The 57671-nt window shown below is 65.2% G+C and carries 52 protein-coding genes, 2 tRNA genes and 2 pseudogenes (2 of these 56 only partly in view); 19 read left to right on the top strand and 37 right to left on the bottom strand.

Annotation, left to right across the window (positions count from 1 at the left end):
• The 3 genes in view from QUE25_RS09945 to QUE25_RS09935 are tightly spaced (each overlapping or abutting the next) and all read right to left on the bottom strand, a layout consistent with a single transcriptional unit that may run on beyond the window.
• A protein-coding gene (locus QUE25_RS09945; RefSeq protein ID WP_286264561.1) for a CPBP family intramembrane glutamic endopeptidase crosses the window boundary here: on the bottom strand, positions 1-267 show its 5' end (the start). The gene continues 750 nt to the left of window position 1, outside the view; only the first 267 of its 1017 coding nucleotides appear in the window; its start codon is at positions 265-267; its stop codon lies beyond the left edge, outside the window.
• Positions 260-1267, bottom strand: coding sequence for a DUF1648 domain-containing protein (locus QUE25_RS09940; RefSeq protein ID WP_286264559.1), 1008 nt, complete (start codon positions 1265-1267; stop codon positions 260-262). The genes QUE25_RS09945 and QUE25_RS09940 overlap by 8 nt, the downstream gene beginning before the upstream one ends.
• The gene (locus tag QUE25_RS09935; protein WP_286264557.1) at positions 1260-1616 is read right to left on the bottom strand and encodes a GntR family transcriptional regulator; all 357 of its coding nucleotides are present in this window, start codon (positions 1614-1616) and stop codon (positions 1260-1262) included. The genes QUE25_RS09940 and QUE25_RS09935 overlap by 8 nt, the downstream gene beginning before the upstream one ends.
• Before the next feature lie 176 nt (positions 1617-1792).
• Between QUE25_RS09935 and QUE25_RS09930 the strand changes: the two genes are divergently transcribed.
• The 5 genes from QUE25_RS09930 to QUE25_RS09910 all read left to right on the top strand — a co-directional run bounded on the left by QUE25_RS09930 (position 1793) and on the right by QUE25_RS09910 (position 5998).
• A complete protein-coding gene (locus QUE25_RS09930; protein ID WP_286264555.1) occupies positions 1793-2854 on the top strand; it encodes an MFS transporter in 1062 nt (353 codons plus the stop codon).
• Between the two features lie 95 nt (positions 2855-2949).
• Entirely contained in the window at positions 2950-3975 is a 1026-nt protein-coding gene (locus QUE25_RS09925; protein ID WP_286264553.1) for a LacI family DNA-binding transcriptional regulator, read from the top strand.
• Positions 3976-3981: 6 nt separating this feature from the next.
• Positions 3982-4584 carry a substrate-binding domain-containing protein gene (locus tag QUE25_RS09920; RefSeq protein WP_286268540.1) on the top strand — a complete coding sequence of 201 codons (603 nt, stop codon included), beginning with the start codon at positions 3982-3984 and terminating at the stop codon, positions 4582-4584.
• A gap of 54 nt (positions 4585-4638) precedes the next feature.
• On the top strand, positions 4639-5316 hold the full coding sequence (locus QUE25_RS09915; RefSeq protein ID WP_286264535.1) for an ABC transporter permease subunit: 678 nt from the start codon (positions 4639-4641) through the stop codon (positions 5314-5316).
• Positions 5317-5422: 106 nt separating this feature from the next.
• The gene (locus QUE25_RS09910; RefSeq protein WP_286264533.1) at positions 5423-5998 is read left to right on the top strand and encodes an LURP-one-related/scramblase family protein; all 576 of its coding nucleotides are present in this window, start codon (positions 5423-5425) and stop codon (positions 5996-5998) included.
• 40 nt (positions 5999-6038) lie between these two features.
• On the opposite strand, the gene pip is transcribed toward QUE25_RS09910, so the two are convergent.
• Together pip and QUE25_RS09900 are read right to left on the bottom strand one after the other, a co-directional pair.
• The gene (pip, locus tag QUE25_RS09905) at positions 6039-7046 is read right to left on the bottom strand and encodes a prolyl aminopeptidase (RefSeq protein WP_286264530.1); all 1008 of its coding nucleotides are present in this window, start codon (positions 7044-7046) and stop codon (positions 6039-6041) included.
• Positions 7047-7137: 91 nt separating this feature from the next.
• The gene (locus QUE25_RS09900) at positions 7138-8349 is read right to left on the bottom strand and encodes an alpha/beta hydrolase family protein (RefSeq protein ID WP_286264528.1); all 1212 of its coding nucleotides are present in this window, start codon (positions 8347-8349) and stop codon (positions 7138-7140) included.
• A gap of 241 nt (positions 8350-8590) precedes the next feature.
• Here QUE25_RS09900 and gad point away from each other — a divergent pair, with 241 nt between their 5' ends.
• Complete coding sequence (gene gad, locus QUE25_RS09895; protein ID WP_286264527.1) at positions 8591-9997, top strand: glutamate decarboxylase; 1407 nt, start codon at positions 8591-8593, stop codon at positions 9995-9997.
• A 489-nt stretch (positions 9998-10486) separates the two neighbouring features.
• The gene (locus QUE25_RS09890; protein WP_286264525.1) at positions 10487-11173 is read left to right on the top strand and encodes a HEAT repeat domain-containing protein; all 687 of its coding nucleotides are present in this window, start codon (positions 10487-10489) and stop codon (positions 11171-11173) included.
• Between the two features lie 265 nt (positions 11174-11438).
• Here the strand turns inward: QUE25_RS09890 and QUE25_RS09885 are convergent, their stop codons facing one another.
• Genes QUE25_RS09885 through QUE25_RS09875 form a run of 3 tightly spaced genes read right to left on the bottom strand, consistent with a single transcriptional unit; the run spans position 11439 to position 14138 of the window.
• Positions 11439-12401 (bottom strand): NAD-dependent epimerase/dehydratase family protein, encoded by a 963-nt coding sequence (locus QUE25_RS09885; protein WP_286264523.1) that lies wholly within the window; start codon positions 12399-12401, stop codon positions 11439-11441.
• A 29-nt stretch (positions 12402-12430) separates the two neighbouring features.
• The gene (locus QUE25_RS09880) at positions 12431-13231 is read right to left on the bottom strand and encodes an ABC transporter permease (protein ID WP_286264521.1); all 801 of its coding nucleotides are present in this window, start codon (positions 13229-13231) and stop codon (positions 12431-12433) included.
• Complete coding sequence (locus QUE25_RS09875; protein WP_286264520.1) at positions 13224-14138, bottom strand: ATP-binding cassette domain-containing protein; 915 nt, start codon at positions 14136-14138, stop codon at positions 13224-13226. Before QUE25_RS09875 ends, QUE25_RS09880 begins: the two co-directional genes overlap by 8 nt.
• A 385-nt stretch (positions 14139-14523) precedes the next feature.
• Between QUE25_RS09875 and QUE25_RS09870 the strand changes: the two genes are divergently transcribed.
• The gene (locus QUE25_RS09870) at positions 14524-15447 is read left to right on the top strand and encodes a lipase family protein (RefSeq protein ID WP_286264518.1); all 924 of its coding nucleotides are present in this window, start codon (positions 14524-14526) and stop codon (positions 15445-15447) included.
• Between the two features lie 249 nt (positions 15448-15696).
• On the opposite strand, the gene QUE25_RS09865 is transcribed toward QUE25_RS09870, so the two are convergent.
• Positions 15697-17067 carry an ABC transporter substrate-binding protein gene (locus QUE25_RS09865; protein WP_286264516.1) on the bottom strand — a complete coding sequence of 457 codons (1371 nt, stop codon included), beginning with the start codon at positions 17065-17067 and terminating at the stop codon, positions 15697-15699.
• An 8-nt stretch (positions 17068-17075) separates the two neighbouring features.
• Positions 17076-17657, bottom strand: a complete 582-nt coding sequence (locus QUE25_RS09860) for a carbohydrate ABC transporter permease (RefSeq protein ID WP_286264514.1) — start codon at positions 17655-17657, stop codon at positions 17076-17078.
• Positions 17658-17974: 317 nt separating this feature from the next.
• On the opposite strand from QUE25_RS09860, the gene QUE25_RS09855 reads away from it, so the two are divergent.
• Positions 17975-19366 carry an IS1380 family transposase gene (locus QUE25_RS09855; RefSeq protein ID WP_286264511.1) on the top strand — a complete coding sequence of 464 codons (1392 nt, stop codon included), beginning with the start codon at positions 17975-17977 and terminating at the stop codon, positions 19364-19366.
• 100 nt (positions 19367-19466) lie between these two features.
• On the opposite strand, the gene QUE25_RS09850 is transcribed toward QUE25_RS09855, so the two are convergent.
• The 3 genes from QUE25_RS09850 to QUE25_RS09840 are packed head-to-tail and all read right to left on the bottom strand — an operon-like array spanning position 19467 to position 22823.
• Positions 19467-19706, bottom strand: coding sequence for a hypothetical protein (locus QUE25_RS09850; RefSeq protein ID WP_286264509.1), 240 nt, complete (start codon positions 19704-19706; stop codon positions 19467-19469).
• Positions 19707-19718: 12 nt separating this feature from the next.
• Positions 19719-20642 (bottom strand): carbohydrate ABC transporter permease, encoded by a 924-nt coding sequence (locus QUE25_RS09845; RefSeq protein WP_286264507.1) that lies wholly within the window; start codon positions 20640-20642, stop codon positions 19719-19721.
• Positions 20643-20651: 9 nt separating this feature from the next.
• Positions 20652-22823, bottom strand: coding sequence for an alpha-galactosidase (locus tag QUE25_RS09840; protein ID WP_286264505.1), 2172 nt, complete (start codon positions 22821-22823; stop codon positions 20652-20654).
• 171 nt (positions 22824-22994) lie between these two features.
• On the opposite strand from QUE25_RS09840, the gene QUE25_RS09835 reads away from it, so the two are divergent.
• On the top strand, positions 22995-24167 hold the full coding sequence (locus QUE25_RS09835; RefSeq protein WP_286264503.1) for an ROK family transcriptional regulator: 1173 nt from the start codon (positions 22995-22997) through the stop codon (positions 24165-24167).
• A 25-nt stretch (positions 24168-24192) separates the two neighbouring features.
• On the opposite strand, the gene QUE25_RS09830 is transcribed toward QUE25_RS09835, so the two are convergent.
• The 4 genes from QUE25_RS09830 to QUE25_RS09815 all read right to left on the bottom strand — a co-directional run bounded on the left by QUE25_RS09830 (position 24193) and on the right by QUE25_RS09815 (position 28194).
• A complete protein-coding gene (locus QUE25_RS09830; protein WP_286264501.1) occupies positions 24193-25086 on the bottom strand; it encodes an aldose-1-epimerase in 894 nt (297 codons plus the stop codon).
• 27 nt (positions 25087-25113) lie between these two features.
• Positions 25114-26154, bottom strand: a complete 1041-nt coding sequence (locus QUE25_RS09825; protein ID WP_286264499.1) for a LacI family DNA-binding transcriptional regulator — start codon at positions 26152-26154, stop codon at positions 25114-25116.
• A gap of 83 nt (positions 26155-26237) precedes the next feature.
• On the bottom strand, positions 26238-26495 hold the full coding sequence (locus tag QUE25_RS09820; protein ID WP_286264497.1) for an LPXTG cell wall anchor domain-containing protein: 258 nt from the start codon (positions 26493-26495) through the stop codon (positions 26238-26240).
• 19 nt (positions 26496-26514) lie between these two features.
• Positions 26515-28194, bottom strand: coding sequence for a sodium:solute symporter family protein (locus tag QUE25_RS09815; protein WP_286264495.1), 1680 nt, complete (start codon positions 28192-28194; stop codon positions 26515-26517).
• A gap of 185 nt (positions 28195-28379) precedes the next feature.
• Here QUE25_RS09815 and QUE25_RS09810 point away from each other — a divergent pair, with 185 nt between their 5' ends.
• From QUE25_RS09810 to QUE25_RS09790, 5 genes are all read left to right on the top strand, one after another.
• Positions 28380-29663 carry a galactokinase gene (locus tag QUE25_RS09810; RefSeq protein WP_286264493.1) on the top strand — a complete coding sequence of 428 codons (1284 nt, stop codon included), beginning with the start codon at positions 28380-28382 and terminating at the stop codon, positions 29661-29663.
• 52 nt (positions 29664-29715) lie between these two features.
• Positions 29716-30705, top strand: a complete 990-nt coding sequence (gene galE, locus QUE25_RS09805) for a UDP-glucose 4-epimerase GalE (protein WP_286264490.1) — start codon at positions 29716-29718, stop codon at positions 30703-30705.
• Positions 30706-30718: 13 nt separating this feature from the next.
• Positions 30719-32227: a UDP-glucose--hexose-1-phosphate uridylyltransferase gene (locus tag QUE25_RS09800; RefSeq protein ID WP_286264488.1), complete on the top strand. Its 1509-nt coding sequence runs from the start codon at positions 30719-30721 to the stop codon at positions 32225-32227.
• A 558-nt stretch (positions 32228-32785) separates the two neighbouring features.
• Positions 32786-34027: an IS256 family transposase gene (locus QUE25_RS09795; RefSeq protein ID WP_043537034.1), complete on the top strand. Its 1242-nt coding sequence runs from the start codon at positions 32786-32788 to the stop codon at positions 34025-34027.
• Positions 34028-34502: 475 nt separating this feature from the next.
• Positions 34503-35135 (top strand): LysE family translocator, encoded by a 633-nt coding sequence (locus QUE25_RS09790; protein ID WP_286264487.1) that lies wholly within the window; start codon positions 34503-34505, stop codon positions 35133-35135.
• A 149-nt stretch (positions 35136-35284) separates the two neighbouring features.
• On the opposite strand, the gene QUE25_RS09785 is transcribed toward QUE25_RS09790, so the two are convergent.
• The 13 genes from QUE25_RS09785 to QUE25_RS09725 all read right to left on the bottom strand — a co-directional run bounded on the left by QUE25_RS09785 (position 35285) and on the right by QUE25_RS09725 (position 47867).
• Positions 35285-35357 (bottom strand) — tRNA-Leu (locus QUE25_RS09785).
• Positions 35358-35361: 4 nt separating this feature from the next.
• Positions 35362-36306 carry a Ppx/GppA phosphatase family protein gene (locus tag QUE25_RS09780; protein WP_286264484.1) on the bottom strand — a complete coding sequence of 315 codons (945 nt, stop codon included), beginning with the start codon at positions 36304-36306 and terminating at the stop codon, positions 35362-35364.
• Positions 36299-36769: a DUF501 domain-containing protein gene (locus QUE25_RS09775; RefSeq protein ID WP_286268539.1), complete on the bottom strand. Its 471-nt coding sequence runs from the start codon at positions 36767-36769 to the stop codon at positions 36299-36301. The genes QUE25_RS09780 and QUE25_RS09775 overlap by 8 nt, the downstream gene beginning before the upstream one ends.
• A 71-nt stretch (positions 36770-36840) precedes the next feature.
• The gene (locus QUE25_RS09770) at positions 36841-37422 is read right to left on the bottom strand and encodes an FtsB family cell division protein (protein ID WP_286264482.1); all 582 of its coding nucleotides are present in this window, start codon (positions 37420-37422) and stop codon (positions 36841-36843) included.
• A gap of 326 nt (positions 37423-37748) precedes the next feature.
• Positions 37749-39038, bottom strand: coding sequence for a phosphopyruvate hydratase (gene eno, locus QUE25_RS09765; RefSeq protein ID WP_286264480.1), 1290 nt, complete (start codon positions 39036-39038; stop codon positions 37749-37751).
• A gap of 63 nt (positions 39039-39101) precedes the next feature.
• Complete coding sequence (locus QUE25_RS09760; protein ID WP_286268538.1) at positions 39102-39704, bottom strand: nucleoside triphosphate pyrophosphohydrolase; 603 nt, start codon at positions 39702-39704, stop codon at positions 39102-39104.
• Positions 39705-39730: 26 nt separating this feature from the next.
• Positions 39731-40252 (bottom strand): hypothetical protein, encoded by a 522-nt coding sequence (locus QUE25_RS09755; RefSeq protein ID WP_286264478.1) that lies wholly within the window; start codon positions 40250-40252, stop codon positions 39731-39733.
• 10 nt (positions 40253-40262) lie between these two features.
• The gene (gene mfd / locus QUE25_RS09750; RefSeq protein WP_425332706.1) at positions 40263-43793 is read right to left on the bottom strand and encodes a transcription-repair coupling factor; all 3531 of its coding nucleotides are present in this window, start codon (positions 43791-43793) and stop codon (positions 40263-40265) included.
• 27 nt (positions 43794-43820) lie between these two features.
• Positions 43821-44414, bottom strand: coding sequence for an aminoacyl-tRNA hydrolase (gene pth / locus QUE25_RS09745; protein ID WP_286264476.1), 594 nt, complete (start codon positions 44412-44414; stop codon positions 43821-43823).
• Positions 44411-45037 (bottom strand): 50S ribosomal protein L25/general stress protein Ctc, encoded by a 627-nt coding sequence (locus QUE25_RS09740; RefSeq protein WP_286264474.1) that lies wholly within the window; start codon positions 45035-45037, stop codon positions 44411-44413. Before QUE25_RS09740 ends, pth begins: the two co-directional genes overlap by 4 nt.
• Positions 45038-45274: 237 nt before the next feature.
• Positions 45275-46261 (bottom strand): ribose-phosphate diphosphokinase, encoded by a 987-nt coding sequence (locus tag QUE25_RS09735; RefSeq protein ID WP_286264472.1) that lies wholly within the window; start codon positions 46259-46261, stop codon positions 45275-45277.
• A complete protein-coding gene (gene glmU, locus QUE25_RS09730) occupies positions 46258-47757 on the bottom strand; it encodes a bifunctional UDP-N-acetylglucosamine diphosphorylase/glucosamine-1-phosphate N-acetyltransferase GlmU (RefSeq protein ID WP_286264470.1) in 1500 nt (499 codons plus the stop codon). The genes QUE25_RS09735 and glmU overlap by 4 nt, the downstream gene beginning before the upstream one ends.
• Before the next feature lie 31 nt (positions 47758-47788).
• Positions 47789-47867 (bottom strand) — tRNA-Gln (locus tag QUE25_RS09725).
• A gap of 101 nt (positions 47868-47968) precedes the next feature.
• Between QUE25_RS09725 and QUE25_RS09720 the strand changes: the two genes are divergently transcribed.
• A complete protein-coding gene (locus tag QUE25_RS09720; RefSeq protein WP_286264468.1) occupies positions 47969-48721 on the top strand; it encodes a TetR/AcrR family transcriptional regulator in 753 nt (250 codons plus the stop codon).
• On the opposite strand, the gene QUE25_RS09715 is transcribed toward QUE25_RS09720, so the two are convergent.
• Genes QUE25_RS09715 through rsmI form a run of 5 tightly spaced genes read right to left on the bottom strand, consistent with a single transcriptional unit; the run spans position 48718 to position 52881 of the window.
• Entirely contained in the window at positions 48718-49221 is a 504-nt protein-coding gene (locus QUE25_RS09715; protein ID WP_286264466.1) for a MarR family winged helix-turn-helix transcriptional regulator, read from the bottom strand. The two genes, QUE25_RS09720 and QUE25_RS09715, sit on opposite strands and share 4 nt — an antisense overlap.
• Before the next feature lie 14 nt (positions 49222-49235).
• Complete coding sequence (locus QUE25_RS09710; protein ID WP_286264463.1) at positions 49236-50228, bottom strand: 4-(cytidine 5'-diphospho)-2-C-methyl-D-erythritol kinase; 993 nt, start codon at positions 50226-50228, stop codon at positions 49236-49238.
• A complete protein-coding gene (rsmA, locus tag QUE25_RS09705) occupies positions 50225-51085 on the bottom strand; it encodes a 16S rRNA (adenine(1518)-N(6)/adenine(1519)-N(6))-dimethyltransferase RsmA (protein WP_286268536.1) in 861 nt (286 codons plus the stop codon). The genes QUE25_RS09710 and rsmA overlap by 4 nt, the downstream gene beginning before the upstream one ends.
• On the bottom strand, positions 51072-51959 hold the full coding sequence (locus QUE25_RS09700; RefSeq protein WP_286264460.1) for a TatD family hydrolase: 888 nt from the start codon (positions 51957-51959) through the stop codon (positions 51072-51074). Before QUE25_RS09700 ends, rsmA begins: the two co-directional genes overlap by 14 nt.
• Positions 51960-51987: 28 nt before the next feature.
• A complete protein-coding gene (gene rsmI / locus QUE25_RS09695) occupies positions 51988-52881 on the bottom strand; it encodes a 16S rRNA (cytidine(1402)-2'-O)-methyltransferase (RefSeq protein WP_286264457.1) in 894 nt (297 codons plus the stop codon).
• A 162-nt stretch (positions 52882-53043) separates the two neighbouring features.
• Here rsmI and QUE25_RS09690 point away from each other — a divergent pair, with 162 nt between their 5' ends.
• On the top strand, positions 53044-54603 hold the full coding sequence (locus QUE25_RS09690; protein WP_286268535.1) for a dolichyl-phosphate-mannose--protein mannosyltransferase: 1560 nt from the start codon (positions 53044-53046) through the stop codon (positions 54601-54603).
• Between the two features lie 33 nt (positions 54604-54636).
• On the opposite strand, the pseudogene QUE25_RS14760 reads toward QUE25_RS09690, so the two are convergent.
• Both QUE25_RS14760 and QUE25_RS09680 read right to left on the bottom strand, forming a co-directional pair.
• A pseudogene (locus QUE25_RS14760) lies at positions 54637-55034 on the bottom strand (hypothetical protein); the annotation flags it as partial.
• 267 nt (positions 55035-55301) lie between these two features.
• A pseudogene (locus tag QUE25_RS09680) lies at positions 55302-55913 on the bottom strand (lactate racemase domain-containing protein); the annotation flags it as partial.
• A 174-nt stretch (positions 55914-56087) separates the two neighbouring features.
• Here QUE25_RS09680 and QUE25_RS09675 point away from each other — a divergent pair.
• Together QUE25_RS09675 and QUE25_RS09670 are read left to right on the top strand one after the other, a co-directional pair.
• Entirely contained in the window at positions 56088-57545 is a 1458-nt protein-coding gene (locus QUE25_RS09675) for a uracil-xanthine permease family protein (protein ID WP_286264452.1), read from the top strand.
• Between the two features lie 100 nt (positions 57546-57645).
• On the top strand, positions 57646-57671 hold the 5' portion of the coding sequence (locus QUE25_RS09670) for an SGNH/GDSL hydrolase family protein (protein ID WP_286264449.1). 817 nt of this gene lie beyond the right edge of the window; 26 of the gene's 843 nt are visible here — the first part of the coding sequence; it begins with the start codon at positions 57646-57648; its stop codon lies beyond the right edge, outside the window.

The following is a 57671-nucleotide window of genomic DNA, read 5'->3' as shown; positions in this document are numbered from 1 at the left end:
GACCGCCGAGATGGTGGGCGTCAGCATCATCGTGACCGAGCAGACCAGGAACAGCGGGCTGGCAAGCCCATCGCCCAGCCACAGCGGCAGGCTGACCAGCCAGGCCAGCCCGAAGGCGATGAGGCAGTAGATCACGATCGGACGCCAGCCGGTTGACGCGCGGCCGGTCTGAGGGTCCGGCATCGGCACGCTATCATCGCGCGTATCCGCAATCTGCGCGTCGTTGGGCTGCGCATCATCGACCTGTGGACGAGGCTCATCACTCATGATCTGTGCTCCTTCTACCGACGAGGGTGTTGACCGCCGCAGCGGCTGCTTCGGCATCGGACACGGTGATGACAAAGGGGGCGTCGTGTCCTCGATCGAGCCGCAGCGCCGGACCGGCGTCGGTGACGATGCCCTGTTCGCCGGCGAATCCGATCCGTCGTCCCCAACCACCGAACTCGCCCACCGGGTTCACCACGGTGACCGTGGCCCCGGCAATCTCGCTCAAGGGAATGTCGGCCCAGGTGATCAGGCCCAATGCCCGCACCCGCACGCCTCTGGCGTCCACAGTTGCGGTGGCGTACATCGCCAGGCCGAACACGGTGAGCAACGCGGCGAACAACATGAGGAAGATACCCAGTCCCCAGGAGCCCGCGGCGAACGCTCTGACCGCGGGGACGACGGTCACTACGATCCCGAAGCCTAGGAACACCCAGACCATCTTGGAGACTGCGGTGTGCCCGATCCAGGCGACCCGCACCGGGTCGTCCACCAGCAGCCGCGGCGCATCGGCGGCCACGTTCGCGGCGACACCGCCGGGGGTGGGGGTTCGCCGGAAGACCAGCCACAGTGCTGCCCCGACGACCACACCGGCGATCGCCGAGATCAGCATCACCCATCCCGGATCGGAGGACGCCACCTCGTCCGGGGTCATGCCGCGCTGCATCCACGCCGCACCGTTGCCGAGACCGCTGAGGAAAACCGCGAGTCCCACGCTGAGCGGCCCCATGATGCGTCCCTGTTTCATCGCCAGGCCCACCAACATCAGGACCAGCGGCAACACGCCGCCAAGCAGGGCATTCGTGACGAAGATCCGCTCCACCGCGGTGAAGCCATCCGCCTGGCCGTTGGCACCCCAGTGGGTAGCGATCTGATCGGGCAGCTGATCGCGGGCGGTCCACAACGCCACCACCCCGGCGACCGCCACCAGGACGATGACCGCTGCGCTGATGGCGGATACGACCAGCTGGCCACGGTCCTGGCGCACAGAGGTCTTACTCATCGGCTTCCCCCTCAAGAATGATCCGGGCCAGTTCGTCGCGACTGACGCCGAGGCGCTTTGCCTGCGCTACCAGGTCATCGGCCAGCGTCGTGAGCTTCGACATCCCCAGATCGGACGCGATGACAATTGCACCACGACCGCGGCGCAGCTCGATCAGGCCCTCGTCGCGCAGCATCTGATAGGCCCGCAAGACGGTGTGCAGATTGACATCCAAGCTTGCCGCAAGCTCTTTCGCGGCCGGCAAGCGGTCGCCGGACGACAGCGTCCCCTCGCCGACGGCGCGCCTGACCGTCCCAGCGATCTGCTGATAGAGCGGCTGGGGGTCACGCGGATCGACCTGCCACAACATAGTTCTATATTAACTAGAACAATGCTGCGGATCAATCGCTCGACACCGGCCCAGCACCAGCCCAGCACCAGCCGCACCACGAACGGCAGGTCCGTCCATCCCGGGGGCACCTCGACACCGCACGCATCTGGTCGTCCCAAGATTAAGCTGTGCGCGATGGTGCCAGACTGGAGGCCGTGACTTCTGCCGGACTCCAATCTCGAACCAGGGGTCAGTGGGCCCGGCTCGTTCTCGCAATCTACGGGCCGACCCTGCTGGCGTCCATCGGCTTCGGGGCGATCATCCCGTTGATCCCGCTGCAGGCGACCACGCTCGGGGCCAGTCCGGGCGTGGCGGCGTTCGTCACGGCCATTCCGGGCATCGCGATGCTGGCCTTCGACCTGCCGGCAGGCACGATCGCCACTCGCCTGGGTGAGCGGCTGAGCATCGCGCTCGCCTGCCTGGTGGATGCGGCCATCATGGTCGTGGTCTATCTGGCCGGCTCGGTGTCGGTGCTGGCCCTCGCCGTCTTCATTCACGGCACGACGGGGTCGATCTTCGGCCTGGCCAGGCAGACGTATATCACCGATGCGATACCGCTGAAGTACCGGGCGCGTGGCATGTCGAGTCTGGGCGGAGTGCTGCGCATCGGCTATTTCATCGGTCCCCTCGCGGTCTCCGCATTGATCAGTGGCGGCGAGATCCGCAATGCGTTCGTCTTCGCGGCCTGCATGAGCCTGGTGGCTGCCGGGGTCACGATGATGCTGCCCGCGCTGTCGTCCGATCGCGTCGAGAAGATAAGCAAGGATGGTCAGCGGCCGCGCACATTCCAGGTACTGGCGCAGCATCGGCATTCGCTACTGACCGTGGGGGTCGGCTGCTTGGCACTCATGATGCTGCGGACCTCGCGGCAGACGATATCGATCGGCATCCTCGGTGCACTGCTGGGCATCGGCAATGGCATTAGTTCGGGCATCGTGATGACGTTGGGCGCCGACGCCGCCCCCGAGTTCGGCAGGCCCCAGTTCTTGGCCGGCTGGCGAGAGCTGTCCGATTCGGGGCAGATGCTCGGGCCCGTGGTGATTTCTGCAGTGACGGCGCTGGCGGGGCTGGCCCCGGCCGCGATCGTGATCGGGCTCCTGGGCATCGTCGGTGGCGGCTGGATGGCCGGGTGCCGCGAACCGAACCGATCGCCGAGTTCGACACCGAGCTCGAAACCGGCCAGTTGGCCGGCCGGTGACGGGCGCCACCGGGGTTAGCGTTAACATATGTCACGTTCCTGCCGGGAATCAGGCACCTCGGGAGGCCGCCGAGTCGGACCTCCACGCAGCACTCCGACAGAAAGACCGTCCTCATGAGCACAGGCTGGACCGATCGACCACCCTCGATGATGGACGTCGCGGCAGCAGCCGGCGTGTCCCATCAGACCGTCTCCCGCGTCCTCAACGGGAGCGACAAGGTGTCCTCCAAGACACGTGACCGCGTCCACAAGGCGATCAAAGACCTTGGATATCGCCGCAACTCGGTGGCCCGCGCCCTGGTCACGCGCAGATCGGGCATCATCGGCATCATCACCACGACCTCGGTCCATCACGGACCCACGTCGATCCTGCTGGCCATCGAACTGGCCGCCCGCGAGGCCGGCTATTTCACTGGTGTCGCACCGCTCGAGGTGACCACACCCGAATCCCTGCGCAGCGCGGTCGACCATTTCCTGGGGCAGGCCGTCGAGGCCGTGGTCATCGTGGCTCCCCTGGTCGAGATGGCCGAGGAGATCGATCTGGTCGACATCCCCGTCCCCGTCGTTGCGGTGCGCTCCCCCACGGCTGCCCAAGCCGCCGGCGTGCTCTCGGTGAGCGTTAACCAGGAGAGTGGAGCCCGGCAAGCCGTCCATCACCTGCTCGAGCTGGGGCACACCGACATCGCGCATGTGCCCGGCCCGCCCGACTGGTCGGAGGCCAGAGCCCGCGAATCCGAGTGGCGTGCCGTAATGGCCGAGGCGGGTCTGCCCACTCGCGAACTGCTGGGCCGCGGCTGGAATTCGGAAGTCGGCTACGAGGTCGGGCTGCGGCTCGCGCGTGAGGGAGCCCCCACGGCGGTCTTCGCCGGCAACGACGAACTTGCGCTCGGCCTGATCCGCGCCTTCCACGAGGCGGGACTGTCGGTTCCCGAGGACGTCTCGATCGTGGGTTTCGACGACATCCCGACCGCCAAGTTCTACATTCCCCGCCTCACCACCGTGCGCCAGGACTTCCCCCAACTGGGTCGCCTGGTCGTATCCACCCTGGTCAAGGCGATCGAAGGCGAGCCTTCGGTCAAGCCGATCTCTCTCCCGGCGCGTCTCATCGTCCGCGAGTCGACCGCGGCACCCCGCAACTGATATCGAATCGCCCCCGACGACAACAACGCGGGTTTCTTCTTCAATGGCGCCATGGACACCCTCAAGCCCTTCATCGATGACGGCACGTTGGTTGTGAAGTCCGGGCAGACCGCGTTCGACACCGTCGCCACGCTGCGCTGGTCGCAGGAAGCCGCGCAGAAGCGCATGGAGGACCTCATCACGTCCACCTATGGTGGCGGCTCCGAGCCCCTCGCCGGCGTGCTGTCGCCGTTCGACGGGATCTCCCGCGGCATCATCACCGCTCTGCAGGGCGCCGGCTATGGCCCGACGCTGGCTGACGGCCTGCCGGTCGTGACCGGTCAGGACGCCGAGATCGCCTCGGTCAAGCTCATCGCCGATGGCATCCAGCACTCCACGATCTTCAAGGACACCCGTACCCTGGCCGCCCAGGCTGTCACCGTCGTGTCGACGATCGCTGCCGGTGGAACGCCAGTGGCCAACGACACCACCACCTACGACAACGGTGTGAAGGTCGTTCCCTCGTACCTGCTTGAGGTGGAGACCATCTTCGCAGACAACATCCAAGAGAAGATCATCGACTCGGGTTACTACACCGAGGACGAGGTCAGGGCCGGCGTCGCCAGCTAACCTCGCGCTTTCCCGAAGCCCTACTACAACGTTGCGAACGGCTTCCTCAACGGCTTGCTGGGCGGTGACGGCTTCGATCTGTTCACGCTGGTGATCTTCGCGATCGGCATCATCGGATTCGCCTACTCCCAGTGGCGCACCCGCCAGGCGCGCATCCACTACAACCAGACCGTCGAGGCCATGTGGCTGTTCGTGCTGAAGATCGTGCTGATCGCGGCCATCGTGATGTGGTTCGGTAACCAGTTGGCGCACTCTCGCGGTCTGCCGATCGTGCTGATCCTGCTGGCTGTCCTCGTCCTGATCTACGGTGTGCTGGCTGACCGCACCACCTTCGGACGCGACGTCTACGCCATCGGCGGCAACAAGACCGCCGCCGCCCTGTCCGGTATCAACGTCAAGATGGTGTCGTTCTGGGTCTACGTCAACATGGGCTTCCTGGCCGCGGTCGCCGGCGTCGTCTACTCCGCCCGCATGAACGGTGCGCAGCCGGGGGCCGGCAACATGTTCGAACTGGACGCCATCGCCGCCTGCTTCATCGGTGGTGCGTCGACCACCGGCGGCATCGGCAAGATCTCCGGTGCTCTCATCGGTGGTCTGATCATGGCCGTGCTGTCCAACGGTATGCAGCTGATGGGTGCGTCCACCTCGACCCAGCAGATCGTCAAGGGCCTGGTGCTGCTGGTGGCCGTCGCGTTCGATGTCTACAACAAGCGGCGCACCGGCGGTCAGTGATCGGCGACGCTGCACGCTCGGGGGCGCCGCCAATGGCGACGGCGCCCCCCTTCTATGTCCCGGCTCGCTGCTTCGGATGCTGAACCCGGTCGGGTAACAATGGGGCATGGCTGCTGATCCCCGCTACCGCTCACTTCTCGACTACGACACGCTGGTCATGCAACAGGTGACGGCCTTCATGGCCAACGACTTCCAGATCTTCGACCTCACCGGCGCACCGATCGGCCTGATCAACACCACCGGGGCGGCCTCCGACCGTTTCTTCCTGGGCAGCCGCGAGCTCGACGTCACCGAACTCGACGGCACCCCGCTGGTACACATCAGCGATCCGATCGATTTCGGACGCGACACCTTCAAGCTCACGCTGCCGAGCAGCGAACCCCTGGCCACCTTGACCAAGCAGCTGAGCCTGTTCAAGACCGTGGTCGACATCCAGGTGCTGAACGGGCCACCGCTGCGCCTGGAAGGCAACGTCTTCGACTTCGACTTCGAGATCCGCACGCCCACCACCGTCGCCGCCCGCGCCTCGAGGCAGTGGGCGGGCCTCGGCGCCAGTTTCCTCGGGCACTCCCGCTACGTGGTGGGCATCGACCCGCAGGCCCCGCGCCAGGTACGCCTGACCATCATCGGCAGCCTGGTCGCACTCGACCTGATCCGCGCGAAGGCCGAGAAAGGCAGCTGACCGAGGCCCCGCTCCGGCCAGGTCGTGTTCGAGCTGGTGGTTACAGATCCGCGTACTCGTCGCAGACCTTCACCAACTCGGAGGCGATCAGCGGTTCGAACGCGGAGTGACCGGCCAGCACCATTCGCAGGTCCGCGCTCGGCAGAGCCTGTTTCAGGTCGTAGGCCGACGTCGCCGGGCAGCACATGTCGTAGCGTCCCTGGACGATGGTGGTGGGAATTGCGGCAAGCCGGCCGGCATTACGAATCAGCTGACCCTCGGCCATGAAGCCGTGGTTGACGAAGTAGTGGTTCTCGATCCTGGCGAACGCCAGGGCGTTGTGCGGGTCGGCGAACTCCGAGACGTGCGTATCATCGAGGACCAGTGACGTGGTCGCGGCCTCCCAGGTCGACCAGGCGACCGCCGCCGGCCCATGGATCGCCGGATCCGGATCCCACAGCAGATCGAAATAGGCCGAGATGTTGTCGCGGGAACCGTCGTGGCCGGCCGCCCGCAACGGCTCGCAGTAGCGCTGCCACAGCTCGGGGAAGACCGCTGCGGCACCACCGTTGTAGTACCAGTCGAGTTCGGACTGGCGCAGCGTGAAGATGCCCCGCAATACCAGCTCGCTGACCGTCTCCGGGTGGGTCTGAGCGTAGGCCAGCGCCAGACACGAGCCCCACGAGCCGCCGAACACCTGCCACTTCTCGATCCCCAGCACTGCGCGGACCTTCTCCAGATCGGCGACCAGATTCCAGGTGGTGTTGGACGCCATCTCCTCGGGCGTGCGCGCCTGCGCGACATGCGGCGTCGAGGCCCCGCAGCCGCGTTGGTCGAGCACCACGATGCGGTAGCGCTCGGGATCGAAGAACCGACGCCGCTCGGTGCCACCGCCACCGCCCGGGCCGCCGTGCAGGAAGATCGCCGGCTTACCGGACGGGTTGCCGCACTGCTCGACATAGATGCGCTGGCCATCTCCGACATCGATCGTCGTGGTGTCGTAGGGATCGATCGGCGGGTACAGCTCGCGTTCGGGCACGATCCGGAGTTCCTGCGTCGCAACAGTCATGACACGATCCTAGGATCGACGGATCTGGTGTGTGGCCGGCGCTGCTCGCGCCGCGGCCCGCAGTATCTGTGCGGCTGCGGTGAGCGTCGCCTCAATCCGCCAACCGATCGTCGAGCCAGTCGAACATCCGCTGAGCGGTCAGCGTCCGGGCGAGCGGCTGGCAGTGCCCATCGGCGCCCTCGGCCGCGGTGAACTCGACCAGCGTCGACACAGCGCTGGTCAGCTCGGCGAGCTGCTCGGGCTGACCGGGCCAGAATTGCTCGCGCTCGGGAGACAGGATCAGCAGCGGCGTCGTGATCGACGAGGCCAGATCGGCCACCGTGTACTTCCGGACGGCCTCGATTGTCTCCGCGTAGCCGGTCGTCCCATAGGGCCGGGCACGGAACTTCCAGGTCCGGGCCGTGTCCGGGGAGAACTTCATCCCGAAGGCCATCTCCTTGTCGAACTTGGCGCCCTGGCCATCATCCAGGGTCTTCAACAGGCCCTTGGGAAGCTGATGCATCCACGACGTGGAGACGTCGACGATGCCGGGATCGGTGATCGCCGCCGCGAAACGATGCTCGAAGGCCAGCGCACGGGCAACCCAGTAGCTGCCCTGACTGATCCCGTACAGCGCAACCCGCTCGGCGTCCACCCCGTCGAGACCGACGATGAAGTCGTAGACCGGGGAGATGACATGCTCCCAGTCCGGCCGGAACGGCACATTGCGCTCGAACAATTCGGACTGCTGGCCCGGCCCATCGAAGATCAGCACGTTGTAGCCGCGCCGCAGCGCCGGAGCCACACAGGCGACCCACATGCTGGACCGCGAACCATCACTGCCGTTCACCCCGACCACCGTCGCGCGCTTGGCCGAGGAGTCGTCCGCCCGGAAGAACCAGCCGGGCAGCGTGGACTGCTCGTAGGGGATGGCGACCTCCGTGACCTCGGCCGGGGTGTGCGCGACGAACCCGCTCCACGCCTGCTGCTGTTTGGCGAACGTCGATGCCAGCTGACCGGAGTCGGCGAGCGCACTTTGCGCGTTGACTGCCACGGCGTAGTACGCGGACGCCCGCAGATATGCAGCGGACGCACTGACCGCATGCCCGGCTGTGGCGGCCTTCTGGGCGGTGGCCAGCGTTCGCTCGGCGAGCCGGTACCAGGCCGCGTACCAAGCCTCGTGATCCCACTTGCCGACTCCGGAGACCGCGGCGAGGATCTCGCCGGGCTCGGCTGCCCCCTCGACGCTGAAGCCCAGGGTGGTGCGGATTTCGTAGTCGTAATCCGAATTGGCGGAGAACCGGGTAATCGAGTGCTGGCTCATCTTTGTGCCTGCCTGTCTGGCCACGGGTAGTTGCCCGGGAGCATATCGCAGCGCGATACCACCCGACGGCCGTCGAGCGGCGATCGCGGTCGGGCGGTGCGGCCTCGATCTGGGGCTCCTCGATCCGGGGGTCCTCGATCTGGGGGCCGCCAATCTTGACCGATTCGCTCCGGCGCACCGACGCCGACCAGCACACTGGAAAGGCGGGCCCGGACCGAACCACGCAAGCGAGGAGCCGAGGATGGTCACAACCAATCAACATGTGAAGCGCACTGCCGGTGAATCGGAGGCCGTCGAACTGAATCCGGTCTTCGTCCGCGCGGGAGAGGCCACGTCGCTGCCGAAGTTCCGGCTGCCCGAGGCGGAGAGTCTGCCCGAGACCGCATACCAGATCGTCCACGACGAGGCGATGCTCGACGGCAACGCGCGGCAGAACCTGGCGACCTTCGTCGGCACCTGGATGGACGATCAGGCCCAGCGGCTCTACCTCGAGACCGCCGACAAGAACATCATCGACAAGGACGAATACCCGCAGACCGCGGCCATCGAGACCCGCTGCTGGACGATGCTCGCTCATCTGTGGCATGCGCCCGACCCCGATCACACCATCGGCACCTCGACCATCGGCTCCTCGGAGGCCTGCATGCTCGGTGGGCTGGCGCTGAAACGCCGTTGGCAGAACGCCCGCCGGGCCGCGGGCGAACCGACCGACAAGCCGAACCTGGTGATGTCCAGCGCGGTTCAGGTGTGCTGGGAGAAGTTCTGCAACTACTGGGACGTCGAGCCTCGCTTCGTACCGATCAGCGAAGACCACAAAGTGCTCGATGGTCACGACCTGGAGTCGTACGTCGACCAGAACACCATCGGTGTGGTGGCGATCATGGGTGTCACCTATACCGGCATGTACGAGCCGGTCGCCCAAATTGCGGCTGCTCTCGACAAGATCCAGGCCGACACCGGGCTCGACATCAAGATCCATGTGGACGGCGCGTCCGGCGCCATGATCGCGCCGTTCGTCCAACCAAAGCTGACCTGGGATTTCGCGTTGGACAGGGTCGTGTCGATCAACACCTCCGGGCACAAGTACGGGCTGGTCTATCCGGGCATCGGCTGGGTGGTCTGGCGCGACCGCGCTGCGTTGCCCGAGGACCTGATCTTCCACGTCAGCTACCTCGGCGGCGACATGCCGACCTTTGCGCTGAACTTTTCGCGTCCGGGCGCCCAGGTGCTGCTGCAGTACTACCTGTTCCTTCGGCTGGGCCATGAGGGCTATCGACGGGTGCAGGAGGCGGCGCGCGATGTGGCCATCTATCTGTCCGGCGAGATCGCGGCGATGCCGGCCCTCGAGCTGTGGAACGACGGCTCCGACATTCCCGTCTTCGCCTGGCGGTTGCGCGCCGGGCACACCACCAACTGGACGCTGTACGACCTGTCCGACCGGCTCCGGATGAGCGGCTGGCTGGTGCCCGCCTATCCGATGCCCGACGACCTGAGCAACCTCACGGTGCAGCGAATCGTCGTCCGCAATGGGTTCAGCCGTGATCTGGCGGACGCGTTCCTCGCCGATCTCAAGGCCGCGGTCGCCTACCTCGATGCCCTGGACGGCCCGATCCCTGCCACCCGGCAGCATCCGGGCTTCCACCACTAAGTCCTGTTCCGAAAGCGGGGCCGCGTGGAGGTGTCTGCCGGTCTGCCGGTGTCGTCATCGTCGCCCGATGAGTGCGCGGCCCTGATCGGTCGGCGTGCACCCCCCGGCTCGGCAGTTCGCTCGCCGTTCGTACAGTCCGCTCGCCGTCGGTACAGTTCGCTCGCCGTCCGTACAGTCCGCTCGCCGTCGGTACCAAACGCTCGCCGTAGAGCAGTTCGCTTCCGTTGCAATGCGAGCGAACTCACTTACGGCGAGCGTTCAGGGGTTGGCGGACGAACTCGCGCACCGCGCGCGCCACCGTCCATCTCGCAATCGTCGGCGAATGACTCAAGCGACGTTCGTCACACTCTCGGCGCTGGTGCGGGGCCAACCATCCGGGTGTTGCAGGGACCGTTGACGGCACATCTGCGCGGTTGAGGCGAACCCCACCGCCGCGACAACTCGACCGTGCCTGCACGTGACCGGACTCGCATGACGTACCGTCGGGCCATGGTTGATCCTGCAGCTTGGAGCACGGAACTGGAAAGCTTGGAGCCGGCGGCCTGGCCGGGATATCTGGGCCAGCACTCGGGCCTGCCCGGCCCGCGGGCGAACCTTCCGCTGGCTGCCGCAGCGGCGATTGCCGCTGACGAGTCGGTGATCGACGAACTGCTGCGTGACGGCGGCGAATACCAGACGATGTGCGCGGCCGCCGCCCTGGGTCGCCGCAGCTCCGAGCCCGCGGTCGAAGCACGAGCACGCGCCCTGGCCACGGACGAACGCTGGCGGGTGCGTGAAGGCGTCGCGATCGGGTTGCAGCTGCTGGGCGATGTCAACCCTGCGGTTGTGCCGCCGATCGTGCTGCGCTGGGCGGACGACCCGGACCCGCTGGTCCAACGTGCCGCTGCTGCCGCGATCTGTGAGCCGCGACTGCTGCGCACGCCCGAGGCGGCGGCAGTTGCGATCGAGGTCTGCCGACGGGCAACGGATCACCTAATCGCGTTTGAGACACAGCGCCGCAAGCAGGACGACGCGCGGACGCTGCGCCAAGCGCTTGCCTACTGCTGGAGCGTGGCGATCGCCGCCGATCCGGCGCCGGGTCTTGCCGTCTTCGGCGCCCTCGACACCTCCGATCCTGATGTCGCCTGGATCGTGAACCAGAACCGGCGCAAGAAGCGGCTGTCACGGTTGCTGTGAGCCCCGGAGACCGAGGAGACAGCCACCAGCTTCCCGCCGGAGACCACCAGTTTCCTCGTGCGGAATCCGCGAGGAACTTCTTCTTGCTCTCGCCCATGCTGTCCCAGCTGCCGGAATCGATGATGCCCGGCGAGATGGCGTTGACGCGGATCGGTACGAGCTCGCGAGCCAGTTGCTGGACCGCGAACGCCACTGCCCCGTTGGTGATGCCCGTCGTGCCACTGCTACGGCGATTCCGGGCGCACGATTCCAATCATTTCCGCCTTCATCGTGTGGGCTTACCGGCGCGTTCGGCCCAGGCGCGGGCGGTCTCGGCGAGCAGCGGGTGCCACGGGCTCGGGGCTATCCCGAACACGTCGCTGGTCTCCGATCCGTCGGCGATGAACGGCGCATCGAACTGGTACAAGACTCCGCTCACTTCGCGCAGCAACGGGATGGTGATGGCGCCGGTTCGGAGCAGCCAGCCAGGCACCTGCCGCACGCGGGGTTCAACGGCCCCGATCTGCTCGGCCAACCCTCGCAGTACCTCGCGGACCGTCGCAGGTGGGTTCGACGGCGCGATCCACGCCGAGCCCCAGGCCCGCTCGTCGCGCCCGAGCACCGCAAGCGTCGCCGCAACATCATCGATCGCCGTCCAGGTGTGAGGCTGGTCGGGATCGGCGAACACCGTCGCGGTCCTGCCCTGAAGCGTCGCGTCGGCGTAGCGGGCCAACAGGCCGCTGCTGACCGGCAGCGTCGGGCCGATGTAGTCGGACGAACGCAGCTCAGTAACACGCACCCGCCCCGACTCGTGCGCTGCCAGGGCCTGTTGCCACATGCGCGCCCGCAGCGCACCCTTGTGATCGCAGGGCCGCAACGGCGTCCGCCGAGTCATCGGCGCATCGACCCGACCGTATCCGTAGAGATTGCTCGCCGTCGCCAACACGGCACCGCTGCGTTCGGCCGCGCTCAAGATCGATGCCGCCAGCGGCGGCCACAGCTTCTCCCACTGCGTGTACGAGCCGGGATTCGCGCAGTTGTACAGCACCGATGCCCCGGTCACACGGCTGGTGAGCGCGGCGATGTCGGATGCGTCCACCGCGATCGACTCCACCTCGGGCACCTTCAAGTCGCGACCCGAACGGGTGAGCACACGCACGTGGTGTCCCTCACCGGCCAGGCGCGTGGCCAGGGCGACACCCACTGGCCCCGCGCCCACGATCACGTGGAGATCGGCGGTTGCAGTCATGTCTCGATTGTCTCAGACAGCCGTGTCGGCTAGGTGAGGTCGCGTCTGGTGAGGATCAGTGTCGACGCGCACCCGATTGCGACTGCGGCGACAGTCCCTGCGATGAGGCAGCCGAACGCCGTCATTACGGTGGAGCCGAGTGTCGCCACGCTAGCTGCCGGGTACAGAAGCATCCCGATGAGGAAGGTGAAGACGATCGTGAGCCACAGCTTCTCCCTGAAGAAGACGCTGACGGCTAAGAACAGCGAGCAGAAGGCCCCCATCAGGAACATCTTCGCGAGGATGCAGAAGATCAATCCGGCCACGTCAGCCTCGAAGGACGTTCCGGCGAGGATTCCTGCAACGATTGTCCCCAGGAGATACGTGAGGATCATCCCCACGCCACCGAAGATCCCGATCGTGGTCTTCGAGATGACATAGTCCACCTTTCGGGAATGGACGGTGAAGATGCTCTTGACGAAGCCCGACATGTAGTCGTGCGAGATGAAGATCGCCATCAGCAGCCCGGCGAAAATGAACACCATGTTGATGTTCGCATAGCCGCCGAAATCCAGCGGATTCGCGCCCGCTGTCGAACCACCTGCCGATTCGATGAGCTGCCAAGCATTCGTGTAGACAACGGCCTGATTCGTGCCCGCGACGCCGGATGCGTCCGAACCCGATGTCGCGACGAGCAGCGCCGGGATCAGCGCGGAGATGAGGAGCATGATGTAGAACGCCGGCGTGTGAAACAGCCGGTAGAAGTCGAGCCGCAGCAGGGAGGCGACCCGAGGCCCGACCGCGGTCCGGCTGGCTCCTGGTGAGGCGATGGTCACGGACGAACTAGACATGGCTGGCTTCCTCCCCTTGCCGCGACATGACGCGGACGTAGTACTCCTCGAGTCCGACCCGATTGAACGAGATCTCCCCGACGGCGATACCGTTCTCGAATAGGAATCCTGCGACGTTCGCGCTTTCTGTTTCGTCGTAGATCCTCAGACCGTCGTCCTTGTCCTCGATCTCTCGGTATTTCGTCGACAGGACGAGCCGCGCCCGCGGATTGTCGTTGGTCTTGACGAACACGAAGTCACGGCACTCATCGGACATCGCACTCTCGGGCATCTCACGAATGAGCTTGCCGTCCTTCAAGATCCCGTAGTGGGTGGCGATCTTCGACAACTCACCCAGGATGTGCGAACTGATGAAGATCGTGACGCCCTCCTGGCTGTTGAGGTTCACGAGCGTTTCACGAACGATCCGCATGCCATCGGCATCAAGACCGTTGATCGGCTCATCAAGTACCAGCAGCCGCGGACGGCCGAGCAGCGCCTGCGCCACCCCGAGCCGCTGTTTCATCCCGAGGGAGCACTCCTTGAACTTGCGTGCGCTCGCGCCGGTCATGCTGACGACCTTCAAGACGCGCACGACTTCGTCCTTCGGGTTCTCGATGCCGAGGTTGAGAGCCTGCATCATCAGGTTCTGCCACACCGTGCTGTTGGGGAAACAGCCAGGGCTCTCGATCAGCACACCCATGCGAGAACGAATCTCAGAGTCGGTGTAGTGTTTGCCGCACAAGCGGATGTCGCCGGCGTTCGGCACCAGCAGGCCGCAGATCAGCTTCTGTGTGGTGGACTTGCCGGACCCGTTCTCGCCGATGAATCCGTAGATCGAGCCTTCCGGCACGTGCAGATCGAGGTCGTCAACGGCGCTGATGCCGCGGAAGGACTTGGAGAGCTTCTCCGTTTCAATCGCGTACATCAGCCTCGCCGCCTGCCATTGTGGTTCTCCCTGGCTCGGAGTATGAAGGCTGCGTCTGCACCGGCCGCGACGGCCCTGGCCTGGGGTGCGACGAGCCGCTGGTCAGTCAGTGGAGGTGCGGTGCTCATGATGGTCCTCTCGGGTTGTTTCCATCCAACGCCGTCAATCCTGCCCACCAACACCGCCTCGAGAATCGTCTCGGCGGAGTCGCTGGTGTACTGCGGTTGGAGTAGGCCCGGGCGCACCGGCTCTCAAGCAATTGGATCGGCGCGAGGCCGCTCGGACAGTGACGAACACGGACATGAAGGCCTCGATGGATACACTCGAAGTGCTGGCCTTGGTAACCCACAAGCACCCGGAGCACCAGTCAAAGAGGACTTCGCTGATGCCGATCCGAGATCGTGTTATTCGACAACTCGTCGCGACCGCGGTGCTCGGAAGTCTGGCACTGATGGGTTGTGGGCAAGGCATTACTGCAGCCGACGATCGCGAGGTCATCGGCTTCTACGAACAGCCGGACGATGCCCTCGACGGCCCGCCGGGCTCGATCGTACGCAGTGAGCAGTTGCGGCAGCACCCGTTCGACGCCCAGGCGTGGCGCATCATGTACCGGACGACGGACGTGCACCAGACACCGGTCGTCGCGACGGGCATCGTGGTAACTCCGCGCGGCCATGCGCCCGATGGCGGACGCACCGTGCTCGCGTGGGGGCACTGGCAAGGCGGGCAGGCGGTCCTCTTCGCTGCCGAGCGCGCGGCCGAATATGCTCCCGAACTGGGCATCGAAGCTGTTGCCGCAGCAGCCCCGGCCGCCGATCTGACCGCGCTGTTGGACAGCCACCTCAACGACATCTCCGGGACGACCATCGGTTCGTACGCCTTCCAGGCGTACTCCCAGGTATACGCCGACCGCGGCGCACAACTCGACACGGTGCTGACCCCGCAAGCCACACAGATCCTGCCCCAGATGAACGAGCTATGCCTGCTGAGCCAGATGTCCGAGCTCCACCGCATCGCTGATCCGGTGGTCGGATCGTTCTTCTCGCACGATCCGGCGGAGGTGGAGCCCTGGGCCACCTTGCTGCGAGAAAACTCCGCGGGTGCATCCGCGTTCTCGGCACCGCTGTTCGTAGCACAAGGTCTTGATGACCAGCTGGTCCTGCCTGCCGACACCGAGAAGTTCATCGACCATGAGAAGCAGCTGGGAGTAGCAGTCCATTACCACCCGGTCGAGCATGCCGATCACGGCACAATCGCATACCTCGCGCTGCCGGCACTCAACAGCTGGCTGGCTTCACTCAACCTATAAGCATCGGAACAGTCTGCACCCGGATGCTGGGGCCAATCCACCACGGCGATTCGGGACTGTAGAAGCAATCGGAGCGTCACCTCGTAGGCATCTTCGACCCGCGGTAGCCCCAGACACGAGGACTCCCGGGGCAGTAGGAGAGTGATCCGACACCAAATCCATCTACCCCGGGAGTCTTCACCTGCTTACGACCTACACACCCGCTTTCGAAACACGACCTAGCTGTGACTCATCGGCTTCAGGGTCCGCTCAATCGTCCCTATCCCTGCTCATCACCGTGTTGACCTGATTGTTTGCCTCTGTCAGCGACGACGGCTCGGTGACAAAAGACATCACTGACGACATCGCCGGGTTCATGATTGCCTCGACTTGTGCCCATCTATCCACCACCGGCGAGGTAACCCCAGTGCCGTCGCTGATGTGCACGGTGAAGGCATCAGCGTCATATCCCAGATCCTCGAATGCCTGAGCCGCTATCGTGCTCGAACTGGAGATCGCCGGGAACACGACCGCCTTCGATGCGATGACATCTTGGCAGGCTGAGGTACCCATATACGAAACCCACGCCCAAGCCTCGTCCGGGTGTTCGGTGCCGCCCCAAATCGAATCAGCCAGGCCATTCTGCACCGACGCCCGTACACCATCGGGACCGATCGGGGTCGGGAACACGTTGAACAGCCCGATCTCGGTCGTCGTCGCGACACCTGCGAGATTCCAGGAGCCCTCAACCAGCGAAGCATAGGCTCCGGATTTCAACGATTCCAGCGAACCCACACCGGATGAGGCGATCGCCAAGCTCGGCATGTAGCCCTTCTCGATCAGCGATCGCCACCAGATGATGGACTCCTGGAAGGCAGGATCGTTGTAGTTGAACACGCGCCCCCACGGGTTTTTGTCAGTCCAGCGCCATTCGCCGTTTGACAAAGCGTAAGGCGCCCATTGGACCTGTCCGTAACCCGAGCCCGCCTCGTTATAGCCAAGCCCGTAGACCGCGATCTGGCTCTTGTCGAAGCCCGGTTCGTCACCGCGCACGCCGTTCTTGTCGACAGTCATATGCGCCAGGAACTTCTCATAGGTCCCGCCATCGGCGGGATTCCACTCAAGATTCCACACATCATCGACTGTGAAACCCGCCTCGGCGAGCATCTGCGTGTTGTAGAACAACGCAACCGTATCCCAATCCTTTGGCAGCCCGTAGCGAGCATCGCCGCTTTCCGAGGTCCATTGGCCTGCGAGCCCGTCCTCGAACTGAGTCAGGTCGTACTTGTCGGCTTCGACGTAAGGCGTCATGTCCAACAACTGACCCAACGAGACGTAGCTGCCAAACCGCGACGTGTGATTGACGAAAACATCCGGTGCGTTTTCAGCGACCATCGATGCTGTCAACTGCATCCAATAGTCATCCCACCCATATTGCTCGAACTGAATGTGAATGTCAGGATTCTGAGCCTCAAAATCGGACGCGCACTGTCGGTACCCTGGCAGCTGCGCCGAGTCCCACATCCAGTACCGCAATGTCGTACCGTCAGAGTCAGTGCCACCGCCACAGGCGCTGAGGCCAACCGTCGCCAAAGCAACGGACAGCGCGACAATACCTCCACGAATCGTTCTTGATTTCATCACGGACCTCACTTGATTCCGGTAAAGCCGATGGAATTCACGATCTTCTTGCCGAGGACGGTGAACAGCACCATGATCGGCAAGGCCGCGACCAGTGTTGCGGCCATCATGGCCGACCAGTCGGGTGAGCCCTGCGGGGTCTGCGAACGGAAGATGCCCAGTGCGACGGTAAGTACTCGCACGTTGTCCGCCTGGCCGACCAGCAGCGGCCAGAAGTACTCGTTCCATGCCGTGATGAAGGTCAGCACCGACAGCGTGGTGATGGGTGCCGAAGACATCGGAACGATAACCTTGAAGAACACTCGGAAGGGTCCTGCCCCGTCGATCCGTGCCGCCTCGTCGATCTCTTTCGGAATCCCGAGGAAGAACTGCCGGAGGAAGAAGATCGCGAACGGCGTCATGAAGAAGGTGGGCAGAATCAGTCCGGGAAAGGAGTTCAGCAGCCCAAGATCCTTCATCAGCACGAAGTTCGGAATCGCGGTGAAGATTCCGGGCACCATCAACGCAGACAAGAAGACCGTGAAGGTCACATCACGCCAGCGCCAGGTCAATCGTGAGAAGGCGTACGCGGCCATCGCTGAGAAGAACACCTGCCCGACAGTGATGGCAGTGGCGACGATGACCGAGTTGCGCAGGTAGAGCCAGAAGTTGATCGATGCTCCCGCACCGCCCTGCGCGATGGACTCCTCCGGTGTCGTGAGTCCGAAGACTCGCCGGTAGCCGTCCAGGGTGAGCTCCGATGGCCACAGGGCACCCGGCTCGGAGAAAAGTGCCCATTTGATGTCAGCCTCGTGCTTTCATGACGGTGGGTGGACTGTAGTGGCCTGGGATGGCGAAAGTGCCCCTGACTTGGGATGATGTGACTTGTCTAGAGAAACATCGACCAACAAGAAGGAGCACCTTCGAGGTGAAGAGTACCGGCTCGTATCCCAGGGTTCATGTCGATACCGCGAAGGTGACCGCGGTCGGGCAGGCTGGCGGGATCCTGCTGACCGAAACCATCCGCGCGGCCGGCCTGGACCGGGCCCTGTCGGAGGCGCTGTCCCGGTGGCGGAAACCGTTGGCGGTCCACGACCCAGGCAAGATCATCTGCGATCTGGCGATGTCGCTGGTGCTCGGCGGTGAAGCGTTGAGCGACCTCGCCACCCTGCGCGCTGAACCAGGCGTCTACGGCCCGGTGGCGTCGGACCCGACCGTGTCGCGGCTCATCGCGGCCCTGGCCGAGGACGCGGACAAGGCCATCAAGGCGATCGCCGGAGCCAGGCAGCAGGCCCGCGCCAGGGTCTGGGCCCTGGCCGGTGAGCATGCCCCCGACCACGAGTCGACTGCCGAGGATCCGGTGGTGATCGATCTCGACGCGTCGCTGATCACCGCCCACTCGGAGAAGCAGCAGGCGGCTGCGACGTTCAAGCGAGGCTTCGGGTTCCACCCGTTGCTGGCGTTCGCCGACCACGGACCTGAGGGCACCGGCGAAGCCCTGGAGGTCCACCTACGCCCCGGGAACGCCGGTTCGAACACCGCCGCCGATCACATCACCGTCACCAAACAAGCTCTCGCGCAGCTCCCCGACCGGAACCCGCGGCCCGGACGCCGCGTGCTGATCCGCGCGGACGGGGCCGGCGGCACGAAGGAGTTCACCAAGTGGCTGACCGGGCGCAGGGTGGCGTACTCGGTCGGGTTCACCCTCCCCATGGACACCCCCGACCTCTACCACCTGGTCCCTGAGTGGGTTTGGGTGCCGGCCCTCAACAGCGATGGCGAGGCTCGCGAGGGGGCCGATCTTGCTGACTTCACCGGACTGCTGGATCTCGACGGTTGGCCTGCCGGGATGCGGGTGATCGTCCGCCGCGAACGGCCCCACCCCGGCGCTCAGCTGCGGTTCGACGACGTCGACGGCTACCGACTCACCGCCTTCGCCACCAACACCACCCTCGGCACCCTCCAGCAGCTGGAGCTCAGGCATCGTCGACGCGCCCGCTGCGAAGACCGGATCCGGATCGCGAAAGACACAGGCCTGGCCAACCTCCCGTTGCACGGGTTCGACCAGAATCGGATCTGGTGCCAGATCGTCGCCCTGGCCTCCGAGTTGCAGGCCTGGAGCGCGATGCTGGCCCTGGCCGGTCATGAAGCCCGCCGCTGGGAACCGAAACGGCTCCGCTACCGGCTCTACACCATCCCCGCGACCCTCGCCAGAAGAGCCCGCCGCACCGTCGTCCACTTCAGCGACCGATCCCGCTGGGCCGAGCTGATCATCGACAGCATCAGCCGACTCCGAAACCTCCCGGCACCCGCCACCTGACCCTCCGTCCTCCACATGTCCCTCTGAATCTGGCAGCTCCCGGCCTGGAAACCCGCACCGCAGACGTCACGCGGGGTCTTGTCGCACCCACCTGCAAGAATCAGAACAACCTCGACGCCACCGGCGCCGACCAGCCCCACACAGGGCCGTCATGAAATATCGAGGTCAGGGACGATCGCAACATCCAGTAGAACGGAAACACCGTGATGAGCAGAATCAGGATGAAGCAAGCCCAAGCAACATAGAAGCCCACGCCGTGCTTGCGTCCGGTGTGCTTGACTTCTTCGGCGGGGCTCACTCGCGGGCTGTCCTGCGCGGAGGGTAGAGCAGTCGTAGTCATGAACAGGCCTCCTTACAGTTCGTCCGACTCGTTGGCCCGGGTCAGCTTCAGCTGAACCAGCGAGACCCCGAGGAGAATGAGGAAAAGCACCACGGCCAGGGCGGACGCATACCCGAAGTCCAGCTGGCCGAAGGCGAGGTCCCAGATGTAGTAGTTGATGACCCGTGTCGCGTTGATCGGACCGCCTTGGGTCGTCACGGCAACCGTGTCGAAGATCTGGAACGACCCCGTCACCGTCACCACCAGCACCATCGCCAGCACGGGGCGAAGCAGCGGCAGTGTGATCAACCAGAACTTACGTCCCTCATTTGCGCCGTCGATGTCCGCGGCTTCGTAGAGGGACTTGTTAATCGTCTGAAGGCCAGCGAATACCAACAATGCCGTGTAGCCCATGTGACGCCACACATTGATGAATGCCACGGTCGGAATGGCCCATGCCGATTCTCCGAAGAAGGCCACCCTATCGAGTCCAATAGCCTCGATAAACACGTTCACAATCCCGACCTGATAGTCCATCATGAAGTACCAGACCAGCGCCACGACGACATTTGCGACGAAGTACGGCAACAACGCCACACCGCGCAGGAAGGTCGAATTCGTCAGCCGTTGCATCAGCACGGCGAGACCGATGGCGATCATCGTCTGGAATCCAATATTCAGCAACACGTAGTAGATCGTCACCCACAGCGCATTCCAGAAGAGCGGGTCCTGGACGAGACGTGCATAATTGTCGACGCCCGCCCATTCCGGTGGCGTCAGGACGGAGTAGTTGGTGAACGAATAATAAAAGCCGCGCAACGCGGGCAACACATAAAAGACGAGAAACCCTATAGACGCCGGCAAGAGAAACGTCAGCGCGAGGCGGGTATCATCCTTTCCTCTCTTCATGCGGGGTCGCGGCGCCTTCGCCGCGACCCGCTGGACCGCAGTTGTCATGATGTTCCTTCATCTGATGGGGATTTCGGTTGCTGTAATGCTCAACAGAAGGGTTCGCTCAGGATCAAGGTCGGGGAATCGGATGCCGGCGCCGGCAAGAGCCGATCCGGCAAGAGTCAGCCCTCGTCCCCACCAAGGCACTTGCAGGTTGCCCGAAATGCGTACAGAGGTGTCGACTCCGTCAGGCAACAGCTCAGCCACCCGATAGCTGAACTTCGGGCTCAGACCCGGCAGGCGGAGCGGGGGTGTGGGCCGCTGAACCGAGGTGGCCATCCGGGTGATGGCGTAGATAGCCCGCGACTGGTCCGACCCGACCACCCCGTGTACCCAGTAGCCGTGGTCGGGATGATCGGAATGTACGACGCTGCCGGTGTGCAGGAGCGGCCTCAGCTGCTTGTGCAGCTGGACCCAGCCACGCAGCTCGTCGCGTTCGGCCTGAGTCGCTTCGGTGATGTCCCATTCGATACCCATGTGGGAGAACATCGCGGTGACCGCGCGCAAACTCAGATTGAGACTGCGGCCGGTGGTGTGTGAGACCGTGGAGGCGACATGCGAACCGACCAGTTCCGGGGGTAGCAACAGCGAAGTGCCGGCCTCAATCAGCTGACGTTCCAGCGGATCGATACAGTCCGAACCCCACACGCGCACCGCACGCTCCATCATTGCGAGGTCGACCCGTCCGCCACCTCCTGCGCACGATTCGATCTCTATCTTCGGGTGAGCGGCCAGCACGGCATCCATCAGCGCATATGTCGCCATGACCTGACCGTGGTAGGCCGTCAGGCCCGACCACGGCGCTACAGCCTCATACAGATCCCGGTTCATGTCCCACTTGATGTAGTCGATGGGGGTGTCCGCGAGCACTGTGAGCATCTGCTGCAGCACGTGCGCGTAGGCGTCCGGATTGGTCAGGTCGATCACCTGCTGGTGACGCGCCTCGATCGGCAGGTGAGTCACCGGACGCAGAATCCACTCGGGGTGCGCTCGGGCGGCTTGCGAGTCGGGGCTGATCATCTCGGGCTCGAACCAGAGCCCGAACTGCATCCCTGCCGCATGGACCGCATCCGCGAGCGGAGCCAGGCCGTCCGGCCACACATCGGCCGAAACCACCCAGTCACCCAGAGCCGACCGATCGTCGCGGCGAGATCCGAACCAACCATCGTCCAAGACGAAGCGCTCCACACCAATCTCGGCCGCGAGATCAACCAGCGTGAGCAGGCGCGGCAGCGAATGGTCGAAATAGACAGCCTCCCACGCATTCAGCGTGACCGGCCGCGGAGTTCTGGGGTGCTGCGGCCGAGCCCGCAACCACTCATGGATGCGCCCAGCCGCCTCATCCAGGCCATTGCCCCAAGTCGCGACAAGCCACGGGGACTCATAGGACTCTCCCGCACCCAGGACGATCTCGCCCGGCACCAGCAACTCGCCACCCATCAGAACCTGGAAGCCCAAGGTGTCCCGTTCTGCCAGCGTCTGAGTGTTGCCCGACCACGCGACGTGCACGTAGTGGACCAGTCCACTACGCCATCCGGATGCCGGCTCACAAGTGCCATGAATGCTCGACGCAGTGTGTCCGCGTCCCACCCGCAGCGTCCGAAGATGTGTGCCGACGGTGAACTCGTGGGTCTGAATGTCCCGCTCGCGCAAATGTCGCCCAGTTTGATCGATGACGCTGGTCTCACTCGCGGGGGTAGGTAGTGCCATCACCAAGGAGTCGAGCGCGTACCCGTCTGCTCCGGCATTGGTCAACAACGATCGCACTCGCAACAGCCCAGATTCGCTCAGCTCGAGGTGCAGATCTACATCGATTTGCGACTCGGCGTCATGGGCGGACAGATCGACGCCGGTGATACCACCATCGCTGTCGGCTACCTGAGTGGTCACCGCTGTCGTGGCGAACTGTGGAAACAAGACATTCCCATTGCGGGTGCCGACCAGTCCAGGAGTGCCACTCCAACCTTCACTTTGTTGCGGCAACAAAGATACTATAGGAGGCTCGTCGAGCACGGCGCCGGGCACGAACGGTACCTGGGAGGCGGCGAACTGCCCCGCCTCCTGATCGCTGAACACTCCAAGGTCCGGACCCCAGTAGAGTACCGATGGCAAGCCAGCATGGGTCACATGCAGGATCACGGAAGTGCCACCTCGGCGCAGCTGAACGGTGTCGGGGATTTCGCTCATAGGGGCCGTCCTCAACCTTGATAGATGGTCGTTTCGAAGCTAGTGCAGCCATGCACTTACTTCCGTTATGAAGAAAAGATACTCTCGCCGTGCTGAATCGGCAAGCGACTTACTAAGCTGAACGAAGATGATCTACTCGAGACACAGGGTTCCGTCAGAACAGGAGGGGCAGTGCCGCGCCTTTACGACGATTCCGCGTTGGCAGTTGCAGCCCATGTGCTGACCGAGGGACCCATCTCTCGGGCCGACGTGGCACGCGAGCTCAGGTTGTCAGGAGCTACGCTCACCCGCTTGGTGCGTCCGCTGGTGAATGCAGGACTGATCGACGACAGAGGAGTGGGCACTCCCCAAACCGGGGTCGGTAGACCGACACAGTTATTGGAGATACCGCCCGCAGCCCATCACTTCATCGGAATCAACGTCACCTCATCTGCCGCTCACGCTGCATTGACCAACACGTGCGGACAGACGCTGGCCAGCGAGGCCGTTCCGCTGCGCGACACTGACCCCTACGTTGTTGCGGGACAGATTCATGAGATCGTCGACTCGCTCGCGGGCCAACAGGGCTTCGGCCGGGAGCAGTTACGCGGCATTGGGCTGTCCTTGGGGGGGCAGCTCTCCGATGGGGTAGTCGAGGACAGCCGCTTTCTCGGTTGGCACAACGTCGACCTGCTTGCGCTGATCGGTCCGGTGTACGGTGTACCGATCTCATTGCGCAATGATCTCGTGGCTTTGACCATGCTCGAACAGTGGTTCGGCCTTGGTCGAACCCACCCCAGCTTCGTCGTGACCTCGGTGGGCTCAGGCATCGGGCACGGCGTCGTTCACCACAGCCGCGCAGTCGCCCCCATCTTCGGTGGCCACGGAACGACCAGCCATATTCCGCTGGCTGGTGCCCGCGGCGTGTGCCAGTACGGGCATATCGGCTGCGCCAACGGAGCGCTAACCTCCCGGGCCGTCCTGGCCAGGGCACACGCCGGACGGTACATCATTGCCGATGATTCGCGTCCGGACAGTCTGGACGATCTGGTCGCGCTTGCCCACGATGGTGATCTGTCCTGTCAGAACACCATCGCCGAGTTCAGCCGCAATCTCGCAACTTATATGCAGACGGTCTGTGGCGCGGCGATGACAACAGATGCCGTACTTGACGGCGAAGCGGTGGCCCTACTGGGGACCCCATGGGCATCCGGCTTCGACGAAAGCCTGAGCTGTTTTCACAGTCCAAAGCTGCCTCAGCTGCGCATTCACAGGCGTTCGGGCAGCTTCGACCGATGGGCGCGGGGCGCTGCCGTGACGGCCATCGTCGCCTGGTTGGAGACGCAGGTGGAGGCGGCGCGATGACCGATCGCAGCCCTCTGCTCCGGGATCAGCCGAGCGCACGTAGGGCGTAGCCAAATCTGTGACGCTGACCGTGGGCGAGATGCACGAGACCATCACCGGAGTTGAACGCGTTCGGCGCGCAACTCATCGGTTCGACCGCCAGCGCCCTCCGCCCGATCGCATCGGCAGAGTACAGCTGCGCGTAGCCCACGTCGCTGCTCAACTCCACGCTGAGGCCGGACGACGGTTCGCTGACCTTGATCGTCCAAACCCCGTCCGGAAATCCGGTGAACGCGTGGTCAAGGGCCGCACCACCGATATAACGCGCGGCACGGAAATCGGCAGCGGCTTCTTTGACCGAAACGGCAGCGATGGGCACCTGGTTGCCATCCATGGTGTAGACCAATTCGGCCGGCATGGTGAGCTCGTAAGCGTCCGCGGGCTGGCCACCTAGACAGATGTAGGGATGCGAAGCGACCCCGTAGGGAGCTGTTTCAACCCCGATGTTGACCGACTCGATCGTGACGCCCAGCCCCTCGTCCGGATCGAGGTGATAGCTGGCCGTGCACTCCAGTGGCCACTCGTAGCCGGGGCGTGGTGCGATGAAGCTTGTTAGGGTCACCGCGTCTGCACTGGCGTGCGCGACCTGCCATTCCTGCCAGCAAAGCAGGCCGTGCAATGCGGCGTCGTTGGGGAGGTCATTGACCGGCAGGTAATGCATGCGGCCGTTCCACGAGTAGCTGCCACCGGCGACCCGGTTGGGCCACGGCACGAGCGCCTTCCCGAGGAACGCGTGTGACAGTGTGTCGACCGGGCTGGGCAACACCAGATCGCGGCGGTTGCAGGTGAACGAGCCCAGTGCCGCGCCGACGGTAAGGACGGTTGCTGCGTAGTGGCCAGCGGTAATGGTGATCGCAGAGCCGGAGATTGAGCGTGACATGCAGAGTTTCCCTACTGAATCGGGTGTTCACCGTGCGGGGGGCGGGGCGGTTGACGCGCGGACGATGAGCGTTGACGGGGTAGTCAATATCGTTGGTGTGGGGTCGTCGAGCATCCCCAGGGCAACTTGGAGTGCCTGGCGGCCAATGAGGTCCCAGTCCATGAGCATGGTCGTCAGCGGAGGTGAGAACGAGCCTGCCTCGTCTATGTTGTCGCAGCCGACGACCGAGACATCCTCGGGGATTCGCACGCCCGCCTCGAAGAGGGCTCGATAGGCTCCCAAAGCCATCTGGTCATTGCCTGCGAACAGTGCCGACGGCCGCTGGGTTTTCAGCAGCGCACGGGTGGCATGGTAGCCAGATTCTGCGCTCCAGTCCCCCCGGACGACGTCGGGAACCGGGCGCCCGGCCTCGATGAGCGCGGCACGCCACGCGTCTTCACGGTTGCGCGCGGGCAGCGACCGCTCGGGCCCGGCGATGTGATGGACGGTGAGGTGACCGAGACCGAGCAGATGGGCGACCGCCTCCCGCGTACCGGCCGCCTCGTCGATGCTCACCGAGGACGCCAGCTTGGGTGCGTGGGAACTGAGCACGACAGTGGGCACAGGCAAGGCTTTCGGCCTCTCGGCTGCGCCGCTGAGCGACGACGAAACGATCACGATGGCAACATCGATAGCTGACTGTTCCAGTGCCGACGGCATACCACCACCGCCGGACGCCTGGGTACTTCCCATCGGGATGAGCAAGGTCGAATAGCTGTGCGCGGCTGCTGCGTCCACGATGCCCTCGAGAGCCTTTCGATTCCCGACGGGATGCAGACTGCGATACAGAACGCCGATGGTCTTGAAGTCACCGCGCTTCATAGCACGCGCGGCAGCGTTGGGTTGATACTTCAGGTTGCGCATGGCAGCCAGTACTGCTTCCCTCTTTTCATCGGTTACGTACGGCTCACCGTTCACGACCCTGGACACAGTCTGGGCAGAGACGCCGGCGAGGCGTGCGACGTCGCCCATTGAAGCCCTCTTCTTGCCGGCCATGATGATCCTGCCCACCGCTGTCCTCTTGGTCATGAAGTCTAGTGGGGCCGTGGTGGGGGCGTCCGAGACGTCCCCACCACACGGTGTCGACCATGGATGCAGTTGCGGGGTGCAGCTCACTGCCCCGCGGGCGACGCCCCGCCCGAGGGATTGAGCTTCCACCAGATGACCATCGCCAGCGAGACGACCACGAGCCCCAGGCCTGACCAGAGATTGCCGTTGATGCCGCCCGTCTTGGCGAGTTGCTCCGGCCCGGTCGCAACCAGCGCGATGATCAGGAGGAAGACACCGATCAGGCCGAGTGCGGCGCCGATGATGATGCGGATATCGGTGAGGTCAGCCTTCACAGGCTCGGTCTTGAGATTTTCAGGCATGTCAGCTTCCTTTCTTGGCCTACCGGAAGACCACGTTGAGAGTAAGCACGAGCACGGCCGATGCGATGCCCAACGGGACTGGGCGGCGCCACACCGGCAGCTGATGCAGCTGCGGATCGCTGCGCTCAGACTTCGGAGTCAGCGAATAGACGAACCCCCGAAGTTCAGCCTCAGGTTTCGCCTCGGTGAACTGCGAGACGAGGATGGTTACCGCGACATCGACGACGAACGCCGTGGACGCCGCCAAGAAGGCGCCGCCTTGGCCTGGCAGCGAGATCACGTGGGTCCACAAGAGCACGTTGACGGCCAGCGCCGCGAGCGTACCGGAGGCCAGACCCAACCAGCCGGCAGCCGGAGTGGCCTTCTTCCAGAACATGCCGACGATGAAGGTGGCGAACAAAGGCGCATTGAACATCGAGAACAGCTGCTGCAAGTAGTCCATCAGGTTGTTGTACTGGGATGCGATCAATGCGGTGAAAATGGCGATGACCGACGCTGCCAGCGTCGACATCTTGCCGATACGAAGGTACTTCTCGTCCGTCTGACCAGGCCGGAGATAGCGCTCATAGATGTCGACGGTGAACACGGTGTTGAAGGCCGAGATGTTCGCTGCCATGCCGGCCATGAACGACGCAAGCAGGCCGGTGATGGCCAGGCCCAGCAGACCGTCGGGCAGCGTGTCGCGCATGAGGAACAAGATGGCGTTGTTGTATTCGAACGATGCGCCCGAACTCTTGGCCTCGGCCACCTCACTGACCAGCACGCCCGCGACCATGCCCGGGATGATGACGAGGAACGGGACGAACATCTTCACGAAGGTGCCGATGATCGGCGTCTTCTGCGCGGCCGAGATCGAGTCGGAGGCCATGGCTCGCTGAACTTCGACGAAGTTGGTCGTCCAATAGCCGAATGACAAGACGAAGCCAAGACCGAAGACGATGCCGATCACCGACATGGTAGGCGAGTCGAAGCCCGACAACAGCTGGCCAGGCCAGGAATTCAACTGAAGTGCGGGATCAGCGCCGACTGCTACCGCGTTCTCGGTCATCTGCGCCTTGAGACCACTCCAACCACCGACGCGATGCAGACCGATGAGGGTGAGTGGCAGCAGCGCCGCCACGATGACGAAGAACTGGAGCACCTCGTTGTAGATCGCTGCGGCGAGACCGCCCACCGAGATGTAGGTGAACACGATGACCGCGGCGACCACCAGCGCCACCCACAGCGGCCATCCGAGCAGCCAGTTGATGATCTTGCCCAGCAGGAACAGGTTGATCCCTGCAATCAGCAACTGGGCAAGGGCGAAGCTCAAGGAGTTGATGAGATGGGCGGTCGTCCCGTAGCGCTTGAACATGAACTCGGGCACCGAGCGCACCTTCGAGCCATAGTAGAACGGCATCATGACCAGACCGAGGAAGATCATGGCCGGGACGGCTCCGACCCAGAAGTAGTGGAATGTCGGCATGCCGTACTGGGCGCCATTGGCCGACATGCCCATGATCTCAACGGCGCCGAGATTGGCCGACACGAAGGCAATGCCCGTGACCCAGGCCGGCAGCGATCGACCACCTGTGAGGAATTCGTTGGACGATCGGGCCCTCGCCTTCATGACGAAGCCGACGCCGACGACGAAGGTGAAGTAGATGACGATGGGAATGTAGTCGTACCACTGCGCGTCGAGCAGTAGCTTCTGCTCCATCAACACGCCTGTCGTAGGTGACTCCTGTTCGGATGCGCTGTCAATCGCGGAGAGGAGGAACGCAGCGCCTGCCTTGGCGCTGTTGATCGGTCAAAATGAGGTTCGTGACGACCATGTCCCTGCTTCTGGAATGTATGTTAAGGTAAACAGTATGAGCGAGAGCTCAGATTCGTCAAGGAGACAGCATGGATGCTTCCGAATTGCTGAATCACCTCAACGGCGGCGCTCTTGACGCTCGTATTGAGGAGATCTACACACTCACCGGTGAGGGTCGTGACACGGTCCGCGAGAGACTCGTGGACCTCGTCGCTCATTTTGCCGACGAGTTTCCAGGCCTATCGGCCGCATTGTTCACCGCTGCAGGGCGCACCGAGATGGGCGGCAATCACACCGACCATCAGCACGGTCAGGTCCTTGCGGGCTCGGTCAGCCTCGACATGATTGCATGCGGAGGGCCGGATCGGAGCGGTGTGATCCGGGTTCGCTCGGTGGGCTACCCAGAAGTCGTGGTCGCACTCGACGATCTGGAGCCGAGGGCGAGCGAGTACGGGACGTCCGCCTCCCTGGTGCGGGGTGTGGCGCGCGCTCTGACCGACCGGGGCTATGAGCTGGGCGGTGCCGCATTGTGCGTGTTCTCGAACGTGCCCGGTGGATCCGGGCTGTCGTCTTCTGCTGCCTACGAGATTCTGATCGGAGTGGCACTCAATCATCTGTTCTGCTCCGACCAGCTCTCGGCCGTCGAGCTGGCTCAGATCGGTCAGTTCGCCGAGAACGTCTTCTTCGGCAAGCCGAGCGGGCTGATGGACCAGATGGCCTGTTCGGTCGGGGGTGTTGTTCACATCGATTTTGCCGACCCGAGTGCTCCCACCCTGAGCCGCGTCGATGTTGACCTGGCGGCCGCGGGACATGTGCTGTGCATCATCGACTCGGGTGCAGACCACGCCGACCTGACCGATGAATACGCTGCGATCACCAACGAAATGGGGGCGGTCGCCGCCTGCCTCGGGGCCGAGTATCTGAGCGAGGTCGACCCCGCAGCCTTCTGGTCGCGCCTGGGCGAGGTTCGCCAGTTGACCGGGGACCGCGCCGTGCTGCGGGCTGTTCACTTCTTCGAGGACAATGCACGGGTGGCGCAGCAGGCATCGGCGCTGGCCGAGGGGCGGTTCGATGATTTCCTCGGCATGGTCACCTCCTCGGGTATCTCGTCTGCCGGCCATCTCCAGAATCTGTACGCGGTCTCCCAGCCGGCCCAGCAAGCCGTCGGGGTGACGATCGCGCTCGCTCAGAAGCTGCTCGGCGGCAGAGGAGCGGTGCGGGTGCACGGCGGCGGCTTTGCGGGCACCGTGCAGGCCTACGTTCCGGTCGACCTGGCGACCGATTTCGAGGCGGGCATCAACGCCGTACTCGGAGACAATGCATGCCAGATTCTGTCGATCCGCCCCGTCGGCGGCGCCGTGATAGCCGGCTGACCAAATAGATCAGGGACGCTGCTCGGCGTCGATCAGAAGGAGAAGAGGACATATGGCGATATTGGTTCTGGGCGGTGCCGGCTATATCGGGTCGCACACCGTCCGCGCGCTTGTCGAGTCCGGTCGCGATACCGTGGTCGTCGACAACCTGCAGACCGGATTCCGCGAGGCCGTTCATCCCGCGGCCCGGTTCTACGAAGTGGACATCCGCGACAGGCAGGCTCTTGATCGGGTGTTCGAGGCTGAACAGATTGAGGCCGTGATCCACTTCGCGGCATTCTCGCAGGTCGGCGAGTCCATGGTGCGCCCACTCGCCTACTACGACAACAATCTGACAGGAACCATCGTGCTCCTCCAGGCAATGGTGGCCGCGCAAGTGAACGCGATCGTGTTCTCGTCCACGGCCGCCACCTACGGAGAGCCGGAACGTGTCCCGATCATGGAGGGCGACCGGACGCTTCCCACGAGTTGCTATGGCGAGACCAAGCTGGCGATGGAGAAGCTCATGGGCTGGGCCGGGCGGGCCCATGATTTGCGCTCGGTAGCGCTTCGCTACTTCAACGCCGCCGGTGCCCATCCGTCCGGGGAGATCGGCGAGGCGCACGCGAGCGAGAGCCACCTGGTGCCGATCGTCCTGCAGGTGGCTTTGGGCCAGCGCGATGCAATCTCGGTGTTCGGAGACGACTACCCCACACCCGATGGCACCTGCATCCGGGATTACGTACATGTCACCGATCTGGCTGCGGCCCATATCCTTGCCGTCGACCATCTTCTCGCTGGTGGGTCCAGTGACGTGTTCAACCTGGGCAGCGGTAATGGGTTCTCGGTCAAAGAGGTGATCGAGGTGGCCCGTAAGGTTACCGGTCACCCGATTCCGGTGGAGATAGCCCCCCGCAGGCCGGGCGACCCCGCCCAACTGGTCGCGAGCTCCGCCAAGATCAGGCAAGCCCTCGGGTGGTCGCCTCAGCAGGAGTCGGTCGAGGCGATCGTCTCGTCCGCCTGGGTGTGGCACCAGGCTCATCCGCACGGATACCGGAACTGACAGGCACACTCAGATGACATCTGAACATGCTGGGCAGGTCAATCGCCAGGTGACCCGGCTGGTGGACTATGCCCAGCACGTGGGGCTGATCGCATCCGATGACACGACATGGGCCACGAACGCAATTCTTGAGGTATTGCGCCTGAACTCGTATGTGGCTTCGTCCAGCGATGATGCCGACGAGGAATTGGCCGTGATCTTGAGTGACCTCGTCGACGATGCCGCCCTCCGCGGTCTGGTCGACGGTGACTCGAACGTCGCCCGGGATCTTTTTGACACGGCATTGATGGGCAGGCTGACTCCGCCGCCGCGCGAGGTCAGGGCGCGGTTTGAACGCTTGCGCGCACAGTCCCCGATCGCGGCCACCGACTGGTTCTACCGCTTCAGTCAGGACACGAACTACATCAGACGCAACCGGATGGATAAGGACGTCCGTTGGCAATCCCAGACCCCGTACGGTGCCTTGGACATCACCATCAATCTGGCGAAGCCCGAAAAGGACCCGCGAGCCATCGCTGCTGCTCGTAACCTGCCGGCATCGGCCTACCCGCAGTGCTTGCTGTGCGTGGAGAACGAGGGCTACGCGGGACGGGTCAACCATCCGGCGAGACAAAACCACCGGCTGGTGCCGGTGACCATCAATGACAGCCCTTGGTTCTTGCAGTATTCCCCGTACGTCTACTATCCCGAGCACTGCATCGTCCTCAACGCGCGCCACACTCCCATGCAGATCGATCGCGCCTGCTTCGGCAAGCTCCTCGACTTCATCGGCCAGTTTCCGCACTACTTCGTGGGGTCGAACGCCGATCTTCCCATCGTCGGCGGCTCCATCCTCGCTCACGATCATTTCCAGGGCGGCCGTTTTGAGTTCGCCATGGCACGAGCGCAGGTCGAGCAGACCGTGTCGTTCAACGGCTTCGACGACATTCGCGCGGGCATCGTCCATTGGCCCATGTCGGTGCTACGGCTGACCGGAACCGACCCGGACCGGCTGGTGTCGCTCGCCGACAAGATCTTGATCGCCTGGCGCGGCTATACCGATTCGGATGCCTTCATCTTCGCCGAGACCGATGGGCAGCCGCACAACACCATCACCCCCGTAGCCCGGCGCCGCGGCGACGCATTCGAACTTGATCTGGTGCTGCGAAACAACATCACCACCGATGAGCATCCACTCGGCGTCTACCATCCGCACGCCGAACTGCATCACATCAAGAAGGAGAACATCGGACTGATCGAGGTGATGGGGCTTGCGGTATTGCCGGCGCGTTTGAAGGACGAACTGGCCGCCGTCGCCGAGGTCCTGGTCGCGCATCGGGATCTGAGCGCGGACGAACTGACTGCGCCGCATGCCGCTTGGGCCAGCGGCTTTGCTGACGAGATCACTGAGACCAACGCAACATCTGTGATCGAGCGCGAGGTAGGTCAGGTGTTTGCCAAGGTCTTGGACCAAGCGGGGGTCTACCGATGCGATCACCAGGGACGTGCTGCATTCCTGCGGTTCGTGGCCGCCGTCGGCTGAACCGGGCAGTCTGCACCGTCTCGCACAGTGAGCGATCAACTCTGAACCGCTCACTGACGCTGAGTCGACCATGTGACGCACCGCGGCAGATGACTCACGTCTCGACGGTTGAGGCATCGCCTGCGGTCACCACCGCGACAAGCAGTGTCAGAGCGACGCCCAGTGTCGTCCAACCGATCACGAAACCCTAGGTCGGCGCCCACACATCAAAAGCAACAGGCCCGACTATCTGCCTTACGCCAGTTTGTCATTGATAGGACCAAGAGAACGAACAAGGCGCTCCCATTCCGGAGAGCAATGGCCAGCGAGGAACTCTGCGCATGCGCAGATAGTGGAGGAATGCGAAGCAACGGGATCGGGCTCTTGATGCCACGAGCGCCAAAACCACGCAGCGTACCCGTCCCGAACGGCACGGTCACTGTTGGCCTGTCGGGCGAGTAGAGCCCCCTAGAGTGGTGTAGCCCCCACAGTGGCCGTGGCCGTCGATGACGGCAGGGCGGTCACCGTGGGATCCTTCGAGTTCACCTACCAAAGCTCTCTCAAAGGAAATCAACCACGATGACCGCTCCTCACATTGTCGACCCCGCCCGCGTGCTGGGCAACCTGCTGACCGAAGCCTCTCCGGACATGATGCGCCAGCTGCTGCAGAACATGATCAACGCCCTCCTCTCGGCCGATGCCGACGCCGTGTGCGGCGCCGAATGGGGACAGCCCTCAACCGAGCGGGTCGCGCAGCGCAACGGCTACCGCCACCGCCCGCTGGACACCCGCGTCGGCACCATCGACGTGGCCGTCCCGAAGCTGCGCTCCGGCAGCTACTTTCCCGAGTGGCTGCTGGAGCGCCGCAAACGAGCCGAAGCGGCCCTGATCACGGTGATCGCTGACTGCTACCTCGCCGGCGTCAGTACTCGTCGGATGGACAAACTCGTCAAGACCCTGGGCATCGACGGCCTGTCGAAGTCACAGGTCTCACGCATGGCCGCCGACCTCGACGAACACGTAGCGCAGTTCCGGCACCGCCCCCTGGGCGAGGCCGGGCCGTTCACGTTTGTTGCAGCTGACGCGTTGACGATGAAGGTCCGCGAAGGCGGACGCGTGATCAACGCCGTGGTCCTCGTCGCCACCGGCGTCAACGGCGACGGACACCGCGAGGTCCTGGGCCTGCAGGTCGTCACCTCCGAGACCAAACCGGCGTGGAACACGTTCTTCGCCGATCTGGTGGCCCGCGGCCTTGCGGGGGTCCGACTGGTCACCAGCGATGCCCACGCCGGGCTGGTGGAGGCGATCGCGGCGAACCTGCCTGGCGCGTCCTGGCAGCGCTGCCGAACCCACTACGCCGCGAACCTGATGTCCGTGACCCCGAAGAGCATGTGGCCCGCGGTCAAAGCGATGCTCCATTCGGTCTATGACCAACCCGACAAAAAGTCGGTCCAGGCGCAGTTCGACCGTCTGCTCGACTACACCGCCGAGAAGCTACCCGAGGTTGCAGAGCACCTCGAAGCCGCCCGGGCAGACGTGCTCGCGTTCACCGGCTTCCCCAAGGACGTGTGGACCCAGATCTGGTCGAACAACCCCGCCGAACGCCTGAACCGTGAGATCCGCCGCCGCACCGACGCGGTCGGGATCTTCCCCAACCGGGAAGCGATCATCCGCCTCGTCGGCGCTGTCTTGGCCGAGCAGACCGATGAGTGGGCAGAAGGGCGCCGCTACCTCGGCCTCGACGTCCTCGCACGATGCCGACTCAGCACCATCACCAACGCCGTTGAGGAGGTGACCGAACCCCTCGCCCTCACCGCCTAGACGAAGGAACCGCTACACCACTCCACTGGACTTGACCGTCGGGCGACAACACCGCGAGGTAGTCGCGACCGGCGGACCCAGCAGCCGACGAATTGGCCAGCCACGGGTCGCCGCCGTCTCCTACCGGCCGTGTAAGACGGGCCTAGCCGCCTTCTTGATCACATTGCCTCGATGAACGGTAAAGTCGGGGAGCGTGAGCCTTGTGATCGATGCGATTCGAAGGTTGTTCCCTGGCGACGCTGGTCGGTAGCCATGCAGACCTGACGCAGTCTACGGATACTGACACGGACGTGTGCATGGCAGGAACGCCTGTTCGATGCCGGGTGCGTGCTCCTCGCGCAGCGGGGGCCGGGTTCACCCACACATGCTCACAAACGCTGACAGATTCGGTACGTGTTACGACCATCTCGAATCTGCTCGTGGAACGAACCTATGTCGGACCCGAGTGAACCTACCGGAGGGTAGAGCTTTGACGATGCTTCATGCGGTCACAGGTTTCGCACTGGTTGCCGCGGTTCTGACGATCATTCCCGGTCTCGATACAACGCTTGTACTGCGCACAGCGATCGCCCGAGGCCGCGATCAAGCCGCGGTAACGGCCGCGGGTGTATGTGCTGGTCTTTTGGTCTGGGGAGTAGCTGCGGCGGTCGGAGCCGCAGCGCTGCTGGCCGCGTCCGAACTGGCCTACCGGATGATCAGCTACGCGGGCATCGCCTACATGGTCTACTTGGGCTCAGCCATGATCGTCCGTAGCTTCCGGAGCCACGAGGAACAGACACAGGACGCGGCCCACGCACCAAGGCGGGAAAGCCTGTGGCAAGCATTCGTCACGGGAGCGGGAACAAACATTCTCAACCCCAAGATCGGCGTGTTCTACATAGCCACGATGCCGCAGTTCATTCCCGCAGGCAACTCTCCACTAGGCATGGGTTTATTGCTTGCGGGCGTACACGTCCTCCTCACGTTGGCCTGGTTCACCCTCATCATCACGGGAGCCTACGCCGCGAAGCGATGGCTTTCCCGGCCGCGCGCGACGAGGATCATCGATCGCGTTGCAGGAGTCGTCATTATCGGATTCGCCGGTCGTCTTGCCCTGCAACCCCGCTAGCCCCATCGCGGAAGGATCAGTCGAAGGTTGGCATCCACGGCCGGGGACCGCGCCCGCGTCAACCCTCCGGCGCATCGGCCGCAACCGTGCACCAGATCGGCCCGAACTCCAGCCCCTGATTCATCGGGCTGAGCTTCGAGCCTTGCGCGTGCCCCCGATGGGATTCGAACCCATACTGGAGCGGGTTTAAGCCGCCTGCCTCTACCGTTGGGCTACGAGGGCTCGTTCAGCCGGGAAGCCGATAGCCCAGGCCATCGCGAATGATCGACAAAACGACGCCATCGAGAATATCGGATTCGCTGGCCTGAAGATCGGCGGGAACCCGCTTGGCGACCTCGGTCACCACCAGCGCCCCACCGCACAACACCTTCGCCCGCTCCGGAGCCACCGGCCCGAGCGCCAGTACCTCGTCCACGGTCATGGCGAGCAGCTTGTCCGCAAGCTCGGCCACCTGCGCCGCAGTCATCGACGAGCGGTGCACCCGATCCCGGTCGTACTGCTTCAGGCCGAGATGCAGCGCCACCATGGTGGTTACGGTCCCGGCCACCCCGATGAACGTCGCGATGTCCCCGAGTTCCACCGGGCAGCCGTCCAGCAGCCGGTTGACCTCGGCACGCGCCTGAGCGATCTGATCGGCGGTGGGCGGGTCGGAATGCAGATACCGCTCCCGGACGCGCCGCGAACCGATGTCCAGACTGACCGACTGCGAGATCTCGCCGGCTGCGGTGCCGTGCACCAGCTCGGTCGATCCGCCACCCGAATCCATCACCAGCACCGGATCTCCGTCCAGCCGGGCGCCCGAGATCGCCCCGTTGAACGACAGCTGCGCCTCCTCCTGCCCGCTGATCAGTTCCGGGTCGATGCCCAGCCGTTCTCGCACGCCGTCGAAGAAGACCTGCCGATTGGACGCGTCCCGGGCCGCCGATGTCGCCACGAAGCGAGCCCTGGTGGCTCCGAGCCGCTTGATCACCGGCAGGTATTCGTCGACGATCGCCCAGCCGCGCTCCATCGCCTCGTCCGCGAACTGCCCGGTGGCGTCCACGCCCTGACCCAGCCCCGCGAACCGCAACTGCCGGTCGTACTCGACCAGTCGTCCGGTCTCGTCGGTCGTCGCGACCAGCAGTCGCAAGGTGTTCGTGCCGCAATCCAGTGCGGCCACTGTCTCAGCCATCGTTCCTCGCTCCCTCATCGTCGGTCCGACCCGAAGCCGGGCAGAAGTCGCCCATCAACGCCAGCGCCTCGTCCCCGATCGGATTCACCCCGGGTCCGGCAGCCAAGGCGTGCGCGACCAGCGCATGCAGGCACTTCACCCGGGTCGGCATGCCGCCGGCGCTGAACCCGGCGATCTCGGGCACCTCGTCGCCGATCTCCCGGGCCAGCACGGCCCGGTCGGCCAGGTACGCCTCATGTGCAGCCCGGTAGCGCTCCGCCAACTCGGCATCGCGGCTGAGCCGGGCCGTCATCTCGGTCATGATTCCCGAGGCCTCCAGCCTGGACGCGGCCAGCACCGCGTTCGGGCAGATCAGGTAGTAGGTCGTCGGAAACGGCGGTCCGCCAGGCAGCCTTGGATAGGTTGCCAGCACACCGGGGTGTCCGGCCGGGCACCGGTAGGCGACTCCGGCGACCCCGCGCATCGGGCGGCCGAGCTGCGCTTGGGCGAACTCGGCGTCCGCATCGGTGAAGGTCTGGTAGGCGGCCACGAGAGCTAGGGCCCTTCGGTTCCGTCGGCGGTCACCACTGGCCCCGTCTCGCCCTTGTCGACCGGCTCCGGATCGTCGGCGGTGGCGACACTGCCCCACATCCGATCCCACCAGGTCTTCGCGTACTCACCCTCGGGCAGCTGCGCCGCCCCGATCCGGCTGCCGCCGGCATACGGCTCGTTGTCGGGACCGACCACCTGAAAGCCGATCTCTCCGGGCAGCACCCAGCCGAGGCGCTCCCGGGCCTGGGTCTTGACGTACTCCGGATCTTGCCAGCGCTTGATCTCATCGGTCAGATCGGCGATCGACTGCTGATGCTCGGCGATCTGCTGTTTGGCCTCGGCAGTCTCACGCTGCTGATTGAAGTAGACCCGCAAGGTCGTTGCGTAGCTGATGAGCAGGACGATCAGCACCAGCACCAAGATGATGGCCCGCTGGGTGACCCGAAGTCCGTTGCGCAGCCGCAGCACGACACCGCTGACGGAATGGTCGTGCGCGGCGCTGCTCTCGGTTTCGGGTCCGGGCGCTGCTGCGGATGAATCCGAGGCTGCATGGGTCTTGGACGACGACCCGTTGCCCCGCTGCACCGGGCGTGAGGCTGTCCGTACGCTCGGGGTATCGGCGGTGCCAGCACGTCCACTCGGACGCGACGCCGCCCGACGATCAGCCCTGCCGGGTTCCACCCGCCACACCCCTCTCCTGCCGAACGTTCCATGCCGGACATTTCAAGCCGTACGTTTACTGCCGGACGCGCCGTTTGCTGCCCGACGCACCGACCAGCGCAGCAGTTGCAGCCATGCGCCGGCCGAATCCCAAAGTTATTCCATCATCGGACACAAACGGAGCGGCCCCCACGCGAAACGCGGGGGCCGCCCCTGTGGATCAGCTGTCAGTCACTCAGCGCGACCGGTGTTCACCACTGCTCGGGATCGAAGCGCGGGAAGGCCGCTGCACCTGCGTACACGGCGGACTCGTCCAGCTCCTGCTCGATACGGATGAGCTGGTTGTACTTGGCAACGCGCTCGCCACGAGCCGGAGCACCCGACTTGATCTGGCCACAACCGAGGGCGACAGCCAGATCGGCGATCGTGGTGTCCTCGGTCTCGCCGGAACGGTGGCTCATCATGGAACGGAAACCGCTGCGATGGGCCAAGGTGACCGCGTCGATGGTCTCGGTCAGCGAACCGATCTGGTTAACCTTGACCAGCAGGGCGTTGGCCGCACCGTCATCGATGCCGCGCTGCAGGCGCTCGACGTTGGTGACGAACAGGTCGTCGCCAACCAGCTGCACCTTGTCGCCCAGCCGCTCGGTGATGACAGCCCAGCCGTCCCAGTCCTCTTCGTTCAGCGGATCCTCGATCGAGACCAGCGGGTAATCGGCGACGAGCTGCTCGTAGTACTCGATCATCTCGGCCGAGTCCTTCTTCTCGCCCTCGAACAGGTACTTGTCGTCGTCGTAGAACTCGCTCGCGGCAACGTCGAGAGCCAGCGCCACGTCCTTGCCCGGCTTGTAGCCGGCAGCCTTGATGGCGTCCTCGATCAGATCGAGAGCCTCACGGTTGGAGGCCAGGTTGGGGGCGAAGCCGCCCTCGTCGCCAAGGCCGGTGGCGAGCTTGCGCTCCTTGAGCACCGACTTCAGAGCGTGGTAGACCTCGGCGCCCATGCGCAGCGCCTCGGCGAAGCTCTCGGCACCGATGGGGGCGATCATGAACTCCTGAATGTCAACGTTGGAGTCGGCATGCGCGCCACCGTTGAGGATGTTCATCATGGGGACGGGCAGCAGGTTCACCGTCGGGCCGCCGATGTACTTGTACAGCGGGAGCTCGGCCGACTCGGCGGCGGCGCGGGCCACGGCAAGCGAAACACCCAGGATGGCGTTGGCGCCAAGCTTGGACTTGTTGGGGGTGCCGTCCAGAGCGATCATCACGTCGTCCAGGCCACGCTGATCGGTGGCATCCCAGCCAACGACCTCCTTGTAGATGATCTCGTTGACGTTATCAACGGCCTTCTGAACGCCCTTGCCGCCGTAATATCCCTCGTCACCATCGCGCAGTTCGGCTGCCTCGAAGGCGCCGGTGGACGCACCCGACGGGACTGCGGCGACGGCGAACGAGCCGTCGTCCAGCAAGGCCTCTACCTCAACGGTGGGGTTGCCACGCGAATCAAGAATCTCGCGGGCCTCGATGTATTCGATAAGTGCCACGGGTGTCTACCCTTTCGTTCACAGATTGGATTCTTTGGTCCAGTTCTTAGCGTATCGGCTGCATCACGAATCTGACCCGCGCGCGTGCAACTCGCTGTCACGCACCTGGTATTCGAGGACGCGTAGTGCGTCGCGGGTGGCCTGGTCGGCGTCCACGCCGCTGGCCTGGGCGCGTTGGACCAGCGCCAGGATCTGGCGTCCCACCGCGTCGGCGGTGATCGGTTCGTCGGCCATGGCGACGTCGACATGCACTGCTCGGCTGCGGGAGACCACCTTCCCCGCCTTGGCCAGCGTGTTCAGCGGCTCGGGGATGCCTTCCAGCGCACTGGCCCGCTGCTTCTCGGCCTGCTTGGCCTGCTCCCACACGCCGTCGATGTCGTCCGGATCGGCGGCGCCGTCGAAAACCCACGGGTGCCGGGCGACGAGCTTGTCGCAGATGCCGCGGGCCACGTCCTCGATGTCGAAACGCTGCTCGGTGCGGGCGATCTCGGCGTGAAAGTAGACCTGCATGAGCAGGTCGCCGAGTTCTTCGCACAGGTCGGCGTCCGAGACCGGATCGGCCTCGATCGCCTCGGTGACCTCGGCGGCCTCCTCGATCAGGTGTTTGACCAGGCTGCGGTGGCTCTGCTGGGCGTCCCACGGGCATTCGGCCCGCAATCGCTGCATCACCTCGGACAGCCGCAGCAGCTCACTCAAGAGTTCGCGATCTCCGACAACGATCCCGACCCCGATACGTCGAGGTTGGTTGCGTCCCAGCTGCCGTAGCGCGGGTTGAGCTCAACGGTGTAACCCCCGAAGTACGGCTCGGTGTTCGCCCCCAGGCCCAACGCAATCAGGTCGTGCCGGGCGACACCGCGGGCCGCCTCGGCGCACCGATCGTCGGTCAGCAGGATGTTCAGCCCCGCCTGCTCGACATAGTCACGCAACTGAGTGTCGGTGGGCGGGTCGTCCATCTGGGCGGCCTTCTGGCGACTCATCTCGTCGAGCACCGCCCACGTCACCATCTGCGAACGCAGCTCGTTGGGGCTTTGAGCCAGCTGGGTGTCCTGCAGCACCGCTGAGCAACCCTCGGAGAACGCCGTAACCCGCGAATCGGGGATGGCGACACCGTTGACCAGGGCTGCAGTGCCGGACGCGGGTGAACACCCAGACAGCGCTGCCGCTCCGAAGACCCCCAGCGCTGCTCCCACCAGGAGCTTCTTTGAAGAATTCACGGAACTGAGTCTACTGACCTACGACGGCTTTGCTCGCACCGAAGATCGACACGACCCCTGCCGCCCATTTCAGCAGTTCCGCGCCCTCCACCGCGACGCTGGGTACCCCGCGGGTACGCGGACGAGGCACCAACGCCACATTGGTCTGCGCCTTGATGAGCGTGCCCGGATGCACCCGCTGCAGCCGCAGCTGACGCGATTCGGGAAGATCGGCGACCGGGGCGAAGCGGATGTAGTTGCCCTGCGTCATCACCTCGGTGAGCCCGGCCTCCCGGCAGGCCAACCGGAACCGGGCCACGTCGAGCAGCGCCTCGGTGGGTTCGGGCAGCGGACCGTAGCGGTCGAGCAGTTCGGCGCGCACCTGGGCGATATCGTCCTCACTACGCACTTCGGCGAGTCTGCGGTACATCTCCAGCCGCAGCCGCTCCGATTCGACGTAGTCGGTGGGCAGGTGGGCGTCCACCGGGAGTTCGATGCGCATTTCGGCTTCCTCGTCGCCGGTCTGCTCGCCGCGGTATTCGGCGATCGCCTCACCGACCATCCGGATGTACAGGTCGAAGCCGACGTCGGCGATGTGGCCGGACTGTTCATCGCCCAGCAGATTGCCCGCGCCGCGGATCTCCAGGTCTTTCATCGCGATCGCCATGCCCGCCCCGAGATCGGCGTTGGCGGCGAGCGCCGACAGCCGGTCGTGGGCGGTCTCGGTGAGCGGCTTGTCGGGCGGGTACAGGAAGTAGGCGTAGCCGCGCTCGCGGCTTCGTCCGACCCGGCCGCGCAGCTGATGCAGCTGCGACAAGCCCATCCGGTCGGCCCGGTCGATGATCAAGGTGTTCGCGGTCGACACATCGATACCTGCCTCGACGATGGTCGTGCAGACCAGCACGTCGATGCGCCGCTCCCAGAAATCGACCATCACCTTCTCGAGCGCGCGCTCCCCCATCTTGCCGTGCGCGGTGACGATGGTCGCCTCCGGCACCGCCTGCCGCAGTTCGGCGGCCACCTTGTCGATGTCCTGCACCCGGTTGTGAACGTAGAAGACCTGCCCCTCACGAGCCAGTTCGCGCCGGATTGCGGCGGCCACCTGGCCCTGATCGTAGGGCCCGGCGAAGGTCAGCACCGGATGGCGTTCTTCGGGCGGGGTCGCGATGGTCGACATCTCGCGAATACCGGTGACCGCCATCTCCAGCGTTCTGGGGATCGGGGTGGCGCTCATCGACAGCACATCGACGTTGACCCGCATCTGTTTGAGAGCCTCCTTGTGCTCGACACCGAAACGCTGCTCCTCGTCGATGATCACCAGGCCCAGGTCCTTGAACTTCACCGAATCGCTGATCAGGCGGTGAGTGCCGATCACCACGTCGACACGGCCCGACGCCAATCCTTCGATGGTCTTGCGAGTCTCGGAAGCCGACTGGAAGCGGCTCAGCGACGCCACGGTGATCGGAAAGCCCGCGTAGCGGTCGGCGAAGGTCTGGGCGTGCTGTTGGACGAGCAGCGTGGTGGGCACCAGGATGGCGACCTGTTTGCCGTCCTGAACCGCCTTGAAGGCGGCCCGCACCGCGATCTCGGTCTTGCCGTAGCCGACGTCGCCACAGACCAGCCGGTCCATCGGGATGATCTGTTCCATGTCGTGTTTCACGTCGTTGATGCACGACAACTGGTCGGGAGTCTCGGTGAAACTGAAGGAGTCCTCAAGTTCGCGCTGCCAGGGGGTGTCGGGCCCGAACGCGTGGCCCTTGGTCGCCTGACGCGCTGCGTAGAGCTTGATCAGGCCGGATGCGATCTCGTGGACGGCCCGGCGAGCCCGGGATTTGCGATGCTTCCAGTCGGCTCCGCCCATCTTGTCGAGTTGCGGGGTCTCCCCGCCGACGTAGCGGGAGATCTCGTCGAGCTGGTCCATCGGCACGTACAGCCGGTCGCCGGGCTGGCCGCGTTTGGACGGCGCGTATTCGACGACCAGGTATTCGCGGGTGGCACCGGCCACCGTCCGGGTGACCATCTCGACGTAGCGTCCGACGCCGTGCTGCTGATGCACCAGCGGATCGCCGGGTTTGAGTTCCAGCGGGACGATCTGGTTGCGCCGTTTGGCCGGCATCTTGCGGGCGGCGCGTTCGGCGGTGGTGATCGCACCGGTGATGTCGCCGGCCGCGTGGACGACCAGCCCGATGCGCGGTGCCCGCCAGCCCTTGCGCATCCCGCTACGGAAGATATGCACCACCGGGGACTGCTCGGGAACCTCGTCCAGGTCTTCGACGATGCCCGAGGCGATGTCGTTGTCGCGCAGCACCTCGGCCATCCGGCTGGCCTGGCCGGGGCCTTCGACGCTGAGCAGCACCCGCCAGCCGTCGGCCACGTCCTGTTTGATCTGAGCGGTGAAGGCTTGGACGTCGCCATGCCAGCTGGGAATGTCGACCAGGTTGAGATGCTCGCCGGTCTCGGCGTCCGGGTCGGGGACGAACGGTGACAGCGACCACCAGCCCTGCCCGCGTTCCAGGGCGTGCGCGCGGACGTCGGCGAGTTGCTGGTAGGCGCTGGCCCCCAGGTCGATGGGCGCGCGTCCACCCGATGCCGCGGCTGCCCAACCTGCATGCAGGAACTCCTGGCTGGTGCGCACCAGGTCTTCGGCGCGGGTGCGGACCAGTTCGGGATCATTGACCAGAATCAAGGTGCTACTTGGTAGCACGTCGATGAGCAGCTCGAGTCTGTCGACCAGCGCCGGGATCAGCGCCTCCATGCCCTCGGTGGCCTGGCCCTCGGCGATCTTCTCCAGCATCTCGGCAAGCTCGGGGTGCGAGCCGATCAGGTCGGCGGCACGCTGCTGGACCTTCTCGGTGATCAGTAGTTCGCGACAGGGGGCGGCGATGATGCCGCCGACCGATTCGTCGGTGGAACGCTGATCAGCGACGTGGAAGTAGGTGATGGAATCGATCTGGTCACCGAAGAAGTCGATGCGCACCGGATGCTCTTCGGTGGGCGGGAAGATGTCGACGATGCCGCCGCGCATCGCGAACTCGCCGCGCCGCTCGACCAGGTCGACGCGCTGGTAGGCGGCGGCTACCAGGTCGGCGGCCAGATCGCCCATCTCGTAGTCGTCGCCGGTGGTGAGCCTGACCGGACGCAGGTCGGCCAGGCCCGCAACCTGGGGCTGCAGCATCGACCGGACCGGTGCGATGACGACCTTCGGTTTCGGTTGATCATCTTTGCCGGTGATCGCTCGCAACACCGCCAGGCGGCGTCCGACCGTATCGGAGCGGGGGCTGAGGCGTTCGTGCGGCAGGGTCTCCCAGGCGGGGTAATAGACTGCCGCCGTCTCGCCGAGCAGCGACTGCAGCACCGCGGTGAGCTGTTCTGCTTCCCGGAAGGTGGAGGTCACCACCAGCAGCGGACGTCCGGTGGTTTCGGCCAGCGTCGCGATCAGTGCCGGACGCCCAGCCGCCGGGCTGTCCAGTTCGACCGCCGACACCGCCGCCTTGGCGTCGCTGATCGCCTCGGCGACGCTGCGATCAGCGGCCAGTGATTGGAAAAGCCCCCGGAAACTCACCGGTCCAGATTAGCCGCGCGTCCGAAATCAGCTGTTGAAGCGGTTCTGCGTCGCGGCCAGACCCTGCGTGATGAGGGATTCGCAGGCGTCAGCGGCGCGCTGCACCTCGACTGCCAGATCTTCGCGCATGGCCTTCGGGAAGGTAGCGAGCACGTGGTCGGCGGCCGCGTGGTGGCCGGTCGGGCGTCCGACACCGAAACGGACGCGATAGAAGTCGCCGGTATGCAGATGGGCCCGCACCGACTTCAGCCCGTTGTGGCCGTTGTCGCCGCCGCCGAACTTGATGCGCAGCTGGCCGAAGTCCAGGTCGATCTCGTCGTGGACGATGACCACGTGATCGGCAGCCAGCTTGTAGAACGCCACCAGCTTGCCGACCGCCTGCCCGGATTCGTTCATGAACGTCTTCGGCTTGACCAGCACCAGGCGCTCACCCGGCGGCACCCCGACCCCGGCCGCCGAGATGACCGTCTCGGCCACCGAGGCCCGCATGCCGCGCGGCGCGGAAAAGCTCGCCCGGGCACGCCGGGCGAGCTCGTCCGCGATCATGAAACCGACGTTGTGCCGGGTGCGCTCATATTCGGGGCCGGGGTTACCCAGCCCCGCGAGCAGCCAGGTGCTCACTCCTCGGTGTCACCCTCGGCAGGCTCTTCCTCTTCAGCAGGAGCCTCTTCACCCTCGGCGGTCTCGAGCATGTCCTCAACCGAGGCGGCCGCGTTGATGCTGACGACCAGGGCCTCGGCATCGTCGTCGAGTTCGACATCGTCGGGCAGCACGACGTCGCCGACGAGGATCTGGGCGCCGACGTCCAGGCCCGCGATGGAGACCGCGATGTGCGCGGGAATGTTGGTGGCCTCGGCCTTGACGGTGATCTCGGTGCGCTCGGTGTTGATCAGGACTTCACCCTCGGGCTCACCGGTGATGATCACCGGGATCTGCACGGTGACGCGCTCGCCACGGAAGACCATCAGCAGGTCGACATGCTCGAGGTTGTTGGTCACCGGGTGACGCTGCACCTGCTTCGGCAGCGCCAGCTGCTCGGTGCCGTCGGGCAGCTGAATGCTCAGCAGCGCGTTGGCCTGGCGCAGAGCCAGCATCGACTCGTGGCCCGGCAAGGTGATGTGCTTCGGCTCGCCACCATTGACATACATGACGGCGGGAATCTTGTGCGCACGGCGAATCCGGCGGGCGGCGCCCTTGCCGAACTCCTCGCGGGCTTCCGCATTCAGCTTGATCATCTCGACCATGTGTAACCCCTCAACTCCAATTGCGAACTCATGGGCTCAGCGGGAGGAGGATGCGGCATCGAATACCGCCAACCAGTCGATCACGGGTTCGCAATCGCTCACCCCTCGCCAAGTAGCTTGCTGATCTTACCTCAGCACCGCCGGTTGGGACGAATCGCCGGCATCCAGGCAGCTCGCCCGCAAACAGCATCGGACGCGCCCGCAAGGAGCACGTCCGATCAGCAGGCCTCGCAGCGGCTAGCAGTACTGCGTGCCCCCGTTGAACAGGCTGGCCACCGAACCGTCCTCGAAGACTTCGTGAATCGCCTGGGCCAGCAGAGGCGCCACCGACAGCACGGTCGCCTTCTCGACATGGACGCCCGGGGGGATCGGCAAGGTGTTGGTGAAGATGATCTCCTCGAAGGGCTGCGAGTTCAGCCGCTCGGCCGCCGGACCCGACAGGATCGCATGCGTGGCGGCGACGATGACCTTGTCAGCGCCGTGTTCGAAGAGTGCTCCGGCCGCCTGGCAGATGGTTCCGGCGGTGTCGACCATGTCGTCCACCAGCAGGCAGGTACGCCCGGCGACATCACCGACGACCTCGTGCACCTTCACCAGGTTGGCGACCGTCGGGTCGTGGCGCTTGTGGATGATCGCCAGCGGCGCACGCAGCCGGTCACTCCAGGTATCGGCCAGCCGGACGCGCCCGGCGTCCGGGCTAACGATGGTCATCTTGGAACTGTCGTATTTGCGCTCGACATAATCGGCCAGCACCGGCAGCGCGGTCAGATGATCGAGAGGGCCGTTGAAGAACCCCTGAATCTGCGCGGTGTGCAGATCCACGCTCATGATGCGGTCGGCGCCGGCCGCCCAGTACAGATCGGCGATCAGCCGCGCCGAGATCGGCTCGCGGCCCAGGTGCTTCTTGTCCTGCCGTGCGTACGGGTAACAGGGAGCGACCACGGTGATTCGTTTCGCGGACGCCCGCTTCAGCGCGTCCACCATGATCAGCTGCTCCATGAGCCACTCATTGACCGGAGCCGGGTGCGATTGGATGACGAAGGCGTCCGAGCCGCGCACCGATTCCTCGTAGCGCACGTAGACCTCGGAGTTGGCGTAGGTGATCAGCCGGCTGGGCGTCAGTTCGACGCCCATGATCTCGGCCACGGATTGGGCGAGCTCAGGATTGGCTCGCCCGGTGAAGAGCATCAGGTGTTTGTCCGTCGGGCGCTTAACACCGCTCACTGATCGTCCTCCTGGTTTTCCTCGCGCAGCCTGGCGCGGGCCTCGGCAACCATGGGGTGAATCTCCCCATCCGAATCGATGGCGGCGTCGGAGGCAGCCGACCCCGCACGTTTGCGATGCACCCAATCGGTCGAGATGTGCTCGTGTCCGCGCGCCACCGCCAGCGCACCGGCGGGCACGTCGTCGACGATCGTCGAGCCGGCGGCGACGAAGGCGCCGTCTCCGATGTCGACCGGCGCGACCAGCACCGTATTCGACCCGATGAAGACGTAATCACCCAGATGAGTAGGCGATTTGTGGGTGCCGTCGTAGTTGGCGAAGATCGTGCCCGCCCCCACATTGACGCCCTCGCCGATGAAGGCATCACCGCAGTAGGTCAGATGCGGCACCTTCGAGCCGTCACCGATCTGCGCGTTCTTGGTCTCGACGAAGGTGCCGATCTTGCCGTGCGCACCGAGCACGGTGCCCGGACGCAGCCGCGCGAACGGGCCGACTTCGGCGTCCGCATTGATCACCGACAGCTCACCGTGGGTGCGGATGACGTGGGCGTTCTCGCCCACCTCGACGTCGCGTAGGGTCGTATCGGGCCCGATGACCGCGCCGGTGGCCACCGAGGTGGCGCCCAGCAGCTGGGTGTTCGGCAAGATGGTGACGTCGGCCTCCAGATCGACGTCGGCCTCGATCCAGGTGGTGGCCGGGTCGACGACGGTCACACCGTCGAGCATCCAGCGCTCCAAGATCCGGCGGTTGACTTCGGCGTTCATGCGCGCCAGCTGGACGCGGTCGTTGACGCCCTCGGTCTGCCAGATGTCGTCGGTCACGTAGGCGCCGACGTTGCGATCGTGCTTGCGGGCGTATTCGAGAACGTCGGTGAGGTAGAGCTCGCCCTGCTCGTTGTCGGTGGTCAGGCTGGCCAGTCCCTCACGCAGCACCTGGCCGTCGAAGACGTAGATGCCCGAGTTGATCTCGCGGATGAGCCGTTCGGCGTCGCTGGCGTCGCGGTGCTCGATGATGCGGGCGACCTGGCCACGCTCACGGACGATGCGTCCGTAGCCGGTCGGGTCGGGCACCACCGCGGTCAGCACCGTGCAGGCATTACCACCTTCGCGGTGTGCCTTGACCAGAGCTGCCAGAGTCTCGCCGGTCAGCATCGGGACGTCACCGTAGGTCACCACCACCTCGCGGCTGACCTCGCCGAGCACCGACATGCCGCAGGCCACCGCGCCTCCGGTGCCGTTGCGGACCGGCTGTTCGACGATGGTCACCTGCGGGTAGTTCTCGTTGAGAAGCGCCTCCACCTGCTCGCGCAGGTGTCCGACGACGACGACGAGTTTGCCGGGGTGCAGTGTCTGAGCGGCGTCGAGCGCGTAGCTGAGCATGGCGCGTCCGGCGACCGGATGCAGCAGTTTGGAGCTCTTGGACTTCATACGGGTGCCACCGCCCGCCGCGAGGACGATGACTGCCGCCACGGGGGCCGGAGCTGGAGTAGTGCTCACCGAATCTCCTTCACACGGTGCGCCTTGTTCGCTCCCCGGGCAGGAGTCGAACCTGCGTCGCTAATCCTGATTCAAAGTCAGGCGGGCCCTGCCGGCAGACCAACCGGGGAACGATCACTGGCGCGTGATCGACACCACTCTACGGCTTGGGACCTCTGTGATGCACAACGGCCTCGGCTGGGGTCATCATCGGCTGTGAAAGACTGGACTCATGAGCCCGGCCGATTCGCAGCGTGCGCGCCGCGGCCGTAGGCGGATGAGCAGCGCGGAGCGCCGCGAGCAACTCATCATGATCGCCCGCGGCCTGTTCGCCGAGCGCGGATTCGACGGCACCAGCGTCGAGGAGATCGCCGCGCACGCCGAGGTCAGCAAGCCGGTCGTCTACGAGCATTTCGGCGGCAAGGAGGGCCTCTACGCGGTGGTGGTCGACCGCGAGGTGCGGGCCCTGGAGACCGCGATACAAGATGCTCTGGCTACGCCGAATGCCAGCTACCGGGAGATCGTCGAGCGGGGCACGCTGGCGCTGCTCGACTACATCGACGCCTGCCCGGACGGTTTCCGGATCATCGCCCGGGATTCGTCGATGGCCTCGGCCAAGACGACGTCGGTGGCCGACACGAGCCCGACCTTCGCGTCCATCCTGTCGGACATCACCGCCCGCGTCGCCGACATCTTGGTGCTGCCGCTGGCCCGCCGCGGGTACAAGACCGAACTGGGCATGGTGTTCGCGCAGGGCTTGGTCGGCATGGTCGCTTCGGCCGGTCAGTCGTGGCTGGATATCCGGCAGCCGCCCAAGGAGGAGCTGGCCGCGCAGCTTGTGAATCTGATCTGGAACGGCTTGTCGGGTCTGCAGCACTCGCCGCGGCTGATCAGCCTGGAACGCGACCGGCGGGCGAAGGCCCTTGCCGAACACGCCAAGCCGACCACCGATGCCACCCCCGAGACCGGGGACGAGGCCGGCTAGCGCCGGTTGACAGTCTGCTGCGGGGTGGCGAGCAGCAGCGCGCGCAGGGTCGTGGCCAGGTGTTCCCGATCGGCCGGGCTGAGCGCCGACACCAGGCCGGCTTCGGCGGTCACCAGATCGGCCAGCGCCGCGTCCACCTTCTCGCGACCCTGCGGCGTGAGCTGGACGAGAACCCCGCGGCCGTCGTGCGGATTGGCCATCCGAGTCACCAGGCCACGAGCACACAGCCGGTCGACGCGGTTGGTCATGGTGCCGGAGGTGACGTGGGTCTGCGCGATCAGCTGGCCGGGCGCCAGCCGGCACGACTCCCCCGCACGGCGCAGCGCGGCGAGCACGTCGAACTCCCAGATCTGCAGATCCTGAGCTTCGAACGCCTCCGCCCGGACGGCGCTCAGCAGCTGCGCGAGCCGGGCGATCCGCGACCATACCTGCATCGGCTCGAGATCAAGATCGGGACGCTCGCGGCGCCAGGCTGCCACCAGTTCGTCGACCTCGTCCATACCACGAGATTCAATCACGCCCGGTCAACGATGCTGGGACCACTCACCGGACCATACGCCCGCCGCACATCGCGCACCTCGGGGGCATGTTTCGGCAGCTCGGCGGCCAGTCGATCGGCGGCGGCCGCATCGGCCGCCAGGAAGGCACAGGTCGGTCCGGAGCCGCTGACCAGGGTGGCGAGTGCCCCGGCGGTCGCGCCGGCCCGCAGGGTCTGGACGAGTTCGGGATAGAGCTCCAGCGCCGGGGCCTGCAGATCGTTGCGCAGGCAAGCAGCCACCCGCTCGGCGACGCCGCAGCTCAGCTGCTCGATCACCTCATCGGGCAGCCCGGCGTCCGGCACGATCGCCCCGCGGTCGGCCATCTCGTCGAAGCGTCGGTAGACCAGCGGGGTCGCCAAGCCGCGCGGGGCGGTCGCGAACACCCATTCCAGGCGTCCGCTCGCCGCCAGCGGCGTGAGTTGCTCGCCGCGCCCCAGACCCAGCGCATTGCCCCCGTAGAGCAGGAAGGACACGTCGCTGCCCAGCTCGGCACCCAGCTCGGCCAGCTCACCGACCGGCAGGTTCAGGCCCCACAGCCGATTGCAGGCCAGCAGCGTCCCGGCCGCATCGGCCGACCCGCCGGCCATCCCGCCAGCCATCGGAATCTGCTTGTCAACAGCAAGATCAACGCCCTTCCCGGCGGTCTGACCGGGGTAGCGCTCGCGCAGCAGCCAGGCAGCACGAACCACCAGATTCGTCCGGTCGCAGGGCAGCTGTTCACTGCCCTCACCGGTCATCTGCGCGCAGATCCGTCCATCGGCGCGCGGTCGGGCCCGCAGCCGGTCGTAGAGCGACACCGCCTGAAAGACCGTGGCCAGGTCGTGGTAGCCGTCGGCGCGGCGCGGCCCCACGCACAGCGCGAGATTGACCTTCGCCGGCACCCGCACCGTCACTTCCGCCGGTGTGGCCCTCACATCCCCCGACGCCGGCACATCCCCAGACGCCGGCCGTGCTGCCTGTGAACTCATCGCCTCACCTCGATCAGCTGCTCGGCGATCCGCGCGAAGTCGCCGATCGCCAACACTTCGCCGCGCGCGGTCGGGTCGAGGCCTGCGGCGGTTATCGCCTCGGACGCGGCAGCCGACGACCCGAAGAGCCCCGACAAGGCCGAACGCAGCATCTTGCGGCGCTGCGCGAACGCCGCGTCGATGACGGCGAAGACTTCTTCGCGGGACGCACCGGTGGTCGGGGGTTCGCGGCGGGTCAGCCGCACCAGACCCGAATCGACGTTGGGTGCCGGCCAGAAGACGGTCGGCGGCACGGTGCCAACCCGTTCGGCCGCGGCGTACCAGGCGACCTTCGCGCTGGGCACCCCGTAGACCTTCGACCCGGGGGCTGCGGCCAGCCGGTCGGCAACCTCCAGCTGCACCATGACCAGCCCGAGCCGCCAGCAGTCGAAGGTGGCCAGCAGGTGCAGCAGCACCGGTACGGCCACGTTGTAGGGCAGATTCGCGACCACCGCAGTAGGTGCCGGGCCCGGCAGCTCGGTGATGGTCAGCGCGTCGGCGGACACCACACACAGGCGTTCGGCGTTGTCGGGCTGGAGTTGGGCGACCGTGCGGGGCAGCAGCGCGGCCAGCGTGTCCTCGATCTCGATGGCCGTCACCTGCGCGCCGGTCTCCAGCAGGCCGAGGGTGAGCGAGCCCAGCCCGGGCCCGACCTCGAGGACGACATCGTCGGCGGTGATACCCGACTTGGCGACGATCCGGCGCACCGTGTTGGGGTCGGTGACGAAGTTCTGGCCACGCTGCTTGGTGGGACGCAGCCCGATCTCGGCAGCGAGCTGGCGGATCGTCCGTGGGTCGAGCAGCTCAGCCATCGAGATTCCCACCTGCAGCCGAGACACCCCAGCTGCCGCCGAACGCCGCGGTGGCATTCGCGTCCAGCCGCTCGCAGGCCTCGGCCAGATCCCAGCCCAGCTGCTCGGCGATGAACCTGACGGTGTGCACCAACAGGTAGGGCGCGTTGGGTTTGCCACGGTGCGGCAGCGGGGTGAGATAGGGCGCGTCGGTCTCGACCAGGATGCGTTCGGCTGGGACGACCACCAGGGCCTCACGCAGCTGACGATTGGCCTTGTAGGTGACGTTTCCGGCGAAGCTGATCCAGGCCCCGTGATCAAGACAGCGGCGCGCGAACTCGGCGTCGCCGCTGAAGCAGTGCATCACCACCCGCTCGGGCCAGCCCTCGGCGTCCAGGATGTCGGCGATGTCGGCGTGCGCGTCCCGGTCGTGGATCACCAGCGTGCGGTCGTAGGCCTTCGCGGTGGCGATGTGGCGGGCGAACATGGTCTGCTGCCGCGCGATGCCAGCGGCCTCGCGGGTGCGGTAGTAGTCGAGGCCGGTCTCACCGACCCCGCGCACATGCGGCCCGGACGCGGCGAGCGAGTCGATGATCCGCCAGGCCTGCTCGGCCTGGGCGTCGGTCATCCGGGCCGAGTCGTTGGGATGAATGGCGACGGTGGCGACCACCTGCGGGTTGTTCGCGGCCAGCTGGGCCGACCATTGCGCGCTGCGCAGATCGCAACCGATCTGGACGATGCGGTGCACCCCGACAGCGGCGGCTGCGGCGATGTTGTCGGACACCCGCAACCCCGAAAATTCCTGAGTGGAGTCGAGATGGGTATGGGAGTCGGTCGTCGGACGCGGCAGCGCGTCGGGCAGTGCGGGCAGACCGAGTCGCTCGATCACCGTGTCACTCATCGTTCCTCCCCTTGCCAAAACGGGTCACTCATCGTTCCCCTCGTGCCCGGTCGTCCCCGGCGGGCTCGGCCGAACGCGCCGCCAGCGCCTTGGCGTAGAGCTCGCGGCGGCGAAGCCCGGTCACCTGGGCGACCTCGGCCACCGCTGCGGACAGTTTCGTCCCGCCGGCGAGCAGCAGATCGACCTGCTGGAGGGCATCGTCCCAGTCGGCCGACACCTCGGGCGCGCCCTGGATGACGATGGTGATCTCGCCGCGGGCCGACTCCGCTGCCCACTGCGCCAGCTCCGACAGGCTGCCCCGGACGACCTGTTCATACGGTTTGGTCAGTTCGCGGCAGACCGCCCCCGGACGATCCGCGCCGAACGCGGCGGCGGCGTCGGTGAGGAACTCGGCCAGCCGGTGAGGCGCCTCGAAGAAGACCATGGTGCGGGGTTCGGCGGCCAGCCCCTGCAGACGGCGGCGGCGCTCCCCCGGCTTGCGGGGCAGGAAACCCTCGAAGCAGAACCGGTCGACCGGCAGCCCGCTGATCGCCAGGGCGGTCAGCACCGCCGAAGGCCCGGGCACCGCGGTCACGGTGATGCCGTGGTCGATCGCCGCAGCGACCAGCCGGTAGCCCGGGTCGCTGACCGAGGGCATGCCGGCATCGGTGGCCACCAGCACCACCTTGCCGGCCTCCAGGTCCGCGATCAGGCCAGGGATCCGCGATGCCTCGTTGCCTTCGAAATAGCTGACCACCGGCGCGTCGGTGGTCACGCCGAGACGCAACAGCAGCGTCCGCAGCAGCCGGGTGTCCTCGGCTGCGATCACATCGGCGGTACCCAGCGCGCGGATCAACGCCGGGGACGCATCCTGGGCGTCCCCGATGGGAGTACCAGCGAGCACGAGGCGTCCCTCCCCGGGCTGAAACTCGGCTCTACTCATGCCTGTCAGGGTAGCGGACCGACATCGCCGCCTTGGCCCGGCGGTCGGCGCAACTAGGATGGCCGGGTGAGTCTCCCCCTGCTCGACCGAGTGTTCCAGGCAGTGCAGCAACTGCCACGGGCGGCCTCCGAGCAGTTGCGCGGCACCCATGCCGATCCGCTGATGCCGACCATCGATCGCCTGGACGACGCCATCGTCCTGCATCGTGATCGCGCGATCAGCTGGCTGGTGACCATCGTGATCGGGGCACTCGCGTTCACGCTGCGCATCATCAATCTGTCGCGTCCGAGCAATCTCGTCTTCGACGAGACCTACTACGCCAAGGACGCCTGGACGTTGCTGCATCTGGGCTACGAGGGCAGCTGGCCGAAGGACGCCAACGACCAGATCGTTGCCGGCGTCACCGATATCTTCACCGACGCGCCGTCGTTCATCGTCCACCCGCAGCTCGGCAAGTGGCTGATCGCATCCGGTGAATACGTTTTCGGCATGAACAGCTTCGGCTGGCGCATCGCCTCGGTGGTCTTCGGAACGCTGCTGGTGATGGCGACCATCCGGATGGCCCGGCGGTTGTCCCGCTCGACCCTGGTGGGGGCCATGGCCGGGCTGTTCATCACCGTCGACGGCCTGTCGTTCGTGATGAGCCGGATCGCGCTGCTCGACATCTTCGAGGCGGCCTTCACCGTGATGGCGGTGGCCTGCATGGTCGCCGACCGTGACTGGTTCCGGCACAAACTCGCCGGCTATCTGCGGGCGAACGGCCTGACGGATCTGCAGGGCGGTTACGGACCGCTGCTGTTGTGGCGGCCCTGGCGCTGGACGGCAGGGCTGATGTTCGGCCTGGCGATCGGCACCAAATGGAACGCAATGTACGTGCTGGCGGCGATGGGCATCATGGCGGTCGTCTACGACGTCAGCTCGCGGCGCACCGCCGGGGCGTCCACGAAGGCCTTCAAGTCCCTGTTCCTGGACGCGCCGATGGCCTTCATCTCGATGGTGGTCACCGCGGGCCTGGTCTATGTGGCGACGTGGTGGTCGTGGCTGACCACCGACGGCGGCTGGGGCCGCGACTACGGCAGCAAACATCCCGACGACTTCTGGGTCCGCCATTTCGGGGACGCGCTGGGCTCGCTGGCCTACTATCACCGGGAGATCTACGCCTTTCATACCGGCGAGTGGATCGCCGAACAGACCCACGTCTACGAGGCGAACCCGATGACCTGGCTGTTCATGGGGCGAGTCATCGGCATCGACGCGGTCAACGATATTCAGCCCGGCGTCGACGGCTGCACGGCGAGCAGCGGCGACACCTGTCTGCGGGTGATCTCCGGCGCGGGGACTCCGCTGTTGTGGTGGTGCGTGCTGGTCGCGATCGTCATTGGGCTCGGCTTGTGGTGGCTCGGACGCGACTGGAGATTCGCGGTGCCGCTGGTCGCCGGGCTGACCCCGTGGCTGATGTGGTTCCCGAACGCCGATCGTCCGCTGTTCTTCTTCTACGCGATCATGATCATCCCGTTCACCGCGACCGTGCTGGCAATGGTGCTCGGCAAGATCCTCGGCCCGGCCGAGGCGGGCGCCAGGCGACGACGCGGCGCTCAGATCGTCGGGACCGTCGTCTTGGCGATCGTCGCGAACTTCTGGTTCATCTATCCGATCCTCACCGACCAGTTGATGACCCGGACGATGTGGAGCGCGCGCATGTGGTTCCCCAGCTGGATCTGACGCTGCCGGCTTGCCGCTGGCCGCATCCGCCGATTACAGGGCGGGAACCGCCACATAGGGCACGGTCAACGGCCCCTCCGGCAGCACGCAGATCCGCGCGCCCGGCCCGATCCGGTTCACCAGCTCGCGGACGGTCGCGGCGATGTCGTCGGTCTGGGTCAGGTGCGCCGTCGCGAGTTGGGCGTCCGACAGATACGAGGTGTGCATGATGACGTTGGCGCCCGACTGGATCTTGGCCTGGATCTGTACCTGCCACTGGTCGGGAACGGTCTGCTCGCGCGCCGAGATGTCGGCAAACAATGCCTGCGGTGAGGACGCCGAGGCCAGCACCTCCCGATACGACCCGTGATCGGGGAAGCCGTCGCGGCATTCGGCGGCGCAGATGATCGTGCCGCCGGGCTTGACAACGGTGAAGGCCGCCGACATTCCCTGACCGCTTGGTAAAGGTTCTGGTCGAGCGGGAAACCCGAGTTCGTCGTGATCACGATGTCGAACAGGCCGTCGACCGGTGCCATCGCGATCTCGCGGGCGGCGGCTCGGGCTGCCTCGTGCATCTCGAACAGGTCCCCGGCGAAGCCCTTGACGATCTTCTTGTCGCGGTTGAGGATGACGTCGAAGGCGAAGGTGACCCCGGTTCCGGCGGCGATCGCGCGGATGTCGCTGTGCACGGGGTTGTCGTCGATCTCACCCCAGGTGGCCCGCTGGTCGCCGATCCGCGCGGCATTGTGCAGCGTCAAGACGGTGTCCAGACCGGCCAGGCCGGGCGCGACGAGCTTGGGGCCGCCGCTGAAACCTGCGAAGAAATGCGGCTCCACGAAACCGGTCGTCACCTTGATCTCGGCCTCGGCCCACAAGGTGTTCAGCCAGACCGGCACGCCGTTGCCGAACTCGCCCATCCAGGTCAGCGAGGCCTTGTCACGGGCGTCGTGGTTGACGATGTGCAGTCTTGCGGCCAGTTCGTCACCGAGCATCTGCCGGATCTCGTCATCGGTATTGCCGCGGTGGGTTCCGGTGGCCACCAGCACGACGATGTCGTCCGGGTCGATGATGCCGGCCACCTCGTCGAGGATGGCCGGGATCATCAGGTCACGGGGCTGTGGACGCGTCAGATCGCACATCGAGATCGCCATGGTCTGCCCCGGTTTCACGCGATCACGCAGCCGGCGACCGGCGATCGGGTTGCTGAGCACCTCGCGCAGATAGGCGGCCTCGTCCGGCACGGCAGGATGATACGTCGGTTCGACCACGGTGACGTGTGCGTCGGCCGGGAGACTCACCGGCAACCATCCTTGGCCGTAGGCGAGTTCCACATTCACGGTGTTGTCCACAGATCCATCCAGGCACGCATCCGTGGGCGCCGCGGCGGTTCGCGGGTCACCCGGCCACAGGCACGAGTCCGGCCGCCGGCACTGGGCGTCCAGCGGCTGTCTCGTTCCCTGCCTGTAACCCGCGCCATCTAGACTCCCCTGCTGGAAAGGACGCCAATGGCCATCTGGAAGCTACACAACAACGGGGTTCTCGGACCCCACGACGTCGTCCGGCCGGACGAGCGACTGAGCTGGGGTAAGACGATCGGGCTGGGCGCTCAGCACGTCGTCGCCATGTTCGGCGCCACCTTCGTCTTCCCGCTGCTGATGGGCCTCAACCCGCAACTGGCGGTCATGATGAGCGGCATCGCCACCATCGTCTTCCTGATCGTTGTCAAGCATCGCGTGCCCAGCTATCTGGGCAGCTCGGCGTCCTTCGTGGGCGTGGCGACCGCGATCTACGCCCAAGGGGGCAAACCCGACTCGGTCACCGGCGCGATGTTCTGGTGTGGTCTCGGCCTGTTCATCGTCGGGCTGATCATCCACTTCATGGGGTCGGGCATCATCCACAAGGCGCTGCCGCCGGCGGTCACGGGCGCCGTGGTCATGCTGATCGGTTTCAACCTGGCTCCGGTGGTCGCCCGGACCTACTGGCCGCAGGACCAGTGGATCGCCGCGATCGTCATGGTCATCGTGATCTGCCTGTCGGTGGGATTGCGCGGCTTCGCCGGACGCATCGCCATCTTCTTGTCGCTGATCATCGGCTATGTGCTCAGCTGGCTGGCCGACCTGACCCTCGGGCCGAAGTCGACCATCGCGTCCGACGGCACCGTCACCGAGGCCTTCCGCGTCGATTGGACGAAGGTGGCCAACGCCGACTGGTTCGGACTGCCTCCGGTGACCGACCTCGCCAACTGGCAGTTGGGTAACCCCAACAATGTCGTCGGCTTTCACCTGCCCAACTTCAACTTCGCGTTCGCGCTGATCGCCCTGCCTGTGGTGATCGCGCTGATCGCCGAGAACACCGGCCACGTCAAGGCGGTCGCCGAGATGACCGGCACCAACCTCGATGCCTACATGGGACGTGCGCTCGGGGCCGACGGCCTGACCTCGATGATGGCGACCTTCGTCGGTGCGGGTCCGACCACCACCTACGCCGAGAACATCGGCGTGATGGCGGCCACCCGCGTCTACTCGACGGCGGCCTACGCGGTGGCATCGGTGGTGGCGATCCTGTTCGGATTCTCACCCAAGTTCGGCGCGGTCATCTCGGCCACCCCGGGCGGGGTGCTCGGCGGCATCACCGTGGTGCTGTACGGCATGATCGGCCTGCTCGGCGCCAAGATCTGGAAAGAGAACAACGTCGATTTCGGCAATCCCCTCAACCTGGTGCCGCTGGCGGCGGGCATCATCATCGGCATCGGTGACGTCACCTTGCAGTTCACTGACGACTTCTCGCTGGGCGGCATCGCGCTGGGCACCATCGTCACCATCGCGATGTATCACATCGCCAAGGCGCTCGCGCCGAAGGAGATGGTCGATGCTGCCGAAGGTGCCACTTTGATCGTGGACGCCCCCGGCGCGTACGAGTCGGGACAGATCCCCGCGGTCGGCGGCAAGGGCGCGAAAAAGTAGCCCCTGGCCTCAACGCAAGATCGAGACCTGAGCGGTCCTTCAGCGGTCCTGCCCCCTCCCACGGGGCGGGGCCGCGTGCTTTCTGGTTACAATCACGCAGGTGAGCAAACGTCAGCGCGCAGTCAG

The organism is Brooklawnia propionicigenes (assembly GCF_030297015.1).
Lineage (GTDB): Bacteria > Actinomycetota > Actinomycetes > Propionibacteriales > Propionibacteriaceae > Brooklawnia > Brooklawnia propionicigenes.
Note: the sequence above shows the minus strand (reverse complement) of the source record. Positions and strands in the feature narration are given on the sequence as shown.

Bases quoted from the DNA above. Each gene is read 5' to 3' on its own strand.
- QUE25_RS09800 (WP_286264488.1), top strand. From the start codon at position 30,719: ATGACATCTGAACATGCTGGGCAGGTCAATCGCCAGGTGACCCGGCTG.
- QUE25_RS09900 (WP_286264528.1), bottom strand. From the start codon at position 8,349: ATGAGCCAGCACTCGATTACCCGGTTCTCCGCCAATTCGGATTACGAC.
- QUE25_RS09715 (WP_286264466.1), bottom strand. From the start codon at position 49,221: ATGGACGAGGTCGACGAACTGGTGGCAGCCTGGCGCCGCGAGCGTCCC.
- gad (WP_286264527.1), top strand. From the start codon at position 8,591: ATGGTCACAACCAATCAACATGTGAAGCGCACTGCCGGTGAATCGGAG.
- QUE25_RS09720 (WP_286264468.1), top strand. From the start codon at position 47,969: ATGAGCCCGGCCGATTCGCAGCGTGCGCGCCGCGGCCGTAGGCGGATG.
- QUE25_RS09790 (WP_286264487.1), top strand. From the start codon at position 34,503: ATGCTTCATGCGGTCACAGGTTTCGCACTGGTTGCCGCGGTTCTGACG.
- galE (WP_286264490.1), top strand. From the start codon at position 29,716: ATGGCGATATTGGTTCTGGGCGGTGCCGGCTATATCGGGTCGCACACC.
- QUE25_RS09825 (WP_286264499.1), bottom strand. From the start codon at position 26,154: ATGACCAAGAGGACAGCGGTGGGCAGGATCATCATGGCCGGCAAGAAG.
- QUE25_RS09820 (WP_286264497.1), bottom strand. From the start codon at position 26,495: ATGCCTGAAAATCTCAAGACCGAGCCTGTGAAGGCTGACCTCACCGAT.
- QUE25_RS09690 (WP_286268535.1), top strand. From the start codon at position 53,044: ATGCCGACCATCGATCGCCTGGACGACGCCATCGTCCTGCATCGTGAT.
- QUE25_RS09840 (WP_286264505.1), bottom strand. From the start codon at position 22,823: ATGAGCGAAATCCCCGACACCGTTCAGCTGCGCCGAGGTGGCACTTCC.
- QUE25_RS09845 (WP_286264507.1), bottom strand. From the start codon at position 20,642: ATGACAACTGCGGTCCAGCGGGTCGCGGCGAAGGCGCCGCGACCCCGC.
- QUE25_RS09870 (WP_286264518.1), top strand. From the start codon at position 14,524: ATGCCGATCCGAGATCGTGTTATTCGACAACTCGTCGCGACCGCGGTG.
- QUE25_RS09795 (WP_043537034.1), top strand. From the start codon at position 32,786: ATGACCGCTCCTCACATTGTCGACCCCGCCCGCGTGCTGGGCAACCTG.
- QUE25_RS09815 (WP_286264495.1), bottom strand. From the start codon at position 28,194: ATGGAGCAGAAGCTACTGCTCGACGCGCAGTGGTACGACTACATTCCC.
- QUE25_RS09780 (WP_286264484.1), bottom strand. From the start codon at position 36,306: ATGGCTGAGACAGTGGCCGCACTGGATTGCGGCACGAACACCTTGCGA.
- QUE25_RS09700 (WP_286264460.1), bottom strand. From the start codon at position 51,959: ATGAGTGACACGGTGATCGAGCGACTCGGTCTGCCCGCACTGCCCGAC.
- QUE25_RS09710 (WP_286264463.1), bottom strand. From the start codon at position 50,228: ATGAGTTCACAGGCAGCACGGCCGGCGTCTGGGGATGTGCCGGCGTCG.
- QUE25_RS09890 (WP_286264525.1), top strand. From the start codon at position 10,487: ATGGTTGATCCTGCAGCTTGGAGCACGGAACTGGAAAGCTTGGAGCCG.
- rsmI (WP_286264457.1), bottom strand. From the start codon at position 52,881: ATGAGTAGAGCCGAGTTTCAGCCCGGGGAGGGACGCCTCGTGCTCGCT.
- QUE25_RS09935 (WP_286264557.1), bottom strand. From the start codon at position 1,616: ATGTTGTGGCAGGTCGATCCGCGTGACCCCCAGCCGCTCTATCAGCAG.
- QUE25_RS09675 (WP_286264452.1), top strand. From the start codon at position 56,088: ATGGCCATCTGGAAGCTACACAACAACGGGGTTCTCGGACCCCACGAC.
- QUE25_RS09940 (WP_286264559.1), bottom strand. From the start codon at position 1,267: ATGAGTAAGACCTCTGTGCGCCAGGACCGTGGCCAGCTGGTCGTATCC.
- QUE25_RS09830 (WP_286264501.1), bottom strand. From the start codon at position 25,086: ATGTCACGCTCAATCTCCGGCTCTGCGATCACCATTACCGCTGGCCAC.
- QUE25_RS09775 (WP_286268539.1), bottom strand. From the start codon at position 36,769: ATGCGCGGGGTCGCCGGAGTCGCCTACCGGTGCCCGGCCGGACACCCC.
- QUE25_RS09850 (WP_286264509.1), bottom strand. From the start codon at position 19,706: ATGACTACGACTGCTCTACCCTCCGCGCAGGACAGCCCGCGAGTGAGC.
- QUE25_RS09865 (WP_286264516.1), bottom strand. From the start codon at position 17,067: ATGAAATCAAGAACGATTCGTGGAGGTATTGTCGCGCTGTCCGTTGCT.
- QUE25_RS09760 (WP_286268538.1), bottom strand. From the start codon at position 39,704: ATGCAGCGATTGCGGGCCGAATGCCCGTGGGACGCCCAGCAGAGCCAC.
- QUE25_RS09880 (WP_286264521.1), bottom strand. From the start codon at position 13,231: ATGTCTAGTTCGTCCGTGACCATCGCCTCACCAGGAGCCAGCCGGACC.
- pip (WP_286264530.1), bottom strand. From the start codon at position 7,046: ATGACTGTTGCGACGCAGGAACTCCGGATCGTGCCCGAACGCGAGCTG.
- QUE25_RS09740 (WP_286264474.1), bottom strand. From the start codon at position 45,037: ATGGTCGAGATGATCAAGCTGAATGCGGAAGCCCGCGAGGAGTTCGGC.
- QUE25_RS09810 (WP_286264493.1), top strand. From the start codon at position 28,380: ATGGATGCTTCCGAATTGCTGAATCACCTCAACGGCGGCGCTCTTGAC.
- QUE25_RS09875 (WP_286264520.1), bottom strand. From the start codon at position 14,138: ATGTACGCGATTGAAACGGAGAAGCTCTCCAAGTCCTTCCGCGGCATC.
- QUE25_RS09910 (WP_286264533.1), top strand. From the start codon at position 5,423: ATGGCTGCTGATCCCCGCTACCGCTCACTTCTCGACTACGACACGCTG.
- QUE25_RS09925 (WP_286264553.1), top strand. From the start codon at position 2,950: ATGAGCACAGGCTGGACCGATCGACCACCCTCGATGATGGACGTCGCG.
- QUE25_RS09885 (WP_286264523.1), bottom strand. From the start codon at position 12,401: ATGACTGCAACCGCCGATCTCCACGTGATCGTGGGCGCGGGGCCAGTG.